A 56,276-nucleotide genomic window follows, 5' to 3' on the forward strand; every position below is an offset into this window, starting at 1 on the left:
TCGGCAGCGGGCGCCTCAGCAGCCGGAGCCTCAGCAGCCGGAGCCTCAGCAGCCGGAGCCTCGGCAGCGGCGGCCGCCGCCTCGGCGTAGAGCTCGCGCTCCCACTCGGCCAGCGGCTCCTCGGTGCCGGCCTCGGTGCCGGAACGACCGGTCGCACGCTGGACCAGGCCGTCGGCCACGGCATCCGCGACGACGCGGGTGAGCAGCGCAACGGAACGGATCGCGTCGTCGTTGCCCGGGATCTTGTAGTCGACCTCGTCGGGGTCGCAGTTGGTGTCGAGGATCGCGATGACGGGCAGTCCGAGCTTGCGCGCCTCGTCGACCGCGAGGTGCTCCTTCTTGGTGTCGACGATCCACACCGCGGAGGGAACCTTGCTCATCGAGCGGATGCCGCCGAGGGTCTTCTCGAGCTTGTCCTTCTCGCGCTTGAGGATGAGCAGCTCCTTCTTCGTGTAGCCCGAGCCGGCCACGTCGTCGAAGTTCAGCTCCTCGAGCTCCTTGAGGCGCGTGAGGCGCTTGGAGATCGTCTGGAAGTTGGTGAGCATGCCACCGAGCCAGCGGTGGTTGACGTAGGGCATCCCGACGCGCGTCGCCTGCTCGGCGATGGGCTCCTGGGCCTGCTTCTTGGTGCCGACGAAGAGGATCGAACCGCCGTGGGCGACGGTCTCCTTGACGAAGTCGTAGGCGTTGTTGATGTACGTCAGCGACTGCTGCAGGTCGATGATGTAGATGCCGTTGCGCTCGGTCATGATGAAGCGCTTCATCTTCGGGTTCCAACGACGGGTCTGGTGCCCGAAGTGGACGCCGCTCTCCAGGAGCTGGCGCATGGTGACGACGGCCATGCCGTGTCCTCCTATGTGTGGTTGTTGTCAGTTGTCAGTGAGCCCGCCGCCGCGGCACCCGACCCGTCCTGCGGACCGAGCCCAGCGGCATACGTCTCACTCCTGGCGTCTGCACGCACCCCGCCCAGCTGTGTGGGACTGCCGTGGTGCGCCCCGGGGAAACCCCGGCGGAAGACGCGCGAATTCGGCCCTGCGCGTGTGAGCACACCTGACCGTGGTTCATCGTAGGCCCTGACCCGGCGCGCAGCGAAATCGTCGCGACCGACAGAATGGCCGCCATGCTGAGCGACTTGGCGGGCTGGTCGAGCTGGTGGGACACCCTTGCCGCGTTCGCTGCCCTCCTCGGTGCCCTGTTCCTGCCGGGCTGGCTGGTCGTGCGGGCGCTCGGCGCCCGCGGGCTCGAGGCCGTTGCTGTGTCCCCTGCGGTCTCGGTCGGCGTCATCGCAGCGTGGGCCACGGTTGCCCAGCGCCTCGGCATCGGCTGGAACTGGCTCGTGCTCGCCGTGGTCACGGTCGTCACCGCCGGCCTGGGATGGCTCGCAGTCCACGCCTTCGGTGGGCACGATCCCGTGCTGAGCCCGCGGCGACGCCTCCTCGGCCGGCCCGACCCCCATGTCGTCGTCGCGATCGGGCTCGGTGTCGTCATCGCCCTGGTCACGATCCTGCCCGCGATCGGTCGGCCCGACGAGCTGGTGGACAGCCCGGACGCCGTCTACCACCTGAACCGGATCCGCCTGTTCCTGGACACGGGCAACTTCTCCATCGTCCATCCGACGTTCTATCCCAACGGCTTCCACGCCTGGATCGCGACGGGCCTGCAGAGCGGGGCTGCGCCGGTTCTACCGGGGACGAACGTCGCGACCGTGATCCTCGCGGCCGTCGTGTGGCCGGTCGGCGTCGTCACGCTGGTCCGTCACGCGCTCGGCACGTCCCGCATCATCACGTATGCCGCTGGGCTGGCTTCCGCCGCCTTCGTGTCCTTCCCGACGATCCTCCTCGGGTGGGGGGTCCTCTGGCCCAACCTCATGGGGACGGCCCTGACGCCGGGTGCCCTGGCGATCATGCTCCAGGCCGCGCGAGGCGCCAAGGGTCGGCTGCGACGCGGCCAATGGCTCGGCTTCGCGGCCGCTCTGCCGGGCCTGGCGCTCATCCAACCCAACTCCCTCGTCGCGCTCGTGCTCTTCGCCCTCGTCTGGTTCGTCGCCGCACGGGTCCGAGCAGGCGTCATGGGCCACGCCTCGTGGGTGTCCGTGGCGCGCGACCTCGGCGCGGTCGCGGTTGCGGGGATCGTCGGCCTCGTGGTCGCTCCCCTGGTCTCGGAGCGCCTCGCGTCGACCCAGTCGTACGAGTGGACGGGGCACATCTCGGTCTGGAGTGCACTCGTCGAGGTCGTGGGTGGACGGTCGCAGATCCCCATCGTGCTCTGGGGGCTGCTCGGACTGATCGTCCTCGGGATCGGCTGGATCGTGTTCCGGGCGCCGGCCGCGATCCCGGTCGTCGCCATCTGGGGTACCTGCGTGGTCCTCTACGTCATGGCAGCCTCGTCCACGGCGCCGTGGACCGCCCTCATCACCGGTTACTGGTACAACGACAAGGTCCGGCTCGCCTCCCTTGCTGCGGTGCCCGGCGTGGTGCTGGTCGCGGCGGCCGCGCCCGCGGTCCGCGACCTGCTCCTCAAGGTGCCGGTCCTTCGCAGCCAGGTGCCGGCGGTCACCGTGGTGGCGCTCGCGGTCATCCCCTTCGCGACGGTGGTCTGGCAGGCGCCGACGCGCTCCGCCATGCTCGACGGGTTCTTCCGGCCGGATGACCCGACCCGCGTGATCCTGTCCCGGCAGGCCCAGGCCGACCTCGCCGTCCTCGCGGAGGAGATCCCGGCCGGTGAGGGGCTCATCGGCCGCCCGGAGAACGGCTCTCCCCTGATGCACGCGCTGTTCGGGACGAACACGTTCTACCGCTCGATCCCCATCCCCGACACGGGCGACGAGCACCTCCTCGGCACCGGCTTCGACGAGCTGACAACTCGACCGGAGGTCTGCCAGGCCCTGGCCCGGCACGGCATCCGCTGGGCGATCGACTCGCCTCACGTGTACTGGCTCGACCACCCGGAGCGGTCGTCCGGGCTCTTCGACCTGGCCTTGGTCGATGGGCTCGAGGAGGTCCGCACGGTGGGGGACTACACCCTCTACCGGATCACGGCCTGCGGCCTCGCCTGATCGAGTGAACAACTTCCGGGCGTCCGCGCCCATCGAGAGAACAACTTCCGGGCCGCGCCCATCGAGTGAACAACTCTGGGCCCCAGAAGTTGTTCACTCGATTGCGGAAGCCGGCCCAGCGGCATACGGCGTCGTAGGGTTCGGCCCATGAGCTCGCCGCTGATCTCGCGCATGCAGCCGTTCGGAACGACGATCTTCGCGGAGATGTCTGCGCTCGCGACGCGGACGGGTGCGATCAACCTCGGTCAGGGGTTTCCCGACACGGACGGACCACGGGAGATGCTCGACGCCGCGAAGGCAGCGATCGACGGCGGGCGGAACCAGTACCCGCCCGGACCCGGTGTGCCGGAGCTCCTCGACGCGATCGCCGCGCACCAGGAGCGGTTCTACGGGTTGCGTGTCGATCCCGGCAGCCAGGTGCTCGTGACGGTCGGTGCCACCGAGGCGATCGCAGCGGTGGTGCTGGCGCTGTGCGAGCCGGGAGACGAGGTCGTGACGTTCGAGCCGTACTACGACAGCTATGCGGCAACCATCGCCTTGGCCGGTGCGACCCGGCGGACCTCCGTCCTTCGCTTCCCGGACTTCGCGGTCGACGAGGCGTCGCTCCGGACCGCCTTCTCGAATCGGACGCGACTCGTCCTGCTCAACACGCCGCACAACCCGACGGGGAAGGTCTTCACCCGGGCTGAGCTGGAGGTGGTTGCGGCGCTGGCCCGTGAGCACGACGCCTGGGTGGTCACTGACGAGGTGTACGAACACCTCGTCTTCGACGACGCCCAGCACATCCCCATGGCGACCCTGCCGGGGATGGCGGACCGGACCGTCACGATCTCGTCGGGGGGCAAGACCTTCTCGGCGACCGGCTGGAAAGTCGGCTGGCTCACCGGGCCGGCTGAGGCCGTGGCCGCGGCTCGCACGGTGAAGCAGTTCCTCACCTATGTCGGGTCCGGGCCGTTCCAGCCGGCCGTCGCCGTGGCGCTCGGACTGGGCGACGACGTGTACGGCGAGCTCGCGTCATCGCTGCAGGCAAAGCGCGACCTGCTCTGCGACGCGTTGCGGGCCTCAGGCTTGACCGTGTCGCAGCCCCGCGGAACCTACTTCGTGGTCGCCGATGCGGCGCCGCTCGGTGCGGTCGACGCGCTCGAGTTCGCCCGTGGCCTGCCTGAACTGGCTGGCGTGGTGGGCGTGCCGGTGTCCGTGTTCCACGACGACCAGGAGGCGGCGCGCACCCTGATCCGGTTCGCCTTCTGCAAGCGGGACGAGGTTCTCACCGAGGCGAGCCGGCGACTCGCTGCCGCCGGGCCGAGCTGACCTCCGGTCGTCCACAACCCTCGCGCTGGTGGCCGCGTCGTCCCCAGTCCGCGCCGGGTGACCCGACGTCCCGAGCCGGTGGAGGCAGTCTCGGGTCATGGTCATCAGCAGCCAGACTGTCGCCGTCCTGGCCGGGGTGGGCCTCGCTCTCGGCCTCTCGGCGGCCCCGACGGCTCTGGGCACCGGGGAGGGGGCAGGTCCCTCGGGGTCCGCATCGTCAGCAGGAACAACTGGGCCAGCGGGCTCAGCAGGGTCACCCGAGTCAACTGCGTCGGGCTGGGCCTGGCCCGTCACCCCGACGCCGCCCACCATCGTCCGACCCTTCGACCCTCCACTCCGTCGCTGGGAGCCCGGTCACCGTGGCGTGGACCTGCTCGGCTCGGTCGGCGGGCAGGTCCGGGCGCCTGCATCGGGCCACGTGGTGTTCGCGTCGCAGCTCGCCGGTCGCGGCGTGGTCGTGGTCCGGCATGAGGGTGGGCTCCGAAGCACCTTCGAGCCGGTGGAGGCCAGCGTCGGAGTCGGCACGGCCGTCGGGAGGGGGCAGGCGATCGGGCAGGTGACCGATGGCCCGAGTCACTGTGCTCCGCAGACGTGTCTGCACTGGGGTGTGTTGCGTGGGCGCGTGTACCTCGACCCGTTGGCCTTCGTGGGCCGGGCGCCCGTGGTCCTGCTCCCGCTCGGCTGAGTCACGCTCGGGGATGGGCCTGCTCATAGCTCGCGCGAAGGCGGTCCACCGAGACGTGGGTGTAGATCTGGGTCGTCGCCAGGCTGGCGTGACCGAGGATCTCCTGGACCATCCGCAGGTCCGCTCCGCCCTCGAGGAGATGGGTGGCGGCACTGTGCCTCAATCCGTGGGGGCCCAGGTCGGGCGCATCGGGCAGGTGGCTCAGGACCTCGTGCACCAGTGACCGCACCCTACGGGGGTCGACTCGCGCCCCTCTCCGCCCTAGGAACAGGGCCGCGCCCGAGCGCGGGCCGAGCAGCCGCCGTCGCGCAGCAAGCCACCCCGCGAGGGCCCGGGCCGCGGGCACCCCGAAGGGCACCATCCGTTCCTTCGCTCCCTTGCCCATCACCCGGGCGACCCGCTGGTCCAGGTCGAGGTCGTCGACGTCGAGGGCGACCAGCTCCCCGACTCGGATCCCGCTGGCATACAGCAGCTCGAGCATCGCCTGGTCCCGGACGTGGATCGGGTCTGAGTCATCGGCGCGGGTGGCAGCGACATCGAGCATGGCGCTCGCCTCGCCCTGCTTGAGGACTCCGGGCAGCGACCGGCTGCGCCGCGGCGCCGCCAACCGGAGTGAGGGGTCCGAGTCGATCCGCCCGGTGCGAGCCGCCCATCTGAGGAAGGTGCGGGCCGCGGCGGCGTGGCGGGCGATCGTCGACCGGGCCGCGCCCCCGTCCGCCTGCTCGCCCAGCCAGGAGCGTAGGTCCGCGAGGCCGAGCTCGCCCAGGTCGCCCACGCCCCTGCCCACGGCGAAGGACAGCAGCTGGCGGACATCGGAGACGTAGGCCCGCGTGGTGTGGTCCGAGCGTCCGCGTTCGGAGCGCAGGTGTCTCTCGAAGTCGGCCAGCACGGCCGAGTCCGTGACGTCAGCTCCAGCGGCCATGGACGCACCATCGCAAACCCGGCACGGCCGGGCAAGGACCGCGGCCGAAGCTGGTGCGAGCTGACTCATCGACGCGGTGCGCGGGCCTTGCGCCAGGTTCCGTCGCGCCGCTCGGCCAGACCGAGCTCGACGAGCCGGGCGAGTGCGGCCATGGCCTGCATCGGGGCCAGCGCCGAGACGAGCGATACCTGGGCGAGGTCGACCCAGGCGCGGTGTGGCAGTCCCTCGTGGACCCTCGTCTCCTCCGGGCCCAGCTCGTCGGTCGGCAGCGTGACGCCGCGCGGTTCGTCACGGGCATCGACACCGAGATCGCCGACGAGATCGATCACGTCGGCTGTTCCGGTGACAAGGGTTGCCACACCGGCCCGGATCTGCTCGTGGCATCCAGCCGACATCATCGACGTGACCGGGCCGGGGAAGACGCCCACCGGACGGCCGAGCTCACTCGCCGTCCGCAGGGTGTTGAGCGAGCCGGATCGCAGATCCGCCTCGACGACGACCGTCCCCCTGGTCAGGGCCGCGATGAGCCGGTTGCGCTGCAGGAACCGCGTGCGCATCGGCGCGGAACCGGGGGCGACCTCGGAGAGGACGATGCCCACCTCGGCGATGCGCTCGATGAGTCTCATGTGGGCGGACGGATAGGCCCGATCGATGCCGCCTGCGAGCGCCGCCGAGGTCATCCCCTCGACCGCGAGCGCTCCTCGATGGGCTGCACCGTCGATGCCGAAAGCCGCCCCTGACACCACCGTCCAGCCGCTCTGGGCGACGCCTGCAGCCAGGTCGGTGGCGAGCTGCTCCCCGTACGCGGTGCACAGCCTGGAGCCCACGATGGCGACGGATCGGCGGGTCACCGCTGCGAGGTCCGCGGGCCCGCGCAGCCACAGGCACCACGGCGGCACGCCCAGATCGTCGAGCCGCTCGGGCCACTCGGCGTCCCCCGGCACGACGATCCGCGCTCCGACCTTGGCGGCGGTCGCGACATCACGGTCCACGTCGAGGCGCCTGACGCGCTCTGCGAAGCGGGCGAGTCGGCCGTGCCCTCCCCGGATCCGCTCCACGGTTTCGGCCGCACCATGTCGGCCCAGCAGCTCATGGACGCCCTTGTCGCCCGGCTCCACGAGTCGGGACAGCGCAACTCGGGCCAACCGCTCGTCGCTCATGCCGCCACCCCTGGCTGCCGACGGAGGGAGAGGGCCAGCTCGACCTGGTCCCGCCCCGGACGCTGCCGGCCGGAGAGGTCTGCGATGGTCCAGGCACACCTGAGGCTGCGGTCGTAGCCGCGCAGGCTGATGCTGCCGCGCTCGAGTCTGCGGTCGAGTGGAGCGGTGGCGCTGGGCGGGAGCCGCCAGGCCGACGATCGCAGGAGGGATCCGGGTACGTGCGCATTGAGCGCCCACCCCTCGACCAGCAGGCCGCGCCAGCGCTGCCGTTGCACCGCTCGGGCGGCGGCAACGCGCGCGGCCACCACACGGGTGCTCTCGCCCGGCGGTTGGGCTGCCATGGTCAGGCCCGGCGCCTGCACGTGCACCTGGAGGTCGACGCGGTCGAGGAGCGGCCCCGAGAGCTTGCCGAAGTAGCTGCGGCGCATCGCCACCGAGCACGTGCAGTCGACTCCCTGTCCCCAGCCGTTCCCGCAGGGGCACGGATTGGCCGCGAGGACGAGCTGGAACCGCGCCGGGAAGGTCACCGACTCGGTGGCACGGGCGATGGTGACGGTGCCGCGCTCGAGGGGCGTCCGCAGGGCCTGGAGGACACCCTTGTCGAACTCTGGAGTCTCGTCCAGGAAGAGCACGCCGCAGTTGGCCTGGGTGATGGCGCCCGGACGGATGTGGCCGCTGCCGCCGCCGATGATCGCGGACTGCGAGGCGCCGTGGTGTGGTGCGACGAAGGGCGGCTTGGTGATCAGGCGCACCTCGTCGAGGAGCCCCAGGACCGAGTGGATGGCCGTCACCGACATCGCCTGCTCCTCGTCGAGCGGCGGGAGCAGTCCCGGGAGCCGCTCGGCGAGCATCGTCTTGCCGGCCCCGGGTGGACCGGCAAGGAGCAGGTGGTGTCCGCCAGCGGCGGCGATCTCGAGCGCGATCTTCGCCTCGGACTGCCCGAGCACGTCGGACAGGTCGGTCGCCCTCGTCGGCGCCGCAGTCTCAGGGTGGGGCGGCTCGGCGATCGGGTCCACTGCGCGCCCCCGGGCCAGGTCACGGTAGCGCTGGACCAGCTCTCGCACGTCGGCCACGGCGTGCACCTTGAGCCCACTGACCAGCCGGGCCTCGGCCGCATTGACGGCCGGGACGACGACGTGACGCACCCCGGCGAGAGCCGCGGCATGGACCGACGGGAGGACGCCGGCCACGCCTCGAACGGAGCCGTCCAGGCCGATCTCGCCGATGTGCACGACGTCCCTCACCACGGTCCGCGGAATGATGCCCATCGCCGCTGCGACGGCGACGAAGATGGCCAGGTCGAACCCGGTGCCGACCTTGCGTCGGCCCGCCGGCGAGAGGTTCATCGTCACTCGGCGCTGGTTGACGAGCATGCCCTCGACCAGCGACGACACGGCCTTGATCCGCTCCGGCGCCTGCTTGACGGCCGAGTCACCGAGGCCGCTGATGACGAAGCCGGGCAGTCCGCCGGCGACGTGCGCCTCGACCTCGACGACGAAGCCGTTGACACCGCTCAGACCGACGCCCCGGGTCCTCCCGAGACTCACAGCACACCCCTCAGGTGCGTGATGCGGGCGGCGCCCGTCCCGGCCTTGACGATCGACACGACGTCGATCCGGATCGTGCCTGTCGACAGGCCACCGCGCTCGGCGGGTGGCAGCGCGTCGAGCCAGAGCATCGCCAAACGGCGCAGCCGTCGCACCTTCTGGCGGGTCACGGCCTCGAACGGCGCCCCGAACTGCGCGCCCGAGCGCGTCTTGACCTCGCACACGACCAGGGCGGCGGCGTCGCGGGCGACGATGTCGATCTCACCGCGGGCACAGCGCCAGTTGCGATCGAGGATGGTGAAGCCGGTGTCCGAGAGGTAGCGGCACGCCAGCTGCTCGCCGTACCTCCCGAGGGCTCGGGTCGCTGGGATGTCCATGCGGCCACCCTTGCGGCGTAAGCCGTGCCCGCAGCTTGGCCAGGCCGTCGTCTGTGTACGACGCGGGAAACGCCCTGAAGGATGTGGACAGTCGCGACCTGACGCGCTCCCCGGACCCCAGCGCTTCAGCAGGACGGCAGTTCAGGCGAACTCCCCCGAGTCCGGCAGCTTGATGTCCGGCTTCGGCAGCTCCTCGATGTTGACGTCCTTGAAGGTGACGACCCGGACGTTCTTGACGAACCGCGCCGGCCGGTAGATGTCCCAGACCCAGGCGTCGGCCATGGCCACGTCGAAGAAGACCTCTCCCCCGTCGGTGCGCACCTTGAGGTCGACGGAGTTGGCGAGGTAGAAGCGGCGCTCGGTCTCGACGACGTGGCTGAAGAGACCGACGACGTCGCGGTACTCCTTGTAGAGCTGGAGCTCCATCTCGGTCTCGTACTTCTCGAGGTCTTCCGAACTCACCTGACCGCCGTTTCTGTCTCGTCCGCCGTCGCGTAGGACGTCGCGAGGTCAACCGTCCCTTCATTCAACACCTCTTCGGGGAGCAGGACCGTGCCCTCCACGTAGACCCCGGGCAGCCGCCACGAGCGGCGGTGCAGGTCGCACGGCCCGAGCCGGGCCAGCGCGTCCATGTGCTCGGGCGCCGCGTACCCCTTGTTCAGGCTCCAGCCGTAGGCCGGGTGCTCGACTCCCAGCCGGATCATCAGCTCGTCACGCTCCACCTTCGCGAGCACGCTGGCGGCCGCCACGGAGGAGCACTTGAGGTCCGCCTTGATCATCGTCGTCACGGGCGGGGTCGCCGGCGTCGCGCCCTCGACGAAGGCGAGCAGCCCCACGTCGTAGGGAGCAGTCAGCCAGTCATGGTTGCCGTCGAGGATGACGAGGTCGGGGACGACGTCGATCGCCGCGAGGGCCCGTAGGCCGGCCAGGCGAAGAGCGGCCATGATGCCGATCGAGTCGATCTCCTCGGGCGCCGCGTGCCCCACGGCATGAGTGATCGACCAGCGCTTGATGCGCGGCACGAGTCCCTTGCGGGCGCGTTCGGTGAGCAGCTTGGAGTCCTTGACACCGGTCGGGGCGGAACGCACGGTCTCGTCGATGACGACGACACCGACGCTCACCGGGCCGGCGAGGGCGCCTCGGCCGACCTCGTCCATGCCGGCGAGGAGCCGGTGACCGGCACGCTGGAGCTGCCGTTCGACCCTGAGGGACGGCTTCTTGGACGGACCCGGACCAGCCATGACGCCCCTCAGGAGGTGGCGGCCAGGCGCAGAGCGGCGCTGGAGCCGGTCGGTGCGGTCGACGCGCCCGAGCTCGGAGCCGGAGCGAGCGCACCCTCGGTTGGCGTCGACCCCGGCTCAGGAACGTCGCGGGGGGCCGGCACGTCCTCGAAGGTGCGCTCGGGCACGCCGAGCCATGTCACGTGGTCGATGGGCCAGATGATGAAGAGGGCCCGCCCGACGATCTTGTCGACCGGCACCGAGCCGTCCGTCCCGTCGTTGGCCGGCGCGTCGTGATATCGCGAGTCGGACGAGTCGGAGCGGTGGTCGCCCATGACCCACACGTGGTTCGCCGGGACGACGATGTCGAAGGCCTTGTCCTCGCTCGGGGCGTCCCCCGACTTGAGGTACGTCTCCTCCACCGGCGTGCCGTTGACCGTGATCGGCCCGGCCCCGCCGTCGGAGACGATGTGGTCACCGGGGAGGCCGATTACTCGCTTGATGAGGTGGTTCTCGGCGTCCTCGGGAAGCAGCCCGACAAAGACGAGGAGGTCGTGCAGGGGCCCGCCGACGTCGGACGTCCCGTTCGTGGCCGCCCCGGTCAGCCAGGGGACCGGATCGGCCGGGTCCTCGAACACGACGACGTCCCCACGACGCAGGTCGAAGGGCCCGGGGGTGAGCTTGCTGACGATGACGCGGTCGTCCTTGACGAGGGTGTCCTCCATCGATCCGGATGGGATGTAGAACGCCTGGAAGAGCCATGTCTTGACGATGAACGAGAGCGCCATCGCCAGCACGACGACGATGACCAGCTCCTTGACGGCGCTGACCAGACCGGCACCGAAGCCGCGTCGCTCCTCGTCGTCCTCCTCCAGGTCGTCCCCCACGTCGTCGAAGCCGTCCATCGACGGCTCGCCCGGGCCACCGACGCGATCGGGGGTCGGACCGGATGCGTCGGGACGGCCTGGGACTTGCGACATCACTCACCGTTCTTCACGAGGGCGGACGGGATCGAGCCAAGCCGATCGAGCGGCCAGTATCGCACCCACACCTTTCCGATCATGTCGTCCCCCGGAACCATGCCGCCACCCGGCTCGCCGAGGTGCGCCCTCGAGTCCGCGGAGCCGCCGCGGTTGTCGCCCATGACCCAGAATCGGTTCGGCGGCACGAGCACGTCGAAGGTCACCGTGCTGGGTGCCTGGCCGGGTTTGAGGTAGGGCTCGTCAACGGGTTGACCGTTGACCTCGAGCCGTCCGTCAGGGGCACAGCAACGGACCCGGTCGCCGGGCAGGCCGATGACCCGCTTGACGTAGTCCGTCGGCGCTCCCTGCCCGGCGAGGCCCCCGATGGCGTCGACCACGGACTCGAGCAGACCCCGGTCGGGGACCTCGAGGTTGAAGGCCCTGGACGCGTCGAAGACGACGAGGTCGCCGCGCTGCAGCTCCTCGGTCGCGGCCGTGCGGGTCACGAGGAGCCGGTCGCCGACGTCGAGGGTGTCCTCCATGGACCCGCTCGGGATGCTGAACGGCGCGACGAGGAACGTGCGGACCACGAGCACGAGCAGGAGCGCCAGGGCCGGTCCGATGAGCCACCGCAGGCCGCGCTCGGCATGCGCAGGCGCCTCCGCCGGCTGCGCGGGGTCCGCTCCAGCGCCGCTCAGCGGCGACGCCGTGGGCGCGGAGCGCTCCGAGGGCGCGGAAGGCGGAGCGGTCCCCTGGACCTCTGGCGTCTCCTCCGTCATGTCGAGCCGCTCGACTCCGCGACACCCGCGCCTCTCGTCGCCACTGGGCCGAGGAACCTGGGCGAGGTTCAGTCGGTCTTGGCCTCGGCCTTGGCCGGCACCGTCTCGCGCTTCTCGCGGATCTTGGCCGCCTTGCCGCGCAGGCCGCGCAGGTAGTACAGCTTGGCGCGACGCACGTCACCGCGAGTGACGACCTCGATCTTGTCGATGATCGGGGTGTGGAGCGGGAAGGTGCGCTCGACGCCGACGCCGAACGAGATCTTGCGGACGGTGAAGGTCTCGCCGATGCCACCACCGTGGCGACGGATGACGACCCCCTGGAAGACCTGGACGCGGGAGCGGGTGCCCTCGACGACCTTGACGTGGACCTTGAGGGTGTCGCCGGCGCGGAACTCGGGGATGTCCGAGCGGAGCGAGGCGGCGTCGAGCGCGTCAAACGTGTGCATGATGCTTCGCTTTCCTGGGCGCCACAGGTCACCCGTGAGATGTCTCGAGCTGCAGTCCGTCAGGCCTCGTCTGCCAACCGGCCGAGCATGCTCGGTCTCGCTGGCTCGACTCCCCCTGTGGCAGGGGCCATCGTCAGCCGGACGCAAGGAGCAAGTCTGCCAGAGCGGACCACGGAGAAGAAATCGAGGCCGTATGCCGCTGGGCCCGGTCGCGGCCTCACGCCTCCCACCAGCGGGTTCGGGTTGACCGCCCCGGCGGGCCGAGGGGATAGCGTCGGGCCGTGACCGTCAACCCGGGATGGCCGGTGACCATCGCCCTGGTCGCCCTGCTGATCGTCACCGTCGTCGCGAACCAGGTCTTCCGGCACGGTCTCGGGCGTCAGGCGGTCGTGGCCGGCCTCAGGGCGGCGATCCAGCTGACGATCGCCGCGTCGATCATCACTGCTGTCATCGGCTCGCTCTGGCTCTCCGGCCTCGCCCTCCTCGGGATGTTCGTCATGGCGGTGGGCACCACGTGTCGACGGATCGAGAGCCCGCGTGCCCTGCCCTGGGCGGCGCTCGCGATGGCGTGCGGCATCGTGCCCGTCGTTGCGATCCTCCTTCTCACCGGGACGATCCCCTTCGAGGGCGTCGCCCTCATTCCCGTCGTGGGGATCGTCCTCGGCAACACGATGACAGTGCACACGCTCGTCGGCCGACGGTCGTTCGCCGCCCTCCGGGAGGAGCACGGCCAGTACGAGGCCGCCCTGTCCCTGGGCCTGTTGCCGTCGCAGGCCATCGAGGAGATCATCGCCCGACGGGTGCCCGAGGGGATCATGCCGAGCCTCGACCAGGTGAAGACGTCCGGAGTCGTGACCCTGCCCGGCGCCTTCATCGGCGTGATGCTCGGCGGCGGCAGCGCGGTTCAGGCTGCCACGGCCCAAGTGCTCGTCCTGTTCTCGATCATGGCGACGCAAGCCATCACGGCCGGTTTGGAAGGGCGGCTCATCAGGGCGCGTCACGTCCTGCCGGACGACCTGCGGGTCGCCCTCATCTCCTAACCGGCCCGCCGACGCTTGACGAGACTGACCCGCCCCGCGATCTCCGGCTCACGGGATGCGCGGCGGTAGCCCGCCTTCCGGTAGGTGCGCATCCGCTCCAGACTCCTGGCATCGGCCTCGAGAGAGAAGGTCCGTATGCCGCTGGGCGCGCTCTGCTCGGCAAGGCGAAGGAGGTGCGCCTCCAGTGCACCACCTCGCAGGTCAGGGGCCAGGAGCAGCTGGGAGATGCGCAGCTCGTCGCCGCACAGCTCGGTGCGGACCGAACCGACGAGGCGGCCGGCCTTGCGTGCGACCCACGTGCGCGTGCTCACGCCTTCCGTCACGTCGTCAACCGAAACGCTGAGCTCGGGGAGGTCGAGCGCGTCGGTGACCCGAGCCTCGTCGGCCGCGGCGGCCAGCGCCAGGGTGAAGAGCTCGGGGACGTCCGCAGGCGCCAGGAGCGCGACGTCGACGTCGGGCTCGCCCGGCACGGCCACCTGGGAGGGGTGGAGCAGGTCGGGACGCCGGGCCGCGGTCCGGGCGAGACGCTGGGCGTGCCGCCAGGCCGCGATCGCCGCATGGTCGCCGGAGAGCAGGACATCCGGCACCGCGCGGCCGTTCCAGACTCGGGGCTTGGTGTATATGGGGTACTCGAGCAGTCCATCCTCGTGCGACTCCTCGACGAGGGACTCGGCGTTTCCGACGACGCCGGGCAGGAGGCGGGCGATCGCCTCCACCATGGCGAGGACCGCGACCTCGCCGCCGTTGAGGACGTAGTCGCCCAGGCTGACCACGGAGACCTCGAGCCGGAGGTCCTCTCTCGCATGGTCATGGACGCGCTCGTCGATGCCCTCGTAGCGGCCGCAGGCGAACGCGAGCCATGGCTCGGCCGCGAGCGCGCGGGCCATCGCCTGCGTGAACCGGGTACCCCCCGGACCCGGCACGATGAGGTGCGGGCGAGCACCGGGTTCAGACTGCGCCAGGACGTGGTCCAGGGCCTCGGCCCAGGGCCCGGGCTTCATGACCATGCCCGCACCGCCGCCGTAGGGCGTGTCGTCGACGGTGCGGTGCCGATCGTGGGTGAAGTCCCGCAGGTCATGCGTGGCCACGGTGAGCAGCCCCTCCTGCCTGGCCTTGCCGATGAGCGACAGCTCCAGGGGCTGGAGGTACTCCGGAAAGATGGTGATGACGTCGATGCGCATCCGACGTCACGCCCCCGGTTCGCGGTACAGGTCGAAGAGCCCCGGGGGCGCATCGACGACGACGTGGTCGTCCGCGATGGTCGGCACGATGGCCTCGACGAACGGGACGTACGCCGTGACCCCGTCGGTGAGCTCGACGACCAGCCGGTCCTGGGCGGCGCCCACCTCCAGCCCCGTCACCTCGCCGAGCACCTCGCCTGCAGAGTCACGGACCTCGAGACCCCGCAGGTCGTCCTCGGACCACGCATCCTCGTCCTGCTCCGCGCCCGCCGCCTCGTCGAGCACGAGGCGAGTGCCGCGAAGGCCCTCGGCGCCCGTGCGGTCCGGGATCTCCTCGAAGGTGAGCAGCCAGATCCCGTTGTGGACTCGGGTCGATCTGATGGTGAGCTGCCGGGGCACGCCGGAACCTCGCGCCGCCTCCGTCTCGAGGACCTGCCCGACCGCGAATCGCCGCTCCGGCTCGTCAGTGTGCAGCTGGACGGTGACCTCGCCGCGCAGGCCGTGCGGCTTGCCGATCCGTGCCAGCACGATGCTCATTCCCAGATCCTGTCAGTACGGTTGTCCGATGGGCGAACCAGCCAGCTACGACGCAGTCTTCATCGGTTGGGGCAAGGGCAACAAGACGTGAGCGGGCGCCGCGCGTGACCACGCAGGGGACTCGGCGGCATACGCCTTCATGTGAGCCGCGCCGGGCCCGCGCGTGCCACGCAGACCGGCCCAGCGGCATACGGCCCGATGTGGAAGGGGCGCCCCGTAAACCCGGGGCGCCCCACTCACGTGATGGTGACGCTCAGCGCACGCGGTCCGTGTCGACGATGTCGACGCGGACGTTGCCGTTCCCCGCGAGCGCGCTGACGACGGTGCGAAGGGCGCTCGCCGTGCGGCCGGACCGGCCGATGACGCGGCCGAGGTCGTCTGGGTGGACCCGGACCTCGAGCAGCTCACCGCGACGCAGCTCCTTGCGACGCACGACGACATCCTCGTCGTGGTCGACGATGCCCTTGACGAGGTGCTCGAGCGCCTCCTCGAGCATGCTCAGGACTCGCTCTTCTCTGAGGTCTCGGTGCGCTCGGCCTCGGCCTCGGCGGTGGCCTTCGCCTCAGCGGCGTCCTCCGCGGCCTTGACGTCGGTGCTCTCCGGCGCGGCGTCGGCCTTCTTGGCGGCCTTCTTGCGCGGGGCCGGCGCGTCGTCGGTGGCCTTGCCCGCAGCGGCGACGGCAGCCTCGTAGCGCTCCTTCTTCGACGGGCCCTGCTCCTTGGTCCGGAGCGTGCCGTCGTTGATGACCTTGAGGAGGGCGGCGACGGCCTCGGTGGGCTGGGCGCCCTGGCCGATCCAGTAGTTCGCACGCTCCATGTCGATCTCGATGAGCGAGGGCTCCTCGGTCGGGTGGTACTTGCCGATCTCCTCGATCGCACGACCATCGCGCTTGGTGCGCGAGTCCATCACGACGACGCGGTAGAACGGTGCACGGATCTTGCCCATGCGCTTCAGACGAATCTTGACGGCCACTGGTGTGGTGTCTCCTGTTTCTTGTTGTGAGCACGGCAAGACCGGGTGGGGAACACGCGGGGAGCCGACGCTCGGTGTAGGCGTCCAGATCAGGCGAGAGGGTCCTGGCCCGACGGGTACAGCCGACCATTGTGCCAGACCGGCACGGGTGCCCCGGACCAGCAGGTGGCGGATACCGGCTGATCGGTCGGGTGGTGTGGACCGCGGCTCAACGGTCTGGCGCGGCGAATGCGGCGCGAACCGTCAGTGCCCGGTCGACGACGTCTCGCTTGTTCGCGTCCTCCATCGCGCGGAACACGGGAGCGACGGCGGGGTCCACTCCGGCACGCGCGAGCCCCATCCGCAGCTCTGGTCCGGCCAGCTTGCCCTCCACGACCCCTCCGATGGGTGAGCTGCGAAGCAGCTCGAAAAGGACCGCCGGCGTCTCGACCTTGGACGCGGAGTAGAGCGGTACGCCGAGCTCGACGGCCAGCTGGGGAGCGAGCCCGGTCGGCGCCAAGGCCGGCGGCCCCGTGACGACGGCCACGAGGCGACGTGCGGTCGCGTGGCGGTAGGGCACGGCCGGCCAGTCGCTCGACAGCATGGTGTAGCGGTCGTGGTCACGCCAGGCGCGGCGGCCGTCATGGCCCGGGAGATGGAGGAAGTCCTTGGAGAACCCCTCGTGGACGAAGCCGAGCGACCGAACGAGGCCGGCGGATCGTACGTTGGCCGGCTGGATGTTGGCTTCGACCCGATGCAACCCCATGCCTTGCGGCTCGTCGGCGAAGACGAGGTCGAGGATGATCTGGAGGCCCTCGGCGAACAGGCCCTTGCCGACGTAGGGGTCGTAGGCGTCGTAGCCGATGCTCGCGCTGTGGAAGGCCCCCCGAACGACGTTGCCGACATTGGCGCGGCCAACGAGGCCGTGGTCGCCCTCCGGTTCCAGGGCATGAACCATGAACGTCCGATAGGTCGGGGACTGGTTGGCGATGACGGCCGGCAGGTTGTGCGGGTCGGGCACGGCGAACTCCGACAGGCGAGCCGCGGACCGTGTGACTGCCGCGGCGTAGGCCGGCTGGTCCGCCGCGGACGGTGGGCGCACCTCGACCCGGTCCCCGCGGACGGCGGCGGGGACGACTGACTCAGCGGACAAGGCGGCCTCGCAGGACGATGCCCTTGGGCTCGGCGACCACCGTGACGTCCCCTCTCGGGTCCGCTCCGTAGACCACGAAGTCGGCGTCCTCCCCCTCCTCGATGCCCGGCCGCCCGAGCCAGGCGCGCGCCGCCCAGACCCCGGCGTCGAGGGCCTCGATCGTCGAGAGCCCCGCCCTGGTCAGCTCGACCATCTCCTGGGCCACGAGGCCATGCGGCAGGCTGCCACCCGCGTCGGTGCCGGTGAAGATCGGGATGCCGGCCTCGTGCGCCGCGCCGATGGTCGCGTGCCGGCGCACATGGAGGTCCAGCATGTGCCGGTGGTAGGCGGGGAACCTCTCTGCCGCGGGTGCCGCCAGGCTGGGGAAGTTGGCGATGTTGACGAGGGTCGGCACGATGGCGATGCCTTGGCGCGCGAACTGGTCGATCGTGTCCTCCTGGAGCCCCGTCGCGTGCTCGATGCAGTCGATGCCGGCATCAGCGAGATCCCTGAGCGACTGCTCGCCGAAACAGTGCGCGGTGACTCGCACGCCTTCCTCGTGAGCCGCGGCAACGGCGTCTGCGACGGCCTCGCGCGACCAGCTCGGGGCCAGGTCGCCGACCTCGCGGTCGATCCAGTCACCGACCAGCTTGACCCAGCCGTCGCCGCGGTGCGCCTCGAGCCGCACGTGGTCGACGAGCTGGTCCTCCTCGACCTCGTGCGCGTAGTTGCGGATGTAGCGGCGGGGTCGGGCGATGTGGCGCCCGGCTCGGATGATCTTCGGCAGGTCCTCGCGCTCGTCCACCCACCGCGTGTCACCCGGCTGGCCCGCATCACGGATGAGCAGCGTGCCGGCGTCGCGGTCGGTCAGCGCCTGTTCCTCGGCGACCTCCCGTGGGACGGCGCCGTGTGGGTCGAGGCCGACGTGACAGTGCGCGTCGACCAGCCCCGGAAGCACCCAGCCGTCGACCGTCTGTACCTCCCGGCCCGACCGCGGCGGCGTGAACGACACCTTGCCGTCGATGACCCAGACCTCGTCGCGGGTGGCGTCCCGCCCGACGAGGACCTGGCCGCGGACGTGAAGCACCGGCGCAGTCATGCCCAGACCCTACCCACGCGGCGCATGTCATGAGCGCCGCCCCGGCAAGCCATCGCGGCGCCGTCAGGTCACCGGCCAACCAGGAGGACGGGCGCTGGCGCTTCGCTCCGCTGGGACTCAGTTCTTGCCGAGGAACCTGTCGAAGCCCTTGGGCAGCTTCGACAGATCCAGGTCCGCCATCGGGTCGCCGCCGTCCTGGCCGGTGCCGGGCATGCCGAACGCCGACGCGGCAGCCTTGCTCCGACCCTCGGCGGCTCGCTGGGCGGCAGCCCGCTCCTCCGCCGCTCGCTTGGCCGGGTTGCCGCTCTTGCTCTTCTTGCGCTGCGGCTGCTGACGACCCCGCTTGCCGGCCCCGGGCACGCCCGGCATCCCCGGCAGGCCGCCACCGCCGCCGCGCGCCAGTGACTTCATCATCTTCTGGGCGTCGCGGAACCGCTCGAGGAGCTGGTTGACATCGGTCACGGTCACGCCGGAACCCTTGGCGATGCGCGCTCGTCGCGACCCGTTGATCTGCTTCGGGTGGGTCCGCTCGAACGGCGTCATCGAGCGGACCATCGCCTCGACCCGGTCGAACTCCCGGTCGTCGAACGAGTCGAGCTGGGCCCGCATCTGCTGCATGCCCGGCATCATCTTGAGCATCGACTTGAGCGAACCCATCTTCTTGATGGCGCTCATCTGCTGGAGGAAGTCCTCGAAGGTGAAGTCCTCCTCGGCGAGGAACTTGCGTGCCATCTCGTCGGCCTGGCGCTTGTCGAACGCCTGCTCGGCCTGCTCGATGAGCGTGAGCACGTCGCCCATGTCGAGGATGCGCCCGGCCATGCGGTCCGGGTGGAAGACCTCGATGTCGGTGACCTTCTCGCCGACCGACGCGAACATGATCGGCTCGCCGGTCACCTCGCGGATCGACAGTGCGGCGCCACCTCGCGCGTCGCCGTCGAGCTTGGACAGGACGACGCCGGTGAAGGCGACGCCCTCGTGGAAGGCCTGAGCCGTCTCGACGGCGGCCTGGCCGATCATGGCGTCGATGACGAAGAGGACCTCGTCCGGCTGGATCGCCTCGCGGATGTCGGCGGCCTGCTGCATGAGGTTGGCGTCGACCGCGAGACGGCCGGCGGTGTCGACGATGACGACATCGTGCTGCTGTGCGCGGGCGTGGTCGACACCGGCACGCGAGACGGCCACCGGGTCGCCGAAGCTCCGCGTTCCCTCCCCCGACCCAGCGACCGCGTCGTGGCCGCCGATGTTGCCGCGCTCCGGCGCGAAGACCTTCAGACCCGCCCGCTCACCGACGACTTCGAGCTGGGTGACGGCGTTCGGACGCTGGAGGTCGGCTGCGACGAGCAGCGGCGTGTGGCCGCGATCCCTGAGCCAGCGACCCAGCTTGCCGGCGAACGTCGTCTTGCCCGAACCCTGCAGGCCGGCGAGCATGATGACGGTCGGAGGGGTCTTGGCGAACCGGATCTGTCGCGTCTCGCCGCCGAGGATGGCGACGAGCTCCTCGTTGACGATCTTGACGACCTGCTGAGCCGGGTTGAGCGCCTGGCTCACCTCTTCACCGAGCGCGCGGTCGCGGACCGCGGCGGTGAACCGCTTGACGACGGGCAGCGCCACGTCGGCGTCGAGCAGCGCCAGCCGGATGTCGCGGATCGCCTTGTTGACGTCGGACTCCGACAGGCGACCCTTGCCGCGAAGGTTCTTGAAGGTGGCGGTCAGCCGGTCAGACAGGGTTGCGAACACCCGGCAACTTTAGCCGTTGGAGCGCGCACTTCCGATTCGGCTGGGTCCCATCCCCAGTCCGTATGCCGCTGAGCTCGCTTTCCGACGCATCCTCGCTCCCGCTCCTCCCGCCCACGGATCGGTCAGGGTCCGTCGCAGGTGTCGATGATCATCGCTACGGCCTGGGCAGCCCTGGCCGGCGCCAACCGGTGACCACCGAACTCGGTGACGTAGAACGTGTCGAGGGTCTGGCCGGCAAAGGTGGCGATGTGTGCCGAGCGCACGGCCAGGGCGGCGCGGGCCAGCGTGATTCCGATGTCCTGGAGCAGGCCCGGCCGGTCGGCCGCCCGCACCTCGATGACCGTGGCCGTGTCCGACGCGCCGCTGACCACCATGGCCCGCGTCGAGTCGGGAGACCCCGACCCGGCGCTGCGGACCGGTCCGGCCGCGGTTGCGGCGGTCGCTCTGCGCCGTTGGAGGCGACTGAGCGGGGAGCGGTCACCCGAGCCGATCCGGACCAGGTCGCGGGCGATGATGTCGGGCAGGGGCCGATCGCCTCCGGGCGAGTCGATCCACCACTCGTTGACGGCCAGGCCATCGAGGGTCCGGACGAGGGCGGAGCGCACGACGAAGCCGTGCGCGGCCAGCAGCCCGGCGGTGTCGGCGAAGAGGCCGACCCGGTCCCGGTCGATGATGTCGACGCGGTGTGCGCCACCCATTGAGGTGACCGTGACGTGGGGGTGCCCGACCGCCACCTCGTCCAGCACCTCCGGACGGAGGGTCAGGGATTCGATCGACTCGATCGGCTCGATCGCGAGGGGACCGCCAGCCCCGTTGGCAGAGACGAGGGCAGCACGGCAGGCCGCGTAGAGCCGGGCGACGAGTCCGGCGCGCCAGTCGGTCCAGGCCTTCGGCCCGGCGGCCGACGCGTCCGCCTCGGTCAGGGCCCGGAGCAGGTCGAGGGTCATGACCGACCCGTCGACGGCCTGCGCGAGGGCCGAGATCGTCGCCGGGTCCTCCGGGTCGCGCCGCGTCGCGAGCTCGACGAGGGTGAGGTGCTCGCGGACGAGCCGGACGACGACCTCCCGGTCCGCGGCGCCCGTACCCATCCGGCGCAGGATGCCGTCGGCCAGACCGGCTCCGACGTGGGAGTGGTCCATGGCGCCCGCAACCTTGCCGATGTCGTGGAGCAGGGCCGCGAGCACGAGGAGGTCGGGTCGGGCCACGTCCCGCACGAAGCCGCTCGCGGACACGACCGTCTCGACGAGGTGCCGGTCGACGGTGTGCCGGTGCACGGCGTTGCGCTGGGGCCGGCTCCGCACGGCGGCCCATTCGGGGATCCACCGCTCGACGATCCCGGCGAGGTCGAGCCCTTCCCACACGGTGACGACCCCGGGACCCGCCGCCAGGAGGTCGGCGAAGACGTCACGCGCGGCCTCCGGCCAGGGGTCGCCCGGGCTCGGCGAGTGGACGGCGAGGTTGCGGAGCGTGGCCGGCGAGAGCGGGATCGCGTTGCGGGCGGCGACGAGAGCGGCTCGAAACGGGATGACCGGGTCGGACGTGACCTCCGCCGATGGCCCGAGGACCGCCTCGCCGTCGTGCCGGTACAGCCCGTAGCCGAGGGGCACGAGCTGCGGTCGCCGCGGGCCCACGCGGAGGGTACGGGCACGTTGCGACTGGAGCGCCCGCCGCAGCGTGCCATCCACCGCGTAGGCGACGATGCGCGCCGAGCCGGACAGCTCGGTCAGCATGGAGTCCGCGTCCACGTGGCCGAGCAGCGCCGCGCAGGGGTCCTGGTCCTCGCGGACGAGCCGATCGCGGCCCCGGCCGGTGACCACGTGGATCGCATCGCGCACGTCGAGGATGCGTTCGTACGCCTCGTCCACCTCGCCGTGCGGCCGGTCCGTGAGCCACGCCTCCGTCAGGGCCCGGAGCACGGTCAGGTCACGGAGCCCCCCGTGGGCCTCCTTGAGGTCCGGCTCGACGAGGTGGGCCAGGTCACCCTGCCGCGCGTGCCTCGCCAGGACCAGCTCCTGCAGCTCCGGCAGCCGGGTCCGCGCGTTGGCGCGCCAGTCGTGCGCCACGGTGGACCGTGCGGCGTTGACGACGTCGACGTCACCTGCCACGTGCGTGAGGTCGAGCAGGCCCATCGCTGCGGAGAGGTCGTCCGACGCCACAGCCCTGCAGTCCGCGACGGTGCGGACGCTGTGGTCGAGCCGCACCCCGGCGTCCCAGACCGGGTACCACAGCCGATCAGCGAAGGCAGCGACCTCCTTGCCGGACAGGCCCCTCGGGTGGTGCACGAGGACGAGGTCGTAGTCGCTCAACGGCCCACCATCGCCTCGGGCCAGGGAGCCGACCGCAGCGAGGGCGACGCCCTCCCGGCGACGGCCGGCGCAGGCCTCGCGCCAGAGCTGCTGCAGCCAGCCGAAGCCGAACTCCGCGATCGCCCGACGGCGGAGGCGGCCCGCCCCGGGGGTCGCGAAACCACGCGTCCCGGCGAGGTCCAGTCGTCGTGTCGTCACATCGCTCATGAGGACCTCGCCGGGCCTTTCGCTCGATGGGTCGGGACTGCTCCGATGGCATCGGGACCCCGCCGTCTCTGTGGGGCCGAGGTCAGAGTGCAGCCGGGCCCCGCTCGCCAGTGCGGACGCGGACCACCTCGTCGACGGGCACGGACCAGATCTTCCCGTCGCCGATGCGGCCGGTCTGGGCCGACTTGAGGATCACCTCGATGACGTCGGGGGCATCGAGGTCCTCGACGAGCACCTCCATGCGGACCTTGGGCACGAAGTCGACGGTGTACTCGGCGCCGCGGTAGACCTCGCTGTGGCCGCGCTGGCGGCCGTAGCCGCTGGCCTCGCTGACCGTCATCCCGGTGACCCCGAAGGCCTCGAGGGCCTCCTTCACGTCGTCGAGCTGGTGTGGCTTGATGATGGCGGTGACGAGCTTCATGCGTTGACCTCCTTGCGGGTTGCCGGTGCGGCTGCCGGAACGGCCGGTCCCGCCCCCCGCCCGATGGCGGCACCGAGGCTGCCCCAGTCGTAGCCGGTCTCGGCGTGGACGTTCTGGTCGATGCCCGCGGTCTCCTCGTCCTCGGAGATGCGCCAGCCCAGGGTGGCCTTGAGCGCGAGGGCGAGGACGATGGTGACGAGCCCCGAGAGGACGACCGCGGCCAGTGCGATGACCGCCTGCACGACGAGCTGCTGGATGCCGCCGCCGTAGAGGAGACCGGTGTCCATTCCGAGCAGGCCGATGGCGACGGTCCCCCAGAGACCGGCGACGAGGTGGACGCCGACGACGTCGAGCGAGTCGTCGTAGCCGAGTCGGTACTTGAGGCCGACGGCGAGGGCGCACAGCGCGCCGGCGACGAGGCCCAGGGCGAGTGAGCCGACGGGCGAGAGCGCGCCCGCGGCCGGGGTGATGGCGACGAGGCCGGCGACGACTCCGGATGCGGCGCCCAGCGAGGTGGCGTGGCCGTCACGCACCTTCTCCGTGATGAGCCAGCCGAGCATCGCGGCACACGTCGCGGCCGTCGTGTTGATCCAGGCGAGACCGGCCGTGCCGTCGGCGGCGAGCGCCGAGCCGGCGTTGAAGCCGAACCAGCCGAACCACAGGAGAGCGGCACCCAGCATGACGAAGGGCAGGTTGTGCGGACGCATCGCGATCCTGCCGAAGCCCTTGCGCCTGCCCACGACCAGGGCGAGGACCAGCGCGGCCATGCCGGCGTTGATGTGCACGACGGTGCCCCCGGCGAAGTCGATCGGAGCCACCGCGGCGGCTGCGTCGTCACCGGTCCCACTGACGCCGAACAGCTTGGCGGCGAGGCCGTCCGGCGAACCGGACAGCAGGCCGCCGCCCCAGACCATGTGGGCGAGCGGGAAGTAGGCGAGCGTGACCCAGATGCCGGCGAAGACCAGCCACGTGCCGAACCTGGCCCGGTCGGCGATGGCGCCGCTGATCAGCGCGACGGTGATGATCGCGAAGGTGATCTGGAAGGCGACGTTGACGACGGCAGGGTACGAGCCGGTCAGGATGTACTCGCCTGCGGAGTCGGTGATGGTCCCGTTCAGCCCGAACCACTCGAAGGGGTTGGCGAACAGCCCACCGATGGAGCTCGGTCCGTAGGACATCGAGTAGCCCCAGAGGACGTAGACGACACCGACGACGCCGATGGCGCCGAACGACATCATCATCATGTTGAGGACGGACTTGGCGCGGACCATGCCGCCGTAGAAGAAGGCGAGGCCGGGAGTCATCAGAAGCACCAACGAGGCGCTGATGAGCATCCAGGCGGTGTCGCCGCTGTCGAGTGCGTTTTCCATGTCGAGGATCCTGTGGATGACGCGTTTCCACGGCTCGCCCGGCGTGTTACATCCGTGTCAACAACGGGACCCGACTGTTATTGCTGCGTTTCGCACGAAGAGCCCGCCCACCATGCGGACAGGCCCTGCGCGATGGCGCTCGCCCGGCTCACTCCACGATGGCGTCGACGAAGGCCTCGGGGTCGAAGGGCGCCAGGTCATCCGGGCCCTCACCCAGCCCGACGAGCTTGACCGGCACGCCGAGCTGGCGCTGGACGGCGACGACGATGCCGCCCTTGGCCGTGCCGTCGAGCTTCGTCAGCACGATGCCGGTGACGTCGACGGCTTCGGCGAAGACCTTCGCCTGCTGCAGGCCGTTCTGGCCCGTCGTGGCGTCGAGCACGAGGAGCACCTCGTCGATCTCGCTCTGCTTCTCGATGACCCGCTTGACCTTGCCCAGCTCGTTCATCAGGTCGACCTTGTTGTGGAGGCGTCCAGCCGTGTCGATGATGACGACATCGACCTCCTGCTCGATCCCGGCCTTGACCGCGTCGAACGCGACGGCGGCAGGGTCGGCGCCCTCCTTGTCGGACCGGACCGTCGGCACTCCGACGCGGGCGCCCCACGTGTCGAGCTGGTCCGCGGCCGCGGCGCGGAACGTGTCCGCTGCGCCCAGCAGCACGTCACGGTCCTCGGCAACGAGGACGCGGGCGAGCTTGCCGACCGTCGTCGTCTTGCCGGTGCCGTTGACACCGACGACGAGGATGACGGCGGGGCGCACGCCGACGCGCGACGACGCAATGCGACGGTCCATGTCGGGCTGGACGAGACCGAGCAGGTCCTCCCTGAGCCACTCGCGGGCGGTCGCCTCGTCGGTTGTCCCGTCGACCTTCACCTTGGTCCGGAGTGAAGCGATGAGCTCCTCGGTCGCCTCGACGCCGAGGTCGGCGCCGATGAGGGTGTCCTCGACGTCCTCCCAGGCCTCCTCGTCCAGCCGACCGCGCGACAACAGCGCGAGCAGCCCCTTGCCGAGAGCCGTGTTGGACCGGGCCAGCCGGGCACGGAGACGCTGGAGGCGACCGCGGGCGGACTCCGGGCGCTCGATGGTGGGCAGCGGCTCCGGGATGGGCGGGAGAGTCTCCTCCGGGGCCTCGGTCGTGACGGTCCCGGCTGGTGGCGCCTCGGTCTCCGGTCGCTGCTCGAGCTCCTCGGTGGGCAGCCCCCGTGCGCCCGGCGAGGGAGGAGCCTGCACCTCGCGCCCGGGGGCGCCCCGTCCGCGCAGGAGGCCGACGGTGATGCCGACCCCCAGAGCGAGGATGAGGACGCCGATGATCACGTAGAGCCAGAGGTTTTCCACGTCGTCCATCCAATCACGGCCAGCCGACCCGGCCCTCCGGTGCGGCTCCCACCCAGCCACTCCCGTCGACCGTGCAGCTGCTGCCGGCGATTGGGGGACGAGTGACGGGACGTGACGTCAGGTCTGTGCCCGGACAACCCGGCCTGACCGGACTTGGTCCCGTCATTTCTCCCACGCCGAGTGGCGCGAACTGCACACTCGACGAGAAGCGAGCTCAGCGGCATACGACCATGCCGTATGCCGCTGAGCGAGCTGCCGCTCGGAACGCCGCCTCAGGCGGACTGCGGGGTGGCGATGTCCCGCAGGCGCTGCGAGACCACCGTCGTCACGCCGTCGCCGCGCATGCTCACGCCGTAGAGGGCGTCGGCGATCTCCATCGTCTTCTTCTGGTGCGTGATGACGATCAGCTGGGAGCTGTCGCGCAGCTCCTCGAAGAGGGTCAGGAGGCGGCCCAGGTTGGCGTCGTCCAGCGCCGCCTCGACCTCGTCCATGATGTAGAAGGGCGACGGGCGCGCCTTGAAGATCGCGACGAGCAGGGCCACGGCCACGAGGGAGCGCTCACCACCGGAGAGCAGCGACAGGCGCTTGATCCTCTTGCCCGGCGGGCGTGCCTCGACCTCGAGCCCGGTCGTCAGCAGGTTGGACGGGTCGGTGAGGACGAGCCGTCCCTCGCCGCCGGGGAAGAGCCGCTGGAAGACCCGCTCGAACTGCACAGCCGTGTCCTCGAACGCCTCGGCGAAGACCCGCTCGACGCGCTCGTCGACCTCCCTGACGATGTCGAGCAGGTCACGTTTGGAGCTCTTGAGGTCCTCGAGCTGCTCCGTGAGGAACTTGTGCCGCTCCTCGAGGGCGGAGAACTCCTCCAGGGCCAGCGGGTTGATCCGCCCCAGGGCGTTCAGCTTTCGCTCGGCCTGCCGGAGCCGCTTCTCCTGCACGTCGCGGACGAACGGGCCCGGGTCCGGAACCGGCGCCTCCGGGTCGGCGTCCGGGTCCGGCACGACGGGCACGAGCTGGTGGGGGCCGTACTCCTCGACGAGGGACTCGGGAGAGATGCCCAGCTCCTCGACGGCCTTCTGCTGGAGCTGCTCGATGCGCAGGCGCTGCTGGGCCCGGGCGACCTCGTCCCGGTGGACGCTGTCCGTGAGCTCACGCAGCTCGTTCTGCAACGTCGCGATGTCACGCCGCACCACGGCCAGCTCGGCGTCGCGCTCGTTGCGCGCGTCCTCGGCGGCGCGTCGGGCGGCGTCGGCCTCGTCGGCGGAGTCGACGAGCAGGCCGTGTGCCCACTCAGCGGCCACGCGAACCGCTTCGGCCACCCGGGCCTCACGCTGCCGGCGAGCCCGCCTCGCCGCCAGACGCTCCCGAGCCTCCTCCTCCTGGCGCGCGGCCCGTTCCAGCGCATCGGCACGGTCGCGTAGGGCGCGGGCACGCTCCTCTCGGGTGCGCAGCCCGAGGCGCAGCTCGGTCTCTGCCGCCCGGGCCTGCCGGGCGAGGTCGTCGAGCCGATCCCGCTCCTCCGTTGAGGCCTCGGCGTCGACGTCACCTTGGGCGCTGGCCGCGTCGAGCCGGTCGAGCAGCTCGGCATGCGCGGCCTGGTCCGCCTCGAGGGCGGCCCGTGCGTCGGCGATCGCCTTCTCGGTGCGCTCCACCTCGGCTCGTGCCGCCCGGAGGCTCTGGCCCAACGACCCCAGTCGCTCGGCGACCGCGGACATCCGGGCGTCGCTCTCGTGGAGGCGCTCGAGGCAGGCCTCGACCCGTTCGTTCGCGTCGGTGCGCGACGCGTCGGCCGTGGCCACCGCGAACCGGGCCCGCTCCCCATCCGTCGTCGCCCGGTCGACCTCGGCCTGCGCCCGGTCCAGAGCGGCCTGGAGCTCGAGCAGGCTGGGCGCGCTGAGGCTGCCACCGCGCACGAGCCCGGGCCCGTAGACGTCACCTTCGCGCGTCACGGCGGTCACGCCAAGGTGGGTGCGCACGAGGCGCGTTGCCTCGCGCGCACTCTCGACCAGGGCGACGCGCTCGAGGGCCTGCTCCACTGCCGGGCGCACCGACTCGGCACACTGGACGACGTCCCGGACCCAGCGGGCCCCGCCGTCGAGAGCCGGCCACCCCGACGGGTCGACCGGGCCTGCCGACTCCGCGACGAGCAGGCTCGCCCGTCCGGCGTCGTCGGCCCGGAGGGTGTCGAGCGCCCTGGCCGCGGCGTCGAGGGAGCGGACCGCGAGCGCCTCGGCCGCCGGGCCGAGCGCGGCGGCGACCGCGTTCTCGAGGCCCGGGTCGACGCTCACGAGGGAGGCCACCGACCCGATGATCCCATGCGACTCGAGGTCTTCCTGGGCCGCGGCGAGGAGCGTCGCAGCGCCGTCCTTCCGGCTGAGGCTGAGCTCGAGCGTCTCGACGCGCGCGGCAGCGGTGGTCCGAACCCGGTCAGCGGCTGCCTCGGCTTCCCGCCACCGGGCGAGCTCGGCTTCGGCTGCCTCGAGCTCCGCTGCGGCCTCCTCGTACGCGGTGTCGAGTCCCTCCTCGCCCTCCTCGTCCTGGGCGACGCCCGCCTCGAGGCGGGCGAACTCCCGCTCTGCCTCCGCTGCGCGCGCCAGGGCCTGCTCGGCGGTGGACCGGAGCCGCCCGATCTCCGCCTCGCGCGCCTCGATCCGGGACGCCTTCGCGCCGACCTGGCCGCCGAGCTTGGCGAGGCCTTCGCGGCGGTCGGCGGCTGCACGCGTCGCCCGGGCGAGCCGCGCGGTCTCCTCCGCGTGGTTGCGCTCGGCCTCGGTGCGGGCGAGGACCGCCTCCTCGAGGGTCGCCCGGACCTCCTCGATCTCGGCGCGCAGGGCCTCGTCCTGCGCGCGGACGTCAGCGGCCTGCGCGCGCAGCTGGTGTGGGTCACGCGTCGACTGAGCCTCGTCGCCCTCGCCGTCGTCCTCGCTGAGCAGCCGCACGCGCTCGGACGCGAGCGACAGAGTCGACGCCATCCGCTCGGCGAGTCGGCTGAGGGACACGTACTCGTCCTGCGCCACCGTCAGGGCCGGTCGCGCCTCCTGCGCAGCAGCCTCGAGCCCGGCCAGCCGCTGGGCGAGGTCGGCCATGGCCTCCTCGACCTCGGTGCGACGCTGGATGAGTGCCGTCTCGTCGGCCACCTCCTGCTCGAGCGTCGACGTGAGCTGGACGAGGTCGTCAGCGAGCAGCCGCAGCCGCGCGTCGCGGGCCTCGGCCTGGATCACGGCTGCCTTGCGGGCCGTCTCCGCCTGGCGCCCGAGCGGGCCGAGCTGGCGCCGGATCTCCCCGGTGAGGTCCTGCACGCGGGTGAGGTTGGCCTCCATCGTCTCGAGCTTGCGCAGCGCGCGTTCCTTGCGCTTGCGGTGCTTGAGGACACCGGCCGCCTCCTCGATGAATCCCCGACGCTCCTCCGGAGTGGCCCGCAGCACCGTGTCGAGCTGTCCCTGGCCGACGATGACGTGCATCTCCCGACCGATGCCGCTGTCGGACAGCAGCTCCTGGATGTCGAGCAGGCGACACGGCGTGCCGTTGATGGCGTAGTCCGAGCCGCCGTTGCGGAACATCGTCCGCGAGATCGTCACCTCGGTGTAGTCGATGGGCAGCGCACCGTCGGTGTTGTCGATCGTCAGGGCCACCTCGGCGCGCCCGAGCGGTGGGCGCCCCGCCGTGCCGGCGAAGATGACGTCCTCCATCTTGCCGCCGCGCAGGGACTTGGCACCCTGCTCCCCCATCACCCAGGCGAGCGCATCGACGACGTTGGACTTGCCGGAGCCGTTCGGCCCGACGATGCAGGTGATGCCGGGCTCGAGCCGCAGGTGGGTCGCCGATGCGAAGGACTTGAAGCCCTTCAGAGTGACGCTCTTGACATACACGACCCGATGGTTCCTTCGTCCGACTGCGTTGCGACCCGCACACTCCACCTGCGCGAGATCCCGGTCAGAGTACTAGCCAGCGGCAGCGGAACCGGGGACCTCACGCACGACCGAGCTCAGCGGCATCCGGCCGTATGGTGGCGTGCGTGAGCACGCTCGACCACCTCGTCGTCGCCGCCGCGGACCTCCAGGAGGGCTCGCGGTGGGTGGAGGAGCGGCTCGGGGTGGGCCTCGAAGCGGGCGGCCGACACGCCAGCTTCGGCACCCACAACCGCCTGCTCTCGCTCGGCCCGGACAGCTACCTCGAGGTCATCGCGGTCGACCCCGAGGCTCCCCCGCCACCACGCCCCCGGTGGTTCGAGCTCGACGGTCCGGCCATGCGCGAGCGCCTGGGCGCTGGACCGGCTCTCGTCCACTGGGTGGTGCGGGTGGACTCCGTCGACGGGATCACCGACCCGCTCGAGCTGAGGCGCGGTGACAACCGCTGGGTCATCGGGGTCCCTCCAGACGGCCGTATGCCGCTGAGCGGGCTTGCGCCGTCGCGCATCCTCTGGCGCACTCCCCCTCCGGCAACTCTCCTGCCGGACAAAGGCATTCGACTGGCCGAGCTGCGGCTGTCGACTGGTGAGCCGGCCGCCGTCACTGATGCGGTGGCGGGGGTCAGCGGTCCGGTCGTGGTCGTCGAAGGGCCGCCCGGACTCTCCGCGACCTTCGACACCTCGACCGGGCCCGTGGAGATGGGCCACGTACGGTGATGGAGTGAACGACCTCCACACGATCACGTCCATCGAGCGACTCCTCGAGGTGTACCCCAACGATCCCGGGGCGACCTCGATCCGCAAGGAGTCGCCAGTCCTCACGCCGTCGTACGCCGCGTTCATCACCGCCGCCCCCTTCTGCGTCGTGTCCACGGTGGGCCGGGGGGGCCTCGACCAGTCACCTCGCGGGGACGCCCCCGGGTTCGTCCGGGTGCGGGACGAGCGGACCCTCGTCATCCCCGACCGGCGCGGCAACAACCGGCTCGACACGCTGCGCAACCTCATCGCGGACGCGCGTGTCGGGCTGCTCTTCCTCGTGCCGGGTGTCGGGCACGAGCTCCGCGTGCGGGGCACCGCCGTGGTGTCGACCGACCCGGACGAGCTGGCGCATCACGAGGTGCGCGGCGTGCTGCCCGCCTCGGTCCTCGTGGTGGCGGTCGAGCGGGTGTACTTCCAGTGCGCGCGGGCGATCAAGCGGTCGCGCCTGTGGGAACCCGGCGCCTGGCCGGACCAGGCGTCGGTTCCGAGCGCCGGTCAGATGACGCTCGAGGCGGGCGGGTTCGGGTCGCTGGATGAGGCCCGGGACTACGACGCGGCGCTCGACGAGCGCCAGAACGCCACCCTCTACTGACGCTCGTCACTCGTCGCCGGAGGCGATCTGCTCGTGGTGGTGGATGACCTCGGCGATGATGAAGGTCAGGAACTTCTCCGCGAAGACCGGGTCGAGCCCTGCCTCGTCGGCCAGGGCACGCAATCGGGCGATCTGCCGTTCCTCCCGGGCGGGGTCCGCCGGCGGCAGGTTCCGCTCGGCCTTGAGCCGACCCACCTGCTGCGTGCACTTGAACCGCTCGGCGAGCAGGTGGACGAGCGCAGCATCGATGTTGTCGATGCTGCTCCTGAGCCGAAGCAGCTCGGCAGGCACCTGCGGGTCCATCTCCGGCTCGGTCACCGCAACAGGCTAGGCGAGCCGTCTCGGCCGGGAGGGCCGACGACCGAGGGGCGGACTGCGCCTTGGGCCATCCGTCCCCCCGACGGCGGGACTGGAGCCGGAGGCGATCGCACCGGCCGGCGGGTCAGCCCTCGACGAAGCCGCTGAGGTCCTCGCGGGTGCGTCCGGGTTGCACGACGACGGACTCGATGTTTCCGGGGCGCCGAGTCGTCGTCGGCTCCTCGCGCAGCAGCTGCTCGAGCTGGTGCACCGCGTCGGGATCACCCTGTGCGACGACCTCGACCCGCCCGTCCACCAGGTTGCGGGCGTGACCGACGAGACCGAGCTCGAGTGCGCGTGCCCGGGTCCACCACCGGAAGCCGACGCCCTGCACGCGGCCACGGACGAAGAACGTCACGCGCGACACCTCACCCATGCGGACACGGTACGACCCGGCGTGCACGGTGTGGCCGCGACCACGCGACAGACCGGGCGCGCGTCGGCAGCGAGCCCAACGGCATACGGAATGGCGGTCGTGGCCTGCGCGCCTCCGTCCCACCGTCCCCACCCGTCCCTATGCTCACAAGCGGGACCGGCTCCGGCCGGCCCCCCGTCGCAGACGCGAAGGGAGCCACGTGACGACCTCGGCCACACCCCGAGTGGCCCAAACCGCCCCAGGTCCGGTCACGGCGACGAAGCCGAGACCGGTTCGCGGTATGTCGGCATCGCCCCAGGGCCCCCACGACGGCCGGATCGAGGGCCTCGACGGCATCCGCGCACTGGCGATCGTGGCCGTGCTCGTCTTCCACCTCAACGCCTCGTGGCTGCCTGGAGGCTTCCTCGGCGTCGACGTCTTCTTCGTCGTCTCCGGCTTCCTCATCACGACGTTGCTCGTCCGCGAGCACGAGCGCAGCGGACGGATCGCCCTCAGGAGCTTCTGGGTGCGCCGCGCCCGCCGGCTGCTGCCCGCGCTCGTCGTCACGGTCACCCTCAGCACCCTCATCGCACGACTGGTGAGTGGCGACCTGCTCGTCCACGTCGGCCGACAGATCGTCGGGGCGCTGACCTTCTCGACCAACTGGGTCGAGATCACGGCAGGATCGAGCTACTTCGACCAGACGGCCCCACAGCTGTTCATGAACTTCTGGTCGCTCGCCGTCGAGGAGCAGTTCTACCTCGTCTGGCCGGGCCTCACGCTGCTCCTCGTCACCTTGGTGGCGGCGCGGGCCCGCGTGGCCGTGGCCCTCGGCGTCGCGGCGGTCTCGACGGTGCTGATGGCGGCGCTGCTGGAGCCGGGGGCGGACGCCACGCGCGTGTACTACGGCACCGACACGCACGTCATGGGCCTGATGATCGGCGCCGCGCTGGCCTTCGCCTGGGCCAGTCCGCCCCTGGCCGCGCGGATCCGGCCCTCGCGTCTCGGGGCTGCCGGGAGGTGGGCGGTCCCCTTGGCTGCAGGGACTCTGGTCGCCTGCCTCATGCTCCTCGACGAGACCGGCACGGTGACCTTCCGCGGTGGAATCCTGCTCGCGTCCCTGGCATCCGGTGTGCTGGTGCTGGGCGTGCTCGACCCCCCGCCGGGCCGAGCCACCACGTGGCAGCGCCTGACCGGTCACCCCCTCGCCGGGTGGGTCGGCGAGCGTTCGTACGCGATCTACCTCTGGCACTGGCCGGTCATCCTGCTCGTCGCCCGGGACAACCCATCGGCCCCCGGGACCGGGACCCATCTGCTCACCAGGGCGTGGTGCGTTCTCGTGACTCTCGCGCTGGCGGACCTGACCCATCGGGTGGTCGAGACGCCCTTCCGTCGCCACGGCTTCGGCGGTGTGCTGCGGATGATCGGCGCGTTCCTCCTGTCGTGGTCCCGACGGACCCGACAGGTCGTCGCCGGTACCGCCCTCACGGCCATGCTCGCCCTGACCGTGGTCGTGCTGACCGCGCCGGACCAGTCAGAGACGGCACGGATGCTCCGGTCCAACGAGGCGGCGGCCGTAGCGCTGGCCCGTGGCGCTGGCCAGACCTCGCCAACGGCCGCTCCGACCACGCCGTCCGCCGGATCCACGTCGAATCCCCCACAGCGGGGCTCCTCGGGCACGCGCGCCGGCGTGCCTCCGGCGGTGACCCACTCTGTCGACGCAGCAGATGCCAAGGCCGACTTCACCATGCCCACCGGCAAGCAGATCGACGGCTACGGCGACTCGATGATGGTCGGCAGCATCCACGCGCTCGACTACTACTTCCCCGGCATCAGGATGGACGCGAAGTCCAACCGACGGTGGCCGGACGGCCTTGCTGCGATCAAGGCGCGCGGTGAGGGCAACCGTCAGGCCGTGGTCCTCGCCTTCGGCACGAACGCCGGGATCGAGGTGGGCGCCCTCACTGCAGCCCTCGACGCCCTCGGGCCTGACCGCATGGTCGTTCTCGTCAACCTGATGGGGCCCTTTGCCCGCATCGACGACGACAACGCCGCCCTCGAGGCCGCCGCCGCGGCGCGGCCCAACGTCATCGTCGCCGACTGGGCGGCCGCGGTCCGCGACCACCCTGAGCAGCTCCAGTCGGATCGGATCCACCCGAGCCTGAGGGGATCCCACCTCTTCGCCAAGACGGTGCGCCAGGCCCTCGCGACGCTGAGCGAGCGCCACACCGGCGAGAAGGTCGTGCTCAAGGACCTCCCGATGCCCTGACCTCGTCCCCGACCCGCAGCTGGGCGTCAGCCGGGAGCGGCAGGTCGGGCGCGAGGCGGATGCCGAACCACGTCGCGCCATCCCACTTCCGGTGCCGAGAGAGCGTGCGGATCGGCTCCTTGGTCGTCCGCAGCGTGTGGCGGTCGATGGTCGTCATGACGCAGCGGTCGCAGACCATCGTGCGGTGAAAGGCGATGTCGCCGATGCGGACCTCGTCCCAGCGGTCCTCGGCGAACGGCTCGATCCCGTCGACCACGATGTTGGGCCGGAAGCGCTCGTGGCCGATGGGTGCGGCGCCCGTCTCGGCCAGCCACCCGTTGAGCTGGCGGAGTGACGAGCCGGTCGTCAGCAGGATCGGCGCCGCATCTGCGAGGGAGTTCGTGTCCCCGGCCCGCCCACCGCGATCACGCCGCACGGGTCGGACCGACGCGTCGTCCTGCCACACCAGGCGCAGCCCGGTCCCGACCCGCTCCGAGATCCACGCGTGCACCTCCGGTCCGGCGGGCCGCGCGGTCCCCTGTCCGCTGTGGTCCACCTCGATGGGCGTCGCCTCACGTGGGGCTGCGACCACGATGGAGCCGCCCGCCCTGTCGCGCAGCCGGATCGCGCCCTCCGAACCGGTCTGCTCTTCCGGGTCGGCGCTCAGGCCGAGCAGCCCCTTGACCTCACGGGCGGTGACCTTGCCTCCCGAGGCATCCACGAGGCCCCAGCGCCGGTCGCCACGCAGACCGCGCGCATCGAGCGGCGACGCGTCCCGTGCGACACCCTCGAGCGACTTGACGGGGTAGAGCGTCAGCGCCGTGACGCGCATCCCGGCCCTCACTCGGCGAGCCAGGCGGCATACGCGTCGAACGTGTAGGGGCGGCCGAGGAAGTCCTCGACGAGGTCCGCGGCGTCGCGCCGTCCGCCCGGGGCGAGGACCTTGTCGCGGTAGGCACCGGCGATCTCCGGGTCGTAGAGGTTCTCCCGGTCGAAGGCCGAGAACATGTCCTTCGCGATGACGAGTGACCACATGTAGGTGTAGTAGCCGGAGCCGTAGCCGTCGAGGTGCCCGAAGTGGCACTGCATGTGGGTGCCCTCGATGTAGGGGAAGACCGAGTACCGGCGCATGAGCTCCGTGAGGCGCGCGGTCAGGTCATCCGTCTCGTTGACATGGAGGTCGTAGGACAGCGCGGCGTAGAACATCTGCGTGCGGGCGTCATAGCCCTTGCCGAAGTCGTCGGCCCGCCGCATCGCGGCCACGAGCTCGGCTGGAATCGTCTCCCCTTCGGCGTTGCGGGCGAACGTCGCGAGCACGTCTGCGTCCCACGCCCACTCCTCGAGCATCTGGCTCGGTGCCTCGACGAAGTCCCACTCCGTGGCCACTCCCGAGAACCGGACCCATTCCTGGTCGCCGCCGATGACGTGGTGGACGAGGTGTCCGAACTCGTGGAAGAGCGTGACCACCTCGTCGTGCTCCATGAGGCCCCGGTTGAAGTTGCACACGAGGACGCCCTCGGGCAGCTGCACCCCCCGCACGCCGCGCACGAGGTCGAACTGCGCCGCATGCTTGTACTTGCCGTCACGCGGGTGCAGGTCGAGGTGGATGCGCCCGACCCGCCGGCCCCGGAACCCCACGTCGTAGGTTGCGACCTCGGGGTGCCAGGTCGGGGCATCGGTCACCGGCGTCCAGTCGAGCCCGAAGAGGCGTCCGGTGACCTCGAGCAGACCCCGACGGACCGACTCGAAGGGAAAGTACGTCCGCACCCGCTGGGCGTCGACGGCCAGCTGCTCCTTCCGGACCAGCTCGGCGTAGTACGCGACGTCCGCCCCATCGATGTCGGTGGCATCGGGGCGATCCCGTTGGAGGCGCTCGAGCAGGACGGCCTTGTCACGAGCCGCGCTGTCGGCCGAGAGGTCGGTGATCCGGTCGATGAACTCGGCGATCGCCGTGCCCTTGCCGATCATCTTCACTTCGGCGTCGTAGTCGGCCCAGGAGGCGTACCCGAGCAGCGACGCCGTCTCCCGGCGGACGGCGAAGATCTCCTGCAGGACCTGGTCGTTGGCCGGCCAGCCGATCGTGAGGAACTGTGTCACGAGCTCGCGCCGGGCGGTGGCGTCCCTGGCAAAGGTGCGGAACGGCACGACGTCCGGGTAGTCGGTCGTCACGGTGACGAGGCCGTCGTCGTCGGCCGGGTGGGCGTCGATCCAGTCCTGCGGCATGCCGCCGAGCCGCTCGGGACGGACCCGGATGGAGCGGACGTTCTCGCGGATGTTCTTGCTGAAGTCCTGGCTGAGCAGCAGCCCCTTCTCGCTCAGCTCGCGCAGGCGGGCCCGAGTCGTCTCGTCGCGGTCCACGCCCGAGCGGCGGAAGTCGCGCAGCGTCCGCTCGAGCAGGCGGTCGGCGGCGGGGTCGAGGCCGGCCGCGTCGAGGGCGGCGAAGACGGCATACAGCTCGGGGTCGAGCCCCAGGTCCGTGTCGAGCTTCTGGACCTCCTGGGCCACCGTCTCCGCACGCTCCCGGACCCCCTTGTCGGGATGGACCTCGGCGAAGAACGAGCCCACCGCAGCCGCGTTCGACAGGGCGATCTGGGCGTCGTTCCACAACCGGAGGCGATCGATGGCCTCCGTCGGACGGCTCGCCTTGAGCTCGTCGACGCGCGCGCGGCACCGAGCCAGCTCGTCGTCGCCCCGACGGGCCACCCAGTCGAGCCAGTCAGGCCCCGAGTCGTCGGTCGGCAGGGCGAGGGGCCTCGGCTCAGTCGTCACGACGGCACTGTATGCCGCTGGGCTCGCTCCCCGCCTGAGGTTTCCTTCCGCCGTACTCAGTCCCAGAGCCGCAGGGACCGGCGGAAGATCCCGGCCAGGTCCTCCTCGGTGACGGTCTTGGGGCTCGTCGCGAGGAGTCGCTGCTGCTTGAGCGCGCCGCCCACCAGGGCATCCACGTCCGCCTCGTCGTAGCCCACCGCACCGAGCCCCGAAGGCAGTCCGATGTCACGCATGAGGTCGAGCAGGAGCCCGGGCAGCACGTCCTTCGGTTCCGCCTCCCACGTCCCGTGACGGTCGGGGTCGAGGAACGCGGCGGCCGCGAGGTGCCTCTCGGGGTCGGCGTCGAAGGTCCACCGGAAGGCCTCCGGAGCGGTCAGCGCAACGGCCATGCCGTGCGGCACCATCGGCTCGTCCTGTGGGTAGTCGCGCGGGCGGAAGTCGCGGACCCGACCCGCAACGGGATACGCGTTGGCGTGCGGGACGTGCACGCCCGCGTTGCCGAAGCCCAGGCCGGCAAAGGTGGCCGCCAGCGCCATGTCGCCGCGGGCCGCCTCGTCATCGCTGTCCCGGACGACGACACGGAAAGCGCGCGCGAGCAGGGTCATGGCCCGCTCGGACCACAGGTCCGCGATGGGGTTGGCCCCGCAGTAGGGCACCCGCTGCTCCGGGGTCTTGCGCGGATGGTCCCAGTAGGGCCGCGCCGTCCAGCTCTCCAGGGCGTGGCAGAGGATGTCCATGCCGGCGCTGGCAGTGACCCCTCTGGGCTGGGTCGACATCAGCCTCGGGTCAACCACGGCGAGCGTGGGCCTGAGGCGCTCGTGGCTGATGCCCGTCTTGACCTCGAGGGCCAGGACGTCGAGGACGCAGATCGTCGTGCTCTCCGCACCGGTGCCGGAGGTCGTCGGCACGGCGATGAGCGGGAGCAGCGGGTGCTGCGGCGGTCGGGCAGCGCCGATCGGTGCGTTGACGTAGTCAAGGAGGTCGCCCGGATTGGTCAGCATGAGGTCGACGGCCTTGGCCGTGTCGATCGACGACCCGCCGCCGACGGCCACGACCGCGTCGAACGGCCCGTCGGCTCGGGCTCGGGTGACGGCCAGCGCCATGCTGACGTCGGTCGGCTCGACGTGGGCCGAGTCGTGCACCACCGCCTCGACGCCGTGGTTCCGAAGCTGCTCCGCCACCCGGTCAGGCCCGCCCGTTGCGAGCACGCCGGGGTCGGTCACGACGAGCACCCGTCGGGCGCCGAGATGCCTGAGGTCGTGCCAGATCTCGTCCGAGGCCCCGGGCCCGAAGCGCAGGCGGGGGGAGGCGTAGGTGAAGACCGTCTCGCTGGGGTCGTTCATGGGCCCAGCCTTCCAGCCGCCGTGGCGGTTCTGCCAACTGCACTCCGCTCTGGTTCAGCTGAGGCGGCGGACCCTGGGCCTTGGTCGCGGTTGGCATACGGGGCAGGAGTAGGAGGACCGGTTCATGAACTGCTCGCGGCGCATGCGCGTGCCGCAGCGGTCACAGGGCGTGCCCTCGCGCCCGTAGGCGTGCAGCGACCGGTCGAAGTAGCCGCTCGCGCCGTTGACGTTGACGTAGAGCGAGTCGAAGCTCGTGCCGCCCTGGCCGAGCGCCTCGGACATGACGTCCCGAGCATGGTCGAGGATGCGGCCCAGGGTCGGCTTGGTGAGTGTCGCGCAGATCCGCTCGCCGTGGACCTTGGCGCGCCACAACGCCTCGTCGGCATAGATGTTGCCGATCCCCGAGACGAGCGACTGGTCCAGCAGCGCCCGCTTCACGGCGCTGTCGCGGGCCTTCATGCGGCGCACGACGGCGGCCTGGTCGTAGCTCGCCTCGAAAGGATCCGGGGCGATGTGGGCCACCGCAGCCGGAACGCCGTCGGGAGTGAGCGGCGAGAGAGCCAGCCCCCCGAAGGTGCGTTGGTCGACGAAGTGCAGCGCAGGGCCGTCGTCCAAGAAGTGGAAGACGGCGTGGCAGTGCTTGTCGCGGGGCAGACCCGCCGGCTTGACGAGCATCTGGCCGCTCATACCCAGGTGGACGATGAGGGCTTCGTCGGCGTCCAGGACGAGCCAGAGGTACTTTCCCCGGCGGGACACCGACGTGACCGTCGATCCCGTGATCCGAGCGGCCAGGTCCGCCGGGCCGGCGACGTGGCGACGTGCGACCCGGAGTCCGATGATCTCCGCGCCGGCGACGCGGCGCCCGACGACGTGGTCGGCCAGTCCACGGCGCACCACCTCGACCTCAGGCAGCTCCGGCATCAGACCCGGCCGGAGCGATCCGACGCGGTCTCGGTGTCGGCCTCGGCGCTGGCAGACCTGCGGGCGTCGAGGGTGTGCCACGCCTCCTTGGCGGCCTTCTGCTCCGCCTCCTTCTTGCTGCGGCCATGCCCCTCGCCCAGCACCTGGTGGCCGCCCAGGACGACGCGGGCGTGGAACTCCTTCTCATGGTCGGGGCCCTGCTCGGCGACGCGGTACTCGGGCGCCCCCTGGCCGACCGCCGCGGCCATCTCCTGGAGGCTCGTCTTCCAGTCGAGCCCCGCGCCGAGCGTTGCCGCCTCCTCGATGAGGGCGTCGAAGTGGTGGTGGATGAACTGGGCAGCGCGCTCGATGTCGGTGGACAGGAACACGGTCCCGATGAGTGCCTCCATCGTGTCGGCCAGGATCGATGCCTTGTCGCGACCGCCAGTGGCCTCCTCACCCTTGCCGAGCATGACGTACTGGCCGAGATCGAAGGTGCGTGCGACATCGGCAAGCGCTCGCATGTTGACGACCGCGGCTCGCAGCTTGGCGAGCTGGCCCTCGGCCAGGTCCGGATGTCCGCGGTAGAGGGTGTCGGTCACGACGAGCCCGAGCACCGAGTCCCCGAGGAACTCGAGGCGCTCGTTGTTGGGGACTCCGCCGTTCTCGTAGGCGTAGGAGCGGTGCGTCAGTGCACGCAGCAGCAGCGGCTCGTCGATGCCGCGCCCGACGACCTCCTGGAGGTGGCCGAGCAAGGCATCGACGGGCCGCTGTGGGACCGCCAGAACACCCGCTTCGCCGTCGCTCACGGGGCTGCCCACGACCAGATCAGGCCTGGTGCTCGGTGCGCTCGGCAGCGGCGTAGTAACGGCCCTTGTAGGTGCCGCAGGACGGGCAGGCAATGTGCGGCTGGGCCGCCGCACCGCACTGGGGGCACGTGGTCAGGGTGGTCGGCGCAGCCTTCCAGTTCGCGCGGCGCGAACGGGTGTTGGACCGCGACATCTTCCGCTTCGGGACAGCCACGTCAGTTCCTCTTCTCTTGCGGGTCGTCCTGCAGCAGTCCGCTCAGGGCCGACCATCGGGGGTCGATCACTTCATGATGGTGGTCCGGGTCCTCGGCGAGGTGAAAACCGCACTGGGCGCACAGTCCCGGGCAGTCGTCCCGGCACACGGGTTGGAACGGCAGCGTCGGCACCACCGCGTCCCGCAGCACGGTCTCGAGGTCGACGAAGTCGTCCACCAGCTCGTACACCTCGTCCTCGTCGGAGTCGCCCGCCACCTCGTGGTGGTGAGCTGCCCGATCGGTGTAGGCGAACAGCTCCTGGAATCGCGCGTCGACGTCGAGCTCGACGGGATCCAGGCACCGCACGCAGGCACCGGTCGCCGAGCCGGAGACCGAACCCGTGACCAGCACTCCCTCGACGACCGACTCGAGCCGCACGTCGATCTCCACCGGCGAACCGGCCTTGATCGCGATGACCTCGGTGCCGAGGTCCTCGGGGAGCACCACCGAGCGCTGGAGCTGCTGCATCGTCCCGGGTCGCCTGCCCAGCTTCCGGGTGTCGAGCACCAGGGGCGAACGGGGATCGGGACGGTCCATGACTCCTGCACAGCGGTAGGTGTGGGTTCGGCCCGCGTCAAGGCAGACGTGGACCGACGTCCAAGGCTACCGGAGTGGGTCGGCGGCTCCCAAATCAGCGCATTCGCTCCTCGAGCGCCGTGAGCACGACGTCCGGGACGAGCCCTGATACGTCACCGCCATACCGGACGACCTCCTTGATCAGCGAGCTGGACACGTGCTGCAGGTCCGGCGCGGACGAGAGGAAGAGCGTCTCGACCCCGGTGAGGTGGCGGTTCATGTGCGCCATCGGGAGCTCGTACGCGAAGTCGGTGCCTCCACGCAGCCCCTTGACCATGGACCGCGCCCCGACCTCGCGACACACGTCCACGACGAGCCGGTTGCCCCACGCGGCGATGCGGACGTTGTCCACGTGGGCCAGCGACTGCTTGAGCAGCTCGAGCCGCTCGTCGACGCTGAAGGTGCCCTGCTTGGCCAGGTTGTGCAGCACCGCGACGACCACCTCGTCGAAGAGCCCGGCGGCCCGCTCGATGATGTCGACGTGCCCGTTCGTCACGGGATCGTAGGAGCCGGGGCACACACAGCGGCGGGGTTCGCTCGTCACGGGGCCAACCTACGCGACCCCGCCGGAGGTGGGTGGCTCCGCGAACCAGACGGTCGTCTCGCCGTAGCGCTTCTCTCCGGAGAGCTCGAGCCCCCCGGGCCACGACGGCTGGGGCGACCTCGTCGACCGCTCCACCACGATGAATGCCTCCGGGGCGAGCCATCCGTGGTCCACGAGAGCGGCGAGCACGTCCGTCAGGGCCTCTTCACTGATGTCGTAGGGCGGGTCGACGAAGACGAGGTCCATCCTCATGCCCTCGGGTGGGCCGGCCCGGAGGACGCGCTCGACCGTGTCGGTGACGACTCGGGCTCCAGCCGCGCCGACCGTGTCGATGTTGCGCGCGATGACCTTGGCGGCCTTCCGGTCCGACTCCACCAGGAGGACCCGCGACGCCCCCCGGCTCGCCGCCTCGAGTCCCAGGGCTCCAGAGCCCGCGTAGAGATCCAGGACGTGCGTGTCGGCCAGCAGGCCGTGGTGCTCGAGCCGGCTGAAGAGCGCTTCACGGACCCGGTCCGACGTCGGGCGCGTCATCGAGCCCGGCGGGGTGCGCAGCGCGCGGCCGCCTGCCGAGCCGCTGATGATCCTCGTCATGTCAACCCCGCTCCAGCCAGACGGCCTGCTCCTCGTCGAGGCGGGTGGCGACCGCGGCGGCGAGCTCCGGATGCTGCCGCAGGTCGGGATCCGTGTCGACGAGAGCGAATGCGTCCTCCCTGGCCTCCGCGATGATCTGCTCGTCCTCGCGACGGCTCAGCCGCAGGTGGCGCACCGAGTTGACCCGCCCGCTCTGGCGGGCGCCGAGGACGTCCCCCTCCCGGCGGAAGAAGAGATCCGCGCGGGCGAGCTCGAAGCCGTCCGTCGTGCCCGCGACGGTGTCGAGGCGTTGCCCCGCTCGCTCGCCCGGGTCCTTGGTCATGAGCAGGCAGAGGCCGGGCGCCGAGCCCCTGCCCACCCTGCCGCGCAGCTGGTGCAGCTGGGAGATGCCGAAGCGCTCGGCGTCGACGACGACCATGACCGACGCGTTGGGCACGTCGACCCCGACCTCGATGACGGTGGTCGCAACGAGGATGTCGATCTGCCCGGCACCGAAGGCACGCATGGTGTCCTCCTTCGTCTCCGGGTCGAGCCTGCCGTGCAGCACCCCAATTCGCGTACCGGCGAGCGTGGGGTTTCGGGTCAGCTGGTGCCACATCGTGTAGACCCCGGTGAGCTCCTCCTTCGCAGGGCCGCCCTCGCCGCCATCCGGATCCTCGGGCTCCCACTCGTCGGCGTCCTCGTCAGACGTGTCGGACGACAGCACGGAACCGGGGTCGGGGTCGCCGATGCGCGGGCACACGACATACGCCTGGTGCCCCTTGGCCACCTCCTCCGCGACTCGTTGCCAGGTCCGGTCGACCCAGCCGGGCTTCGTCGCATCGACGCGGTGAGTCGTGATCGGCGACCGGCCCTTGGGCAGCTCCCGGAGGGTCGCGGTCTCCATGTCCCCGAAAACCGTCATCGCGACCGTGCGTGGGATCGGGGTGGCGGTCATGACCAGCACGTGTGGCGGCCGGGCTCCCTTCTCTCTGAGGGCGTCTCGCTGCTCGACACCGAAGCGGTGCTGCTCGTCGACGACGACCAGGGCCAGATCGGCGAACTGGACGTGCCTCTGGATCAGGGCGTGCGTGCCCACGACGATGCCTGCTTCTCCCGAGGCGGCGTCCAGCAGTGCCGCCCGCCGGGCGGAGGTGCTCTGGCTTCCGGTGAGCAGGCCAACCTTGGTGCCGAACTCGCTCCCGCCGAGCATCCCGCCCATCGCCAGTTCACCGAGCATGCCGGTGATCGACCGGTGATGCTGGGCGGCGAGGACCTCCGTGGGCGCCAGGAGCGCCGCTTGGCCCCCCGAGTCGATGGCTGCGAGCATGGCGCGCAGGGCGACGATGGTCTTGCCCGAGCCGACCTCGCCCTGGAGGAGCCGGTGCATGGGCCGCTCCCGCGCGAGCTCCTCCTCGAGGAGCGTGCCGACCTCACGTTGACCCTTGGTCAGCTCGAACGGCAGGCGAGCGTCGAACGCCGCCAGCAGGCCGCCGGGTCGGGACCGTCGAGGCGTTCCCATGATGGCCTCTGCGTCCTTTCGGCGCTGGGCCAGGATCGTCTGGAGCACGAAGGCCTCGTCGTACTTGAGCCGGTGGAGCCCCGGCCTTGCGCTCTGCGACAGAGGGGGCCGATGCACCAGCTCGAGAGCCTCCCGTCGACCGAGGAGGCCCCGGCTCTCGCGGATCTCCTCCGGCACTGGCTCGCGCAGGCGTTCCACCTGGTCGAGCGCCTGGTGCATGACCCTGCGCATCCGGAACTCGTTCAGCTTGCCCGTCGTCGAGTACACCGGCACCCAGTGGGTGAGATAGGACTCCACCTGCCCGTCCGAGTCGTTCGCGCCGATGAGCTCGTAGTCGGGGTGGGTCAGCTGGAGGCTCCTGCCGTAGGAGCCGATCTGGCCGATGAAGAATCCGCGCGCGCCGGCCTGCAGCTTGCCGACATGACCGTAGGCGTTGAAGAACGTGACGGCCAGCTGGTTGCCCGCGCCGTCCGCGAGCACGACATTGAGCATCTTGCCGCGACGGCTCCGCATCGGCCGGGTCGTGGCCTGGGCGACCTCGGCCACGATCAGCACGTTGTCGCCCACCCGGAGCCGTGACAGGTCCGTGAGCTCGTTGGGCAGCACGTACCGTCGCGGCACCAGCTCGAGCAGGTCGCCCACGGTTTCGACACCCTTGTTCTTGGCCAGGGCCTCGGCATCGCCCTTCTTGACCAGCTTTGTCACGGGCGAGTCCTCGGTGAGCAGGACCATGGTCACTCGACTCCGATGAGCGCGGTGTAGACCGGCTGGCCCCCGTCGAGCACGGTCACCTCGACCCCGCGGTGCTGCTTGCGGGCGGCCGCCTCGATTGCGCCAACGAGCCCCTGCGGCGCCGACTCGCCGAGGACCAGCGTGACCAGCTCGCCACCGCTCGACAGGAGCCGGTTGACCACCTCCCGAGCGACGACGAGCTGGTCGGAGCCGACGATGACGATGTCGCCGTCAACGACGCCGAGGACGTCTCCGGGCTGGCATGGTCCGCCGCTGGTCAGGCCGACCCGGTTCGCGATCGTGACGGCCCCGTGACGGGTCCCCGCTGCGGCGGACTGCATTGCGACGAGGTTGGAGGTCGGCCAAGCATCCGGCTCGAACACCGCCACGGCCGCCACACCCTGGACGGCGGTCCGGGCCCGCACGACGAGGGCCTCGATGCCCTCGTCGGCGACGGCGCGGGCCGCCGCCGCGGCCGCGAGCTCGGTGTCCGCATCGTTGGGAAGCACGATGACGCCCCGGACACCGGTCGCGTGCTGCTGGCGAATGGCCTCGATGAACTGTCCGGTCGACGCTCGGTGGCCCGGCCCGGAGGAGATGACGACGGCACCGATCCTGGTGAAGATGGACGCCAGCCCGTCGCCGGCCGCACACGCGACGACCCCGCTCAGCCTCGGCTCCCGCTCGCGACCTTGGCGATGGGCAGCATCCTGGGCAGCATCGTGGGCAGCAACGGGGCCAGCATCGTGGCCAGCATCGTGGCCGGCGGCATGGCCGGCGTCATGGGCAGCGGCATGGGCAGCGCCGGCCAACCCATCGTCGGTGACGAGCCGGGTGATGCGGATCCGGTGCGGGCGGCCGGCCTCGACGCCGGCCTCGACGGCCGCGCCCGGGTCGTCCACGTGGGCGTGGACGTTCCACTCGCCCTCGCCACCGACGACGAGCACCGAGTCGCCCAGCTCCACCAGGCGCGCGCGCAACCCGGCAATGCGGTCCTCCTCCTCGACGGAGAGCAGGTACATCACCTCGTACTCCGGGCCCGTCGGCTCCCCCAGCGGGACGACGTCCGCGTCGAGCGGCCGGGTCACGAGGAGGGCTCCCGCCTCGGGGTGGAGCCGGCCGCGTCGGTCGGACGAGGACAACCCGAGGACGACTCGGCCGTCATCCCCGGCGGCGAGCCGCTCGAGGCACTCCAGGACGAGGACCAGTCCGGCTCCACCGGCGTCGACGACACCCGCACGGGCGAGGACCGGGAGCTGTTCCGGTGTCCGGGCCAGAGCCTCCTGGGCGGCCTCGAGGATGTGGACGGTCGCGGCATGGAAGCCGAGGCCGCGGGCTTCCGCGGACACCAGGGCGGCCGCCCGCGACACCGACAGCATCGTGCCCTCCTTGGGATCGGTCACCCCCTGCCATGCCCGCTCGTCGGCCTTGGCCAGGCCGGCGGCAAGGTCGCCGGCGTCCATCACGGTGCTGCCGCGGACGCCTTCGGCGAGCCCGCGGACGATCTGGCTGAGGATGACGCCCGAGTTGCCCCGGGCGGTCCAGAGCAGGTGGCCCGCGAAGTCCTTGAGCAGGTCCGCGACACTGTCCAACGGCTGGTCGGCGGCCTCGGCCAGCATGCGCTCGATGGCACCGTCGAAGGTCAGGTAGAGGTTGGTCCCCGTGTCGCCATCCGGGACCGGGAAGACATTGAGGGCATCGATCTCCGCACGGCGCGCGGCGAAGACCGAGCGGATCAGCACGGCCCAGCGGCGCACGGCATTGACGTCGAGGACCTCGAGCGCTCCCACCGGGCTGCGCGTCCCGCGTGCCATCCGGCTCCTTCCGCATCCAGCCACCCGAGTTCCAGTGCACCCGAGGTGATGTCCGGCAGGCTACTGCGTCCCTACGACGGACTGCGGCGCGAGCCGTCTACCGTTGCCGTCGTGTCCACCCGACAGGACGGAAGCGTGCACCGGAAGACCCGAGCGGATGCACCCGACGGATACTTCCCGGCCGAGGCCGCCGGTCTGCGGTGGCTGGCCGAGGCGGAGCCGCATGGTGGCGCCCGCGTCGTGGAGGTGCTCGACGTGGGATCGCACCACATCGACCTGCGGCGCCTGTTCCCGGCACCGCCCACGGCGGCCGCAGCGACGGACCTCGGCCGCTCACTGGCGATCACCCACTCCACGGGCGCCGCCGCCTTCGGCGAGCCGCCGTCAGGCTGGCGCGGGGACGCCTGGATCGGCAGGCAGCCGCAGACCAACAACCCCGAACGTTCGTGGGGTCGCTACTTCGCCGAGCAACGGGTTCGTCCGTTCGTCCGCAAGGCGGTGGACGCGGGTCACCTCGCCGCGTCCGATGCCCGCGTGGTCGACGCCGTCTGCGATCGCGTCTCCGCGGGTGCCTACGACGACGACCGTCCCCCCGAGCGGATCCACGGCGACCTGTGGGCGGGCAACGTCGTGTTCACCGTGGAGGGCGCGGTCCTCATCGACCCGGCGGCACACGGTGGGCACGGCCTGACCGACCTGGCCATGCTCGACCTGTTCGGCTGCCCCTACCTCGAGCAGGTGCTCACCGCGTACGCCGACGCATCCGGTCTTCCCGCGCGATGGAGGCGTCTGATCCCCCTGCACCAGCTCCATCCCCTCGCGACCCACACCGCCTCCCATGGGCCGGGTTACGCCGCCGGCCTCGTGGCGGCAGCCCGCGCGGTTGCGTGACACCTCGCCGTTTTGTTCAGGTAGCCCCCGGTCGGCTACTCTTGGACGGTTCCCTTCGCGCTCAGCGGGTGAGGTACGCCCCGCGGGTGTGTCGAGTGCCCGAGGCGGCCCGACTGGGAGCGCCAGCACTTCCGTCCACCCCGACATTCAGGAGATACCCGTGGCTGCCAACTGCGACGTCTGCGGCAAGGGACCGAGCTTCGGTCACAACATCTCGCACTCGCACCGCCGCACCAAGCGCCGCTGGAACCCCAACATCCAGCGCGTTCGGACGCTGGTGGACGGTGTGACGCCGAAGCGGATCAACGTCTGCACCTCATGCCTCAAGGCGGGCAAGGTCGCTCGCTGACCTGACCCCCTCGCGCAAGGCCGGCTCCCTCAGGGACGCCGGCCTTCGCCATTGCTGAAGTGGTCCCAGCCGGTGTGGCTCGGACGATGCCCCTCGACGTGGACTCCCGGGACCTCGTCGCCCCGCGGCGCACGCACCGAGCCGATGACGCGCCACCCGTCCGGAACCTCGCTCGGGAAGGTGGCCAGCAACGAGTGCTCCTCTCCGCCGGCAAGGACGCAGTCCCACGCCGCTTCCTCGCCGACGGCTCCGGCCACCCCAGCGACGTCAACCGCCAACGCGTCGGGATCGAGGTCGAGGACGACACCGCTGGCACGGGCGATCCGGCCACCATCGCGCAGCAGTCCGTCCGAGACGTCGAGCATCGCGCTCGCTCCTGCCGCCGCCGCCTGGGGGCCGGCCTCGAGTGGCGGGGTGGGCCGCCGCTGCGTGGCAACAGCAGTCGTATGCTGCTGGGCCCGGTCCTGCTGCAAGAGGTGCAGTCCTGCTGCGGCGAGGCCGAGCGACCCGCACACGGCCAGGCGGTCCCCGTCTCGGGCACCGGAGCGCAGCACTGGGGCTCCCGCCAGGTCGCCGAGCGCCGTGACGGACACCATGACCACTCCGGCAGGGGCCGAGGACAGGTCACCGCCCAACACGACGACACCGGCTCTGTCGCACGCCTCGGCGACGCCGCGCGCCAAGTCGACGACCCAGTCCACGGAGACCATCGGGTCGGTGACGAGGGTGATGAGCACGCCCGTTGGCCGTCCGCCCATGGCCGCGACATCGGCAAGGTTCTGGGCGACGACCTTGTGACCGACGTCCGATCCGGATGACCATGCATCGAGCCAGTCGCGGCCGAGGACGACGGTGTCCGTCGTGACGATGGTCCGGTCCTCGGTGGCCAGCACCGCGGCATCGTCGCCCGGCGCGACGATGAGATCGGGGGAGGGTCGAAAGAGCGGGAAGATCCGGGCGAGGACCTGCTCCTCGTCCAGGCCGCGCAACGGCGTGCCCCCAGTCAGCGTCGGACCCGGGCGGCTTGACACGAATCACACCTCTTCGTCGCACTGGGCGCTGGGTGCCCGAGTTTCCATGGGACGGAAGGTCCCATGGCACGGTAGCGTCAGGGCACGTCCCTTGGCACATCGACGCCGAGTCCAGGCGTCACTGCTGGGGTGACACGGGAGCCGGTTCCCCCGCCGGAGGCAGTACGCAAGTCGTCAAACAGTGAGGTGACACGTGGTCCAGGCCTACATCCTGATCCAGACCGAAGTCGGCAAGGCTGCGACGGTTGCAGAGGCGATCGCCGGTATCACCGGTGTGACCCTGGCGGAGGACGTGACGGGTCCGTATGACGTCATCGCTCGTGTCGAGGCCGCGAACGTCGATGACCTCGGCCGGCTCGTGATCGCCAAGCTGCAGGACGTGCCGGGCATCACGCGGACCCTGACCTGCACCGTGGTCCACGTCTGAACCACGCCGACTCCCGAGCAGACACCGAGGCCATCGCGTCATGACCTCCAGGGCGGCCGCCAGGACGCCCTGGGCCGCGGCACCGTGACGTTGGGTCTTCGGCGCCTGTCGGCGTGCGCCGCTGTCTGCGCGGCCCTCCTGCTGACCACTGCCTGCGCCCGGGCGCCCGAGGTCGAGCTGGCCCCACTCGCCGACGAACCCGCCTGTTCCTCCCTGTCCTGGCCCCGGGCCGTCAGCGGCCTCGAGTCGGTCGGCACGACGCCCCAGCACCCCTCGGTGTCCGCGTGGGGCGATCCCCCGGTCATCGCGCGCTGTGGGCTCCCCTCACCTGCTCCGACGACGAACTCCTGCGTCGTCGTCGACGGCGTGGACTGGGTCGTGCGTCAGCTGACCGATGGGACTGCCGCCATCACGTTCGGTCGGGAGCCGGCGATCGAGGTGCTCGTGCCGCAGGAGCACGGCGCCGTGCCCCTCCTCCTGCCGGCGTTCGGCGGGGCAGCCCGGTCGCTGCCGGAGACGGGGCGGCACTGCAGCTGAACGATCCCCGTCGCCCCGCGGGCTCAGCGCAAACCGGTGCGACGCTCGAGCGCGAGGGAGACGAGCTCGTCGATGAGCGCGGTGTAGGTCAGGCCCGAAGCCGCCCACATGCGCGGATACATCGAGTGTGGCGTGAACCCGGGCATCGTGTTGATCTCGTTGACGAGGACCCGCCCGTCGTCCGTGTAGAAGCAGTCCACCCGGGCCAGGCCCTCGCAGCCCAACGCCTCGAACGCCGCCGCTGCCAGGCGCCGCACCTCATCGGACACGTGAGCCGGGACGTCGGCCGGGCAGCTGAGGTCGACGTCGGCCTCGGCGAGGTACTTGGCCTCGTAGTCGTAGAAGGCGTGGTTCGCGTGGACGGCGACCTCTCCCACCTGGGAGGTGCGCGGACCGTCGAGTCCATGTCCTTCGAGGACGGCACACTCGATCTCCCGCCCCGTGACGGCAGCCTCCACGACGACCTTGGGGTCATGCGCCCGGGCGGCCTCGATGGCCGCCTCGAGGTCTGCCGGGTCCTCGACCTTCGAGATCCCCATGGAGGACCCGGCCCTCGCGGGCTTGACGAAGAGCGGGTAGCCGAGGCCGGCACAGGCATCGAGGGCCGCCGCGCGGTCGCCACGCCACGCCCGGTCGGTGATGACGGCATAGCGCCCGATGGGCAGCCCGTGACCGGCGAACACGACCTTCATGTAGTGCTTGTCCATGCCCGCTGCCGAGGCGAACACCCCCGAGCCGACGTAGCGGATGTCGGAGAGCTCGAGGAACCCCTGGAGCGTGCCGTCCTCGCCGAACGGGCCGTGCAGCAGGGGCAGGACGACGTCGACGGTCCCGAGCTCCGTGGGCGGCTGGCCTGCCTCGAGCACGGTCAGCGCGGTCTGCCGCGTCGACAGGGGCAGCACGACGTGGGCCTCGTCGGGCAGCACCTCGGGCGTGCGCCCAGCCGTCAGCTCGAACCGGGCCGGGTCGTCGGCAGCAAGGACCCACTGGCCGTCCCTCGACACCCCGATCGGGACGATGTCGTACTTGTCGCGGTCGATCGCCCGCATCACGCCAGCAGCGGTGGCACACGACACCGCATGCTCGGATGACCGGCCCCCGAAGACGATCGCGACCCGGGGACGGCGCGCGCGGTGCCCGTTCGCGGATGCGCCACCGCCCGCCGGCCGGTCCGGCTCGCTTGCCTGCACGTGCTGCTCATCGCTGGTCATCAGACGAGCACTCTATACGCGCCGGACCGAGCGGCCCCTAGGCTGACGCGGGTGAGCGCGACTCCCGACCGGCACCCAGACCTCCACCTCGACACCTTCCTCGTCTCCGCCGGCCGGCCGCTCCCCGAGCCGGGTGCCCCCGTGAACCCACCCGTCGTCCTCTCCTCCACGTACGTGGCCGACGGCTCCGTCAACTACGCCCGTGCCGGCAACCCGACGTGGGACGCCTTCGAGGAGGCCCTGGGCGGTCTGGAGGGCGGCCGTGCGCTCGTGCACGCGTCCGGAATGGGTGCCATCTCGGCTGCCCTGTCGCTCGTGCCTGCGGGCGGCACCGTCGTGGCCCCGGACACGACCTACAACGGCACCGTGCAGCTTCTCGAGGCGCTCGAGCAGGCCGGCGGCACGGTCCGCCGCCGACACGCGACCGACACGGACGGACTCGTCGCGGACCTGGACGGCGCTGACCTCGTGTGGATCGAGTCGCCCACGAACCCGCTGATGGACGTCATGGACGTTCGCACCGTGCTCGACGCAGCCCGGGCGCGGGGGGTCGTCAGCGTCGTCGACAACACGCTGCCCACTCCGCTGGGTTGCCGTCCGCTGACCCTCGGCGCCGATGTCGTCGTCCATTCCGCCACGAAGTACATCGCCGGCCACAGCGACGTCCTCCTCGGCGTCACGGTCGTGACGGACGACGCCGCCGGCGCCGAGATCGGCGAGCGCCTCCGGCGGCACCGAACGCTGCACGGCGCGATCGCCGGGCCGCTGGAGGTCTACCTCGGCCTGCGCGGACTGCGCACCCTCGCGCTGCGCTACGAGCGGGCCAGCGCCAACGCGGCAGAGCTCGCCACTCGCCTGCAAGGCCACCCGGCCGCCGAGCGGGTCCGCTACCCCGGCAGCGGCGCGATGCTCTCCGTCGACATCGCCGGCGACGTCCACGCGGCCGAGCGGGTCTGCGCCGCAACGCGAGTGTGGGTGCACTCGACCAGTCTCGGCGGCGTCGAGTCACAGCTCGAGAGGCGGCGTCGGCAGCCCTCCGAGCCGGAGACCGTGCCGCCCAACCTCATCCGGCTCTCCGTCGGGATCGAGCACGTCGACGACCTCTGGACGGACCTGGACCAGGCGCTGCGCGCCGCGCTCTGAACCAGTGGCATACGGCCCTAGTGGTGTTCGGACTTGAGGTCGCGGGACATCAGCTTGGGCCCGATCTCCCGGACGGGCTGGCCGTCACGGACCACTGCCACGACCTGCTCGACGATCGGCATGTCGACGTGGTGCTGCTGGGCCAGGCTGAGGATGGACTCGCACGACTTGACGCCCTCGGTGGTCTGCTTCAGCTCGGCCGTCGCCTGCTCCATGGTCAGACCACGTCCGAGCTTGACGCCGAAGGAGTGGTTGCGCGAGAGCGGTGACATGCAGGTGGCGATCAGGTCGCCGACGCCGGCGAGCCCCAGGAAGGTCTGGGGCTCCGCACCGAGCGCCAGGCCGAGGCGCGTCGTCTCGGCGAGCCCGCGGGTGATCATGGTCGCCTTGGTGTTGTCCCCGAAGCCCATTCCCTCGGCCATGCCGACGGCGAGTCCGACGACGTTCTTCGTCGCACCGCAGATCTCGGTGCCGACGACCTCATGGGTCGTGTAGGGACGGAAGACCTGGGAGGCGCACGCGGCCGCGACGCGCTCGGCGGCCGCTGGGTCGATGCACGCCACCGTGCTCGCTGCCGGCTCACGCAGCGCGATCTCCTTGGCGAGGTTGGGACCGGAGACGACGACGATGCGCTCCCTCGCGATCCCCGCCACCTGCTCGATGACCTCGCTCATCCGCATCGTCGTGCCGAGCTCGACGCCCTTCATGAGCGAGACCACGTCTGCCCCGGCCGGGAGGGCGTCACCCCATTCGGTGAGGTTGGCCCGGAGGGTCTGTGACGGAACGGCCAGTACGACGATCTCGGCGCCTCTGCACGCAGCCTCTGGGTCGAACGTTGCCCGGATCGTGTCGGGGAGCGTCAGGTCGGGCAGGTAGTCGCGGTTCTGGCCCGAGTTGATCTGGTCGACGACGTCCTGGCGTCGTGCCCACATCGTGACGGTGCAGCCCGCCTCTGCGAGAAGGGACGCGAATGCGGTGCCCCAGCTGCCGGCGCCCATGACCGCGACGTGAGTCACGCGCCCTCCCCCTCCGTCGCGCCGGGCGTCGGACGGCCGATCTCGTGGTGCTTCACCGGGTCACCGATCTCGGGCACGCCGTGCTGGCGCGGGTCGAAGCGACCATGGACGTGCTGCTCTCCGCGGATCTCCTCGAGCAGCCCGGTGATGCGGTCCATGAGACGGTCCGTGGCCTCGCGCAGCGTCCTCGTGTCGATCGGCTTGCCGTAGAGGTCCGACAGGTCGACGGGAGGACCTGCCCGCAGCTGCATCGTCTTGCGAGGGAAGAACTTCGGCCTGCGTCCGTAGGGAGACAGGATCTCCTGGGGTCCCCACTGCGCCACGGGGATGAGCGGGCACCTGGTCTCGAGCGCGACGCGAGCCGCGCCGGTCTTGCCGCGCATCGGCCACAGGTCCGGGTCACGGGTGATGGTGCCCTCCGGAAAGATCGCGACCGCCTTGCCCTCCTGCACGGCGGCCACCGCAGAGCGGTAGGCCTCGGCGGCCGCCAGCGAGTTGCGATACACCGGGATCTGCCCCGACCTGCGAATCACCCAGCCCACGACCGGGATCGTGAAGAGGCTCTCCTTGGCCAGGAAGTACGCCTCGCGCCTGTTGTCGTACATGAAGTGGGCGAAGATGAGCGGGTCGATGTAGGAGATGTGGTTCGGTGACACGACGCATCCGCCTGTCGCCGGGAGGTTCTCGACCCCCCGCCAGTCCCGTTTCGTCAGGCCCAGAAGCAGTGGTCGCAGCAGGATTGCTGCCAACCGGTAGGCCAGGGGCAGCCGCGTGGCGCGCGCACCTCTCACTCGTCGGGACCTCCTCGTGGGGCGTCCCGGGGCCGGGGCGCTGGCCTTCATCTTGTCCACCTCTCGGCGCAGTGTCGAGCGATCGGGCCGCGAGTGGAAGAATTCGCGGCAGCATGAGCGAGCCAGCCAGCGACATCCCGACTACCGGCCTCCCGGATTGGCATCTCGTCATACCGGTCAAGGACGCCGCTGTCGGCAAGTCCCGGCTGGCGCGCGCACTGGAGGAAGTCGAGCTCGGAGTACGGTTCGGTGGCGGCGCCGAGTCCGCCCGCGGCCCCGACCGCGGCCCCGACCGGGAGACCATTGGCAGGGCATTGGCGCGCGACACCCTGCGAGCCGCATGCCTCACGGTGGGCGCCGAGCGGGTCGTGCTCGTCACGACTGACGAGGTCATTGCCACGGAGTTCCGCGACCACGGCGTGACCACCGTGCGGGACGTCGGTGGGGGCCTCAACGCGGCCGTCGCCCTGGGGCTGGCGCGAACCCCACCGGGTGGCAACGTCGCCGCGCTGCTCGGTGACCTGCCGGCCCTCGCGCCGGCGGACCTCGAGCACGCGCTCCGGGTGGCGGGAACGCACGGGCAGTCGTTCGTTCCGGACGCCGACGGGTCAGGGACCGTGCTGAGGGCCAGCTCCGGCCAGCCCGGACACTTCACCCCGCGCTTCGGTCCGCGAAGTGCCGCGCTCCACGCCGTCGACGGCGCCGTCCGCCTGGATCTCGAGCTGCCGCGGCTGCGGACGGACGTCGACGACGTGCGTTCCCTCGTCAGGGTGCTGGAGCTCGGCGCCGGACCATCCACCACGGCCGCTCTGGCCGACCTCGATCTGCTTGGATGGGCGCATGCAGGCCACGGTCCACGCCTTTGACCCCATCTCGCTGACGGGCAGCATGGTGCGTGACGACGGCGTGCTCCTACCGTTCGACGGGTCAGCCTTCGCCACGAGCGGGCTGCGCCTGCTCAGACTGGGGCAGCGACTCACCATCGAGGTCGTCGACGACCGGATTGTGGCGATGCGGATCCAGGGGATCGAGCCCGTCGACGGCGCCGTCTGACGGCCGAGGAGGTCGACGTCCCAAGGGTCCGACGAGTTCCTCGGACCCCCGGGACGAGTCCGTCAACCGGCCGACTTCCGAGCCGCCGAGCGCTTGGCCGTCGTCTTCTTGGTAGCGGTCTTCCTTGCTGCTGCCCGCTTGGCCGGTGCCGCCTTCGTGGCCGGCCTCGCGGCTGACTTGGTCGCCGTCTTCGCAGCAGTCGACTTGGCAGCTGACTTGGTGGCCGTCTTCTTCGACGCGGTCTTCGACGCGGTCTTCGAGGCGGCATTGGAGGCGGATCTGGTTGCCGTCTTCGCGGTGGTGGACTTGGCCGCCGTGGCGCGCTTGGTCGCCGTCTTCGCCGGCGTGGACTTTTTCGCCGGCGTGGACTTCTTCGCCGTGGACTTCTTCGCTGCAGCCTTGGCCGGAGTCGCCTTCTTGGCGGCAGCCGTCTTCGTCGTGCCTGCCACGGCCGTGGCCGTGCCCGCTGAGGCCCGGGCCGCCGCGGACGCAGTCTTCGACAGCTTCTTCTGCCCGGAGACGATCTCCTTGAAGTTCGTGCCCGCCCTGAACTTGGGGATCCGCGTCTTCTTGATCTTCACCGTTTGACCGGTCTTGGGGTTGCGTCCGGTTCGCGCAGCGCGATCCGCCCGCTCGAACGTCCCGAACCCGGTGATGCCAACCTTCCCGCCCCTGGCGACCTCTCGGATGATGGTGTCGAAAACGGCCTCGAGGGCGTCCGAGGCGACCCTGCGGCTGCCAAGCTTGGCCTCCAGGGCGCCGATCAGTTCTGCCTTGTTCACGTGTTCCCTCCAGAGGACTGTCGGTGTCCCGCGACCCGACGCGCGTCCGGATCGAGTCCGGTTACAAATGACGGTAGGCCCGACGGAGGGCGAGGTCCATCATCTGGCGCCACTTTCCCGTTGTGTCGCAATGACTTTGGCAGGCCGCAGCATGCGGCTCAATCGGGGCCCAACACATCCGAGCAGCAGCCTACCGGGATGAATCAGGGTGCGTCCCAAGGGAATCCGCTTGGCTGCGGGTCAGGTTGAGCTGTCCAGCGGGATCGTCACAGGCTTGTGCGAGGGGCGTGAGCTCTCGAAGCGCGACACCTCGTCCGCGTGGCGCATGGTGAGGCCGATGTCGTCGAGCCCTTCGAGGAGGCGCCACCTCGTGTAGTCGTCGATGTCGAACGGCGCCACGATCTCGCCCGCTGTCACCGTCCGCGCAACGAGGTCGGCCGTGATCTCGGCCCCGGGGTGGTTCTCGAGGTACTTCCACAGCAGCTCGACGTCGTCCTGGGAGACGACTGCCGTGAGCAGGCCCTGCTTGCCGCTGTTGCCCCGGAAGATGTCCGCGAAACGCGAGCTGATGACCACCCGGAAGCCGTAGTCCATCAGGGCCCAGACGGCGTGCTCGCGGCTCGACCCCGTCCCGAAGTCCGGGCCGGCCACGAGGACCGATCCGTTGGCGTAGACGGGGTTGTTGAGGACGAAGGCCCCGTCCTTGCGCCACGCGGCGAAGAGGCCGTCCTCGAATCCGGTGCGCGTCACACGCTTGAGGTACTCCGCCGGGATGATCTGGTCGGTGTCGACGTTGCCGCGCCGCAGCGGCACGCCGACTCCGGTGTGGGTCTTGAACTGCTCCATGATCAGACCTCCTGGGCGACGAGTGGCGGAGCGGCCGTCAGGTCGGCAGGGCTCGACAGTCTGCCGCGGACGGCGGTCGCGGCAGCAACGAGCGGGCTGACGAGGTGGGTGCGCCCACCCTTGCCCTGTCGCCCCTCGAAGTTGCGGTTCGACGTCGAGGCGCTCCGCTCGCCGGGTGCGAGGGTGTCCGGGTTCATGCCGAGACACATCGAGCAGCCGGGCAGGCGCCACTCGGCCCCGGCGGCGGTGAAGACGGCGTCCAGGCCCTCGGCCTCCGCCTGGAGGCGGACGCGGGCGGAACCCGGGACGACGAGCATGCGGACGCCGTCGGCGACCTTGCGACCCTTGACGACCGCCGCAGCCGCGCGCA

Annotated in this window: 56 protein-coding genes (1 of these 56 running past the window's edge); 14 read left to right on the forward strand and 42 right to left on the reverse strand. The window is 70.9% G+C overall.

The features are described 5' to 3' along the window. On the reverse strand, positions 1-842 hold an 842-nt coding region (rpsB, locus tag VJN29_RS08100; protein WP_324143119.1), incomplete at its 3' end, for a 30S ribosomal protein S2. Positions 843-1,120: 278 nt separating this feature from the next. Between rpsB and VJN29_RS08105 the strand changes: the two genes are divergently transcribed. From VJN29_RS08105 to VJN29_RS08115, 3 genes are all read left to right on the forward strand, one after another. Then, positions 1,121-3,055 carry a DUF6541 family protein gene (locus VJN29_RS08105; RefSeq protein ID WP_324143120.1) on the forward strand — a complete coding sequence of 645 codons (1,935 nt, stop codon included), beginning with the start codon at positions 1,121-1,123 and terminating at the stop codon, positions 3,053-3,055. Positions 3,056-3,202: 147 nt separating this feature from the next. Continuing rightward, on the forward strand, positions 3,203-4,366 hold the full coding sequence (locus VJN29_RS08110; RefSeq protein ID WP_324143121.1) for a pyridoxal phosphate-dependent aminotransferase: 1,164 nt from the start codon (positions 3,203-3,205) through the stop codon (positions 4,364-4,366). A gap of 97 nt (positions 4,367-4,463) precedes the next feature. Beyond that, positions 4,464-5,051 carry a murein hydrolase activator EnvC family protein gene (locus VJN29_RS08115; protein ID WP_324143122.1) on the forward strand — a complete coding sequence of 196 codons (588 nt, stop codon included), beginning with the start codon at positions 4,464-4,466 and terminating at the stop codon, positions 5,049-5,051. Between the two features lies 1 nt (position 5,052). Here VJN29_RS08115 and VJN29_RS08120 read toward each other — a convergent pair whose 3' ends face one another. The 9 genes from VJN29_RS08120 to rplS form a co-directional block, all read right to left on the reverse strand. Next, entirely contained in the window at positions 5,053-5,973 is a 921-nt protein-coding gene (locus VJN29_RS08120; RefSeq protein ID WP_324143123.1) for a tyrosine recombinase XerC, read from the reverse strand. Positions 5,974-6,038: 65 nt separating this feature from the next. After that, complete coding sequence (gene dprA, locus VJN29_RS08125; protein ID WP_324143124.1) at positions 6,039-7,133, reverse strand: DNA-processing protein DprA; 1,095 nt, start codon at positions 7,131-7,133, stop codon at positions 6,039-6,041. Next, positions 7,130-8,680 carry a YifB family Mg chelatase-like AAA ATPase gene (locus VJN29_RS08130; protein WP_324143125.1) on the reverse strand — a complete coding sequence of 517 codons (1,551 nt, stop codon included), beginning with the start codon at positions 8,678-8,680 and terminating at the stop codon, positions 7,130-7,132. Before VJN29_RS08130 ends, dprA begins: the two co-directional genes overlap by 4 nt. Then, positions 8,677-9,057 carry a YraN family protein gene (locus VJN29_RS08135; RefSeq protein ID WP_324143126.1) on the reverse strand — a complete coding sequence of 127 codons (381 nt, stop codon included), beginning with the start codon at positions 9,055-9,057 and terminating at the stop codon, positions 8,677-8,679. The genes VJN29_RS08130 and VJN29_RS08135 overlap by 4 nt, the downstream gene beginning before the upstream one ends. Before the next feature lie 141 nt (positions 9,058-9,198). Further along, the gene (locus tag VJN29_RS08140; protein ID WP_324143127.1) at positions 9,199-9,519 is read right to left on the reverse strand and encodes a DUF2469 domain-containing protein; all 321 of its coding nucleotides are present in this window, start codon (positions 9,517-9,519) and stop codon (positions 9,199-9,201) included. Continuing rightward, complete coding sequence (locus VJN29_RS08145; protein ID WP_324143128.1) at positions 9,516-10,298, reverse strand: ribonuclease HII; 783 nt, start codon at positions 10,296-10,298, stop codon at positions 9,516-9,518. The genes VJN29_RS08140 and VJN29_RS08145 overlap by 4 nt, the downstream gene beginning before the upstream one ends. Before the next feature lie 8 nt (positions 10,299-10,306). Further along, on the reverse strand, positions 10,307-11,257 hold the full coding sequence (gene lepB / locus VJN29_RS08150; protein WP_324143129.1) for a signal peptidase I: 951 nt from the start codon (positions 11,255-11,257) through the stop codon (positions 10,307-10,309). Continuing rightward, the gene (lepB, locus tag VJN29_RS08155; protein WP_324143130.1) at positions 11,257-12,018 is read right to left on the reverse strand and encodes a signal peptidase I; all 762 of its coding nucleotides are present in this window, start codon (positions 12,016-12,018) and stop codon (positions 11,257-11,259) included. The genes lepB (VJN29_RS08150) and lepB (VJN29_RS08155) overlap by 1 nt, the downstream gene beginning before the upstream one ends. Positions 12,019-12,086: 68 nt before the next feature. Then, positions 12,087-12,464 (reverse strand): 50S ribosomal protein L19, encoded by a 378-nt coding sequence (rplS, locus tag VJN29_RS08160; RefSeq protein ID WP_324143131.1) that lies wholly within the window; start codon positions 12,462-12,464, stop codon positions 12,087-12,089. Between the two features lie 281 nt (positions 12,465-12,745). Between rplS and VJN29_RS08165 the strand changes: the two genes are divergently transcribed. After that, positions 12,746-13,504: an ABC transporter permease gene (locus VJN29_RS08165; protein ID WP_324143132.1), complete on the forward strand. Its 759-nt coding sequence runs from the start codon at positions 12,746-12,748 to the stop codon at positions 13,502-13,504. On the opposite strand, the gene trmD is transcribed toward VJN29_RS08165, so the two are convergent. The 12 genes from trmD to smc form a co-directional block, all read right to left on the reverse strand. Continuing rightward, on the reverse strand, positions 13,501-14,685 hold the full coding sequence (gene trmD / locus VJN29_RS08170) for a tRNA (guanosine(37)-N1)-methyltransferase TrmD (RefSeq protein ID WP_324143133.1): 1,185 nt from the start codon (positions 14,683-14,685) through the stop codon (positions 13,501-13,503). The two genes, VJN29_RS08165 and trmD, sit on opposite strands and share 4 nt — an antisense overlap. Positions 14,686-14,691: 6 nt before the next feature. Further along, positions 14,692-15,222 carry a ribosome maturation factor RimM gene (rimM, locus tag VJN29_RS08175; protein ID WP_324143134.1) on the reverse strand — a complete coding sequence of 177 codons (531 nt, stop codon included), beginning with the start codon at positions 15,220-15,222 and terminating at the stop codon, positions 14,692-14,694. Positions 15,223-15,475: 253 nt separating this feature from the next. After that, the gene (locus VJN29_RS08180) at positions 15,476-15,718 is read right to left on the reverse strand and encodes an RNA-binding protein (protein ID WP_324143135.1); all 243 of its coding nucleotides are present in this window, start codon (positions 15,716-15,718) and stop codon (positions 15,476-15,478) included. 2 nt (positions 15,719-15,720) lie between these two features. Next, positions 15,721-16,194: a 30S ribosomal protein S16 gene (gene rpsP, locus VJN29_RS08185; protein WP_324143136.1), complete on the reverse strand. Its 474-nt coding sequence runs from the start codon at positions 16,192-16,194 to the stop codon at positions 15,721-15,723. A 208-nt stretch (positions 16,195-16,402) separates the two neighbouring features. After that, positions 16,403-17,326 carry a GNAT family N-acetyltransferase gene (locus VJN29_RS08190; RefSeq protein ID WP_324143137.1) on the reverse strand — a complete coding sequence of 308 codons (924 nt, stop codon included), beginning with the start codon at positions 17,324-17,326 and terminating at the stop codon, positions 16,403-16,405. Continuing rightward, entirely contained in the window at positions 17,316-18,404 is a 1,089-nt protein-coding gene (locus VJN29_RS08195; RefSeq protein WP_324143138.1) for an amidohydrolase family protein, read from the reverse strand. The genes VJN29_RS08190 and VJN29_RS08195 overlap by 11 nt, the downstream gene beginning before the upstream one ends. Positions 18,405-18,521: 117 nt before the next feature. Continuing rightward, entirely contained in the window at positions 18,522-20,141 is a 1,620-nt protein-coding gene (ffh, locus tag VJN29_RS08200; RefSeq protein WP_324143139.1) for a signal recognition particle protein, read from the reverse strand. Between the two features lie 122 nt (positions 20,142-20,263). After that, on the reverse strand, positions 20,264-22,654 hold the full coding sequence (locus VJN29_RS08205) for a [protein-PII] uridylyltransferase (RefSeq protein WP_324143140.1): 2,391 nt from the start codon (positions 22,652-22,654) through the stop codon (positions 20,264-20,266). 82 nt (positions 22,655-22,736) lie between these two features. After that, positions 22,737-23,075 carry a P-II family nitrogen regulator gene (locus VJN29_RS08210; protein ID WP_324143141.1) on the reverse strand — a complete coding sequence of 113 codons (339 nt, stop codon included), beginning with the start codon at positions 23,073-23,075 and terminating at the stop codon, positions 22,737-22,739. Beyond that, complete coding sequence (locus VJN29_RS08215) at positions 23,072-24,445, reverse strand: ammonium transporter (RefSeq protein WP_324143142.1); 1,374 nt, start codon at positions 24,443-24,445, stop codon at positions 23,072-23,074. The genes VJN29_RS08210 and VJN29_RS08215 overlap by 4 nt, the downstream gene beginning before the upstream one ends. Positions 24,446-24,593: 148 nt before the next feature. Continuing rightward, a complete protein-coding gene (gene ftsY, locus VJN29_RS08220; RefSeq protein WP_324143143.1) occupies positions 24,594-25,790 on the reverse strand; it encodes a signal recognition particle-docking protein FtsY in 1,197 nt (398 codons plus the stop codon). A 263-nt stretch (positions 25,791-26,053) separates the two neighbouring features. Next, on the reverse strand, positions 26,054-29,647 hold the full coding sequence (gene smc / locus VJN29_RS08225) for a chromosome segregation protein SMC (protein WP_324143144.1): 3,594 nt from the start codon (positions 29,645-29,647) through the stop codon (positions 26,054-26,056). 146 nt (positions 29,648-29,793) lie between these two features. On the opposite strand from smc, the gene VJN29_RS08230 reads away from it, so the two are divergent. Both VJN29_RS08230 and VJN29_RS08235 read left to right on the forward strand, forming a co-directional pair. Continuing rightward, positions 29,794-30,402, forward strand: coding sequence for a VOC family protein (locus VJN29_RS08230; protein WP_324143145.1), 609 nt, complete (start codon positions 29,794-29,796; stop codon positions 30,400-30,402). A 4-nt stretch (positions 30,403-30,406) separates the two neighbouring features. After that, on the forward strand, positions 30,407-31,036 hold the full coding sequence (locus VJN29_RS08235) for an MSMEG_1061 family FMN-dependent PPOX-type flavoprotein (RefSeq protein WP_324143146.1): 630 nt from the start codon (positions 30,407-30,409) through the stop codon (positions 31,034-31,036). 6 nt (positions 31,037-31,042) lie between these two features. Here VJN29_RS08235 and VJN29_RS08240 read toward each other — a convergent pair whose 3' ends face one another. Then, entirely contained in the window at positions 31,043-31,339 is a 297-nt protein-coding gene (locus tag VJN29_RS08240) for a chorismate mutase (protein ID WP_324143197.1), read from the reverse strand. A gap of 139 nt (positions 31,340-31,478) precedes the next feature. Then, entirely contained in the window at positions 31,479-31,769 is a 291-nt protein-coding gene (locus VJN29_RS08245; protein WP_324143147.1) for an acylphosphatase, read from the reverse strand. Between the two features lie 280 nt (positions 31,770-32,049). Between VJN29_RS08245 and VJN29_RS08250 the strand changes: the two genes are divergently transcribed. Beyond that, positions 32,050-34,017, forward strand: coding sequence for an acyltransferase family protein (locus tag VJN29_RS08250; protein WP_324143148.1), 1,968 nt, complete (start codon positions 32,050-32,052; stop codon positions 34,015-34,017). On the opposite strand, the gene VJN29_RS08255 is transcribed toward VJN29_RS08250, so the two are convergent. The 11 genes from VJN29_RS08255 to VJN29_RS08305 form a co-directional block, all read right to left on the reverse strand. Continuing rightward, a complete protein-coding gene (locus VJN29_RS08255; RefSeq protein WP_324143149.1) occupies positions 33,995-34,828 on the reverse strand; it encodes an MOSC domain-containing protein in 834 nt (277 codons plus the stop codon). The genes VJN29_RS08250 and VJN29_RS08255 overlap by 23 nt on opposite strands. A gap of 8 nt (positions 34,829-34,836) precedes the next feature. Beyond that, positions 34,837-36,765, reverse strand: coding sequence for a M3 family metallopeptidase (locus VJN29_RS08260; RefSeq protein ID WP_324143150.1), 1,929 nt, complete (start codon positions 36,763-36,765; stop codon positions 34,837-34,839). Between the two features lie 56 nt (positions 36,766-36,821). Beyond that, positions 36,822-38,108: a hydroxyacid-oxoacid transhydrogenase gene (locus VJN29_RS08265; RefSeq protein WP_324143151.1), complete on the reverse strand. Its 1,287-nt coding sequence runs from the start codon at positions 38,106-38,108 to the stop codon at positions 36,822-36,824. Between the two features lie 54 nt (positions 38,109-38,162). Beyond that, positions 38,163-39,029 carry a bifunctional DNA-formamidopyrimidine glycosylase/DNA-(apurinic or apyrimidinic site) lyase gene (gene mutM / locus VJN29_RS08270; RefSeq protein ID WP_324143152.1) on the reverse strand — a complete coding sequence of 289 codons (867 nt, stop codon included), beginning with the start codon at positions 39,027-39,029 and terminating at the stop codon, positions 38,163-38,165. Then, the gene (gene rnc / locus VJN29_RS08275; RefSeq protein WP_414654333.1) at positions 39,029-39,793 is read right to left on the reverse strand and encodes a ribonuclease III; all 765 of its coding nucleotides are present in this window, start codon (positions 39,791-39,793) and stop codon (positions 39,029-39,031) included. The genes mutM and rnc overlap by 1 nt, the downstream gene beginning before the upstream one ends. A 43-nt stretch (positions 39,794-39,836) precedes the next feature. Next, on the reverse strand, positions 39,837-40,031 hold the full coding sequence (rpmF, locus tag VJN29_RS08280; protein ID WP_324143154.1) for a 50S ribosomal protein L32: 195 nt from the start codon (positions 40,029-40,031) through the stop codon (positions 39,837-39,839). Position 40,032: 1 nt separating this feature from the next. Continuing rightward, positions 40,033-40,608 (reverse strand): YceD family protein, encoded by a 576-nt coding sequence (locus VJN29_RS08285; RefSeq protein WP_324143155.1) that lies wholly within the window; start codon positions 40,606-40,608, stop codon positions 40,033-40,035. 94 nt (positions 40,609-40,702) lie between these two features. Further along, positions 40,703-41,191: a pantetheine-phosphate adenylyltransferase gene (gene coaD, locus VJN29_RS08290; protein ID WP_324143156.1), complete on the reverse strand. Its 489-nt coding sequence runs from the start codon at positions 41,189-41,191 to the stop codon at positions 40,703-40,705. Positions 41,192-41,200: 9 nt separating this feature from the next. Continuing rightward, positions 41,201-41,782, reverse strand: coding sequence for a 16S rRNA (guanine(966)-N(2))-methyltransferase RsmD (gene rsmD / locus VJN29_RS08295; protein ID WP_324143157.1), 582 nt, complete (start codon positions 41,780-41,782; stop codon positions 41,201-41,203). Position 41,783: 1 nt separating this feature from the next. Next, positions 41,784-44,015, reverse strand: a complete 2,232-nt coding sequence (locus VJN29_RS08300) for an ATP-dependent DNA helicase RecG (protein ID WP_324143158.1) — start codon at positions 44,013-44,015, stop codon at positions 41,784-41,786. A gap of 2 nt (positions 44,016-44,017) precedes the next feature. Next, positions 44,018-45,829, reverse strand: a complete 1,812-nt coding sequence (locus VJN29_RS08305; protein WP_324143159.1) for a DAK2 domain-containing protein — start codon at positions 45,827-45,829, stop codon at positions 44,018-44,020. Between the two features lie 111 nt (positions 45,830-45,940). Between VJN29_RS08305 and VJN29_RS08310 the strand changes: the two genes are divergently transcribed. Together VJN29_RS08310 and rpmB are read left to right on the forward strand one after the other, a co-directional pair. Beyond that, positions 45,941-46,720 (forward strand): fructosamine kinase family protein, encoded by a 780-nt coding sequence (locus VJN29_RS08310; protein WP_324143160.1) that lies wholly within the window; start codon positions 45,941-45,943, stop codon positions 46,718-46,720. A gap of 160 nt (positions 46,721-46,880) precedes the next feature. Then, the gene (gene rpmB, locus VJN29_RS08315; RefSeq protein ID WP_324143161.1) at positions 46,881-47,069 is read left to right on the forward strand and encodes a 50S ribosomal protein L28; all 189 of its coding nucleotides are present in this window, start codon (positions 46,881-46,883) and stop codon (positions 47,067-47,069) included. Between the two features lie 29 nt (positions 47,070-47,098). On the opposite strand, the gene thiL is transcribed toward rpmB, so the two are convergent. Beyond that, positions 47,099-48,100, reverse strand: coding sequence for a thiamine-phosphate kinase (gene thiL, locus VJN29_RS08320; RefSeq protein ID WP_324143162.1), 1,002 nt, complete (start codon positions 48,098-48,100; stop codon positions 47,099-47,101). A gap of 193 nt (positions 48,101-48,293) precedes the next feature. On the opposite strand from thiL, the gene VJN29_RS08325 reads away from it, so the two are divergent. Next, positions 48,294-48,527 carry an Lrp/AsnC ligand binding domain-containing protein gene (locus tag VJN29_RS08325; protein ID WP_317181962.1) on the forward strand — a complete coding sequence of 78 codons (234 nt, stop codon included), beginning with the start codon at positions 48,294-48,296 and terminating at the stop codon, positions 48,525-48,527. A gap of 84 nt (positions 48,528-48,611) precedes the next feature. Next, entirely contained in the window at positions 48,612-49,064 is a 453-nt protein-coding gene (locus tag VJN29_RS08330) for a DUF3515 family protein (protein WP_324143163.1), read from the forward strand. Positions 49,065-49,087: 23 nt separating this feature from the next. Here VJN29_RS08330 and VJN29_RS08335 read toward each other — a convergent pair whose 3' ends face one another. Further along, positions 49,088-50,275 (reverse strand): D-alanine--D-alanine ligase family protein, encoded by a 1,188-nt coding sequence (locus VJN29_RS08335; protein ID WP_324143164.1) that lies wholly within the window; start codon positions 50,273-50,275, stop codon positions 49,088-49,090. 51 nt (positions 50,276-50,326) lie between these two features. Here VJN29_RS08335 and VJN29_RS08340 point away from each other — a divergent pair, with 51 nt between their 5' ends. Next, positions 50,327-51,418, forward strand: coding sequence for a trans-sulfuration enzyme family protein (locus VJN29_RS08340; protein ID WP_324143165.1), 1,092 nt, complete (start codon positions 50,327-50,329; stop codon positions 51,416-51,418). Between the two features lie 17 nt (positions 51,419-51,435). Here the strand turns inward: VJN29_RS08340 and VJN29_RS08345 are convergent, their stop codons facing one another. Both VJN29_RS08345 and VJN29_RS08350 read right to left on the reverse strand, forming a co-directional pair. Then, a complete protein-coding gene (locus VJN29_RS08345; RefSeq protein WP_324143166.1) occupies positions 51,436-52,434 on the reverse strand; it encodes an NAD(P)H-dependent glycerol-3-phosphate dehydrogenase in 999 nt (332 codons plus the stop codon). Continuing rightward, complete coding sequence (locus tag VJN29_RS08350; protein ID WP_324143167.1) at positions 52,431-53,225, reverse strand: lysophospholipid acyltransferase family protein; 795 nt, start codon at positions 53,223-53,225, stop codon at positions 52,431-52,433. The genes VJN29_RS08345 and VJN29_RS08350 overlap by 4 nt, the downstream gene beginning before the upstream one ends. A 113-nt stretch (positions 53,226-53,338) precedes the next feature. Between VJN29_RS08350 and VJN29_RS08355 the strand changes: the two genes are divergently transcribed. Further along, entirely contained in the window at positions 53,339-54,091 is a 753-nt protein-coding gene (locus VJN29_RS08355; RefSeq protein ID WP_324143168.1) for an NTP transferase domain-containing protein, read from the forward strand. Beyond that, entirely contained in the window at positions 54,066-54,278 is a 213-nt protein-coding gene (locus VJN29_RS08360; protein ID WP_324143169.1) for a cold-shock protein, read from the forward strand. Before VJN29_RS08355 ends, VJN29_RS08360 begins: the two co-directional genes overlap by 26 nt. 62 nt (positions 54,279-54,340) lie before the next feature. On the opposite strand, the gene VJN29_RS08365 is transcribed toward VJN29_RS08360, so the two are convergent. From VJN29_RS08365 to leuC, 3 genes are all read right to left on the reverse strand, one after another. Beyond that, entirely contained in the window at positions 54,341-55,060 is a 720-nt protein-coding gene (locus VJN29_RS08365) for an HU family DNA-binding protein (protein ID WP_324143170.1), read from the reverse strand. 240 nt (positions 55,061-55,300) lie between these two features. After that, on the reverse strand, positions 55,301-55,906 hold the full coding sequence (leuD, locus tag VJN29_RS08370; RefSeq protein WP_324143171.1) for a 3-isopropylmalate dehydratase small subunit: 606 nt from the start codon (positions 55,904-55,906) through the stop codon (positions 55,301-55,303). A gap of 2 nt (positions 55,907-55,908) precedes the next feature. Continuing rightward, a protein-coding gene (gene leuC / locus VJN29_RS08375; RefSeq protein ID WP_324143172.1) for a 3-isopropylmalate dehydratase large subunit crosses the window boundary here: on the reverse strand, positions 55,909-56,276 show its 3' portion. It continues 1,057 nt past the right edge of the window; 368 of the gene's 1,425 nt are visible here — the last part of the coding sequence; its start codon lies beyond the right edge, outside the window — the gene reads right to left on this strand; the stop codon is at positions 55,909-55,911.

It is taken from the genome of Intrasporangium sp., from assembly GCF_035280925.1.
Lineage (GTDB): Bacteria > Actinomycetota > Actinomycetes > Actinomycetales > Dermatophilaceae > Intrasporangium.

What these genes read in the sequence shown, in the direction of transcription:
- rsmD (WP_324143157.1), bottom strand. Translation starts at nt 41,782, where the DNA reads ATGACGAGGATCATCAGCGGCTCGGCAGGCGGCCGCGCGCTGCGCACC.
- VJN29_RS08360 (WP_324143169.1), top strand. Translation starts at nt 54,066, where the DNA reads ATGCAGGCCACGGTCCACGCCTTTGACCCCATCTCGCTGACGGGCAGC.
- ftsY (WP_324143143.1), bottom strand. Translation starts at nt 25,790, where the DNA reads ATGGACGACGTGGAAAACCTCTGGCTCTACGTGATCATCGGCGTCCTC.
- lepB (WP_324143130.1), bottom strand. Translation starts at nt 12,018, where the DNA reads ATGACGGAGGAGACGCCAGAGGTCCAGGGGACCGCTCCGCCTTCCGCG.
- VJN29_RS08105 (WP_324143120.1), top strand. Translation starts at nt 1,121, where the DNA reads ATGCTGAGCGACTTGGCGGGCTGGTCGAGCTGGTGGGACACCCTTGCC.
- leuD (WP_324143171.1), bottom strand. Translation starts at nt 55,906, where the DNA reads ATGGAGCAGTTCAAGACCCACACCGGAGTCGGCGTGCCGCTGCGGCGC.
- VJN29_RS08300 (WP_324143158.1), bottom strand. Translation starts at nt 44,015, where the DNA reads ATGGTCCTGCTCACCGAGGACTCGCCCGTGACAAAGCTGGTCAAGAAG.
- VJN29_RS08250 (WP_324143148.1), top strand. Translation starts at nt 32,050, where the DNA reads ATGTCGGCATCGCCCCAGGGCCCCCACGACGGCCGGATCGAGGGCCTC.
- VJN29_RS08110 (WP_324143121.1), top strand. Translation starts at nt 3,203, where the DNA reads ATGAGCTCGCCGCTGATCTCGCGCATGCAGCCGTTCGGAACGACGATC.
- VJN29_RS08240 (WP_324143197.1), bottom strand. Translation starts at nt 31,339, where the DNA reads ATGGACCCGCAGGTGCCTGCCGAGCTGCTTCGGCTCAGGAGCAGCATC.
- VJN29_RS08245 (WP_324143147.1), bottom strand. Translation starts at nt 31,769, where the DNA reads ATGGGTGAGGTGTCGCGCGTGACGTTCTTCGTCCGTGGCCGCGTGCAG.
- VJN29_RS08115 (WP_324143122.1), top strand. Translation starts at nt 4,464, where the DNA reads ATGGTCATCAGCAGCCAGACTGTCGCCGTCCTGGCCGGGGTGGGCCTC.
- VJN29_RS08210 (WP_324143141.1), bottom strand. Translation starts at nt 23,075, where the DNA reads ATGAAGCTCGTCACCGCCATCATCAAGCCACACCAGCTCGACGACGTG.
- dprA (WP_324143124.1), bottom strand. Translation starts at nt 7,133, where the DNA reads ATGAGCGACGAGCGGTTGGCCCGAGTTGCGCTGTCCCGACTCGTGGAG.
- trmD (WP_324143133.1), bottom strand. Translation starts at nt 14,685, where the DNA reads ATGCGCATCGACGTCATCACCATCTTTCCGGAGTACCTCCAGCCCCTG.
- VJN29_RS08195 (WP_324143138.1), bottom strand. Translation starts at nt 18,404, where the DNA reads ATGACTGCGCCGGTGCTTCACGTCCGCGGCCAGGTCCTCGTCGGGCGG.
- VJN29_RS08335 (WP_324143164.1), bottom strand. Translation starts at nt 50,275, where the DNA reads ATGACCAGCGATGAGCAGCACGTGCAGGCAAGCGAGCCGGACCGGCCG.
- VJN29_RS08285 (WP_324143155.1), bottom strand. Translation starts at nt 40,608, where the DNA reads ATGGACCGTCCCGATCCCCGTTCGCCCCTGGTGCTCGACACCCGGAAG.
- mutM (WP_324143152.1), bottom strand. Translation starts at nt 39,029, where the DNA reads ATGCCGGAGCTGCCTGAGGTCGAGGTGGTGCGCCGTGGACTGGCCGAC.
- VJN29_RS08205 (WP_324143140.1), bottom strand. Translation starts at nt 22,654, where the DNA reads ATGAGCGATGTGACGACACGACGACTGGACCTCGCCGGGACGCGTGGT.
- lepB (WP_324143129.1), bottom strand. Translation starts at nt 11,257, where the DNA reads ATGTCGCAAGTCCCAGGCCGTCCCGACGCATCCGGTCCGACCCCCGAT.
- VJN29_RS08145 (WP_324143128.1), bottom strand. Translation starts at nt 10,298, where the DNA reads ATGGCTGGTCCGGGTCCGTCCAAGAAGCCGTCCCTCAGGGTCGAACGG.
- rimM (WP_324143134.1), bottom strand. Translation starts at nt 15,222, where the DNA reads ATGAGCATCGTGCTGGCACGGATCGGCAAGCCGCACGGCCTGCGCGGC.
- VJN29_RS08305 (WP_324143159.1), bottom strand. Translation starts at nt 45,829, where the DNA reads ATGGCACGCGGGACGCGCAGCCCGGTGGGAGCGCTCGAGGTCCTCGAC.
- VJN29_RS08135 (WP_324143126.1), bottom strand. Translation starts at nt 9,057, where the DNA reads ATGGACATCCCAGCGACCCGAGCCCTCGGGAGGTACGGCGAGCAGCTG.
- VJN29_RS08215 (WP_324143142.1), bottom strand. Translation starts at nt 24,445, where the DNA reads ATGGAAAACGCACTCGACAGCGGCGACACCGCCTGGATGCTCATCAGC.
- rplS (WP_324143131.1), bottom strand. Translation starts at nt 12,464, where the DNA reads ATGCACACGTTTGACGCGCTCGACGCCGCCTCGCTCCGCTCGGACATC.
- VJN29_RS08255 (WP_324143149.1), bottom strand. Translation starts at nt 34,828, where the DNA reads ATGCGCGTCACGGCGCTGACGCTCTACCCCGTCAAGTCGCTCGAGGGT.
- VJN29_RS08355 (WP_324143168.1), top strand. Translation starts at nt 53,339, where the DNA reads ATGAGCGAGCCAGCCAGCGACATCCCGACTACCGGCCTCCCGGATTGG.
- VJN29_RS08120 (WP_324143123.1), bottom strand. Translation starts at nt 5,973, where the DNA reads ATGGCCGCTGGAGCTGACGTCACGGACTCGGCCGTGCTGGCCGACTTC.
- VJN29_RS08265 (WP_324143151.1), bottom strand. Translation starts at nt 38,108, where the DNA reads ATGAACGACCCCAGCGAGACGGTCTTCACCTACGCCTCCCCCCGCCTG.
- VJN29_RS08180 (WP_324143135.1), bottom strand. Translation starts at nt 15,718, where the DNA reads ATGCTCGAGGAGGCGCTCGAGCACCTCGTCAAGGGCATCGTCGACCAC.